This is a genomic window from Porphyromonas uenonis 60-3, from assembly GCF_000174775.1.
Classification (GTDB): Bacteria; Bacteroidota; Bacteroidia; order Bacteroidales; family Porphyromonadaceae; genus Porphyromonas; species Porphyromonas uenonis_A.
Window position 1 is genome coordinate 1 of sequence record NZ_ACLR01000120.1, and the last position, 57,671, is coordinate 57,671.

Here is a 57,671-nt window from a genome sequence, read left to right on the forward strand (position 1 = left end):
GGCAACCCTCTCCACAACGCTATGGCAGAGCGACTTAACGGGATCATCAAGAACGACTGGCTCTACAACTTTGAGGACAAACCCATAGAAGAAGTTCGAGAGATCCTCTCGCAAACGATTGCTCTCTATAACACAGCGCGTCCTCATCGAGCCCTCAACAAGAAGACTCCGATGCAGATGCTCATACCAGATTACCCCAACCCTCTAACCACACAACCATCTAAGAAACAGATTTCTAAGAACAATTCACCAAAAGCTCCGAGCCTCAAAGCTCCGAGCCCATGCCGCTTAACTCCCAACAAAGAGCTATCTTTGTGTACCTCCGCAGTAAAAACGACCACAAGTCGTGTACCCCAGCAGGAGCAAAACTAACAGATGAGTACACTCACAGGACTAACAAAAATAACCCGTGTACCATCTCAGTAACACCTTCCCAACTGTGTACTTTTTTCAGGAAGAGGACAGTCTCATCTGCCTCTTTCCTTGGTTCCATCGGATGAAACTGTAGTTTCACCTAGGAGAAACTCTAGTTTCATGCGGGAGAAACTCTAGTTTCATACGGGAGAAACTCTAGTTTCTCACCGAGGAAAATCAATTTTCTCACGGGAGAAAATCCATTTTCATATAGGAGAAAATCTTTTGACACGGGGTGGGCACGCTCCAATCCCCAAGAATTAGTTATCTTTGCAATCAGAGTAACGAAGACTGACACAGCGCTACGTTTTTATAAACCACCGCTACAACCTCGTGACTCTACCCTGTAGCGAGACGAGTCTCGTGGCTGACTCACGGAGAGCGCCCTGCCGTCCACTACACCGACCGAATAGCAGACAAGGAGCTGGCACCCTGCAGTGGGGCACGCCGAGACTCCTTGACATTAGTAACACATCTAGAATCATCTCGATATGAATCTTATCCCACAAGAAGAGAACATCAATCAGAGCTCAGCTCTCGACCAGACGACCAACACAGCATCAACGCAAGAAGCGACGACCACTCCAGAGACAACCCCATCACCTGAGACGGTGGCGCAGGTGCCTCTAGAGGAGCCCGTAGCGGAGGCTGTAACGACTGAGGATTCAGCCGAGAAGATTCCAGCCCCCACCGAAGAGCTAACCGAGGAGGAGCGTCAGTATCAGGAGCTACTCAACAAGAGCGATGCAGACATTGCCAAGATGAGCTGCGCACAGATCACTGACGACGTGGTACTCTTGCTACAAAGTGGCGAGCTACCTCCACGATCCATCATTGATCGCTACAAGAGCGTCTTCTACAGCAAGATGAATAGCTATCTCAACACCGTCTCTGAGGAAAACGCTAAGCTCCGTGCCGATGCTGAGGCGCAGGAGATAAGGCTCAAGGAGCTTCTCAATGACTTTAAGGAGCGCAATCGCAAGCGCCAGGAGGAGATTGCCGAGGAACAGAAGGCTAATCTAGAGGTAAAGCGCGAACTCCTCGATCGTCTGCGCAAGCTACTCACATCAAGCGAGAGCTTTAGCGTCATCAGCAAGGAGTATCGTGAGATTACCGATAGCTGGCGCAATGCAGGAGCCGTGCCTCCTGGGGATATGCGTCAGACACAGGGCGAGTTTGAGCATCTGAGAGAGCAGTTTTACGATCTGCAGCAGATCAATAACGAGTTCCGTGACTATGACTTCAAGAAGAACCTTGAGGCCAAGGAAGCGATCATACAGCGTGCCAAGGAGCTGGCTGAGTCTACCGATGTAACTCAAGCAGCTCGCGAGCTACAAGACCTACACCACCGCTGGCGTGACGTGGGACCTGTGGCTAAGGAGCTTCGCAAGGATCTGTGGAAGCAGTTTCAGGAGCTTTCGGCACAGATCAACTTCAACAACCAGGAGTATCGCAACCAGCAGCGCACGCAGGAGGGCGAAAACGAGACTATCAAGCGGGGCATCATCACGCAGATAGAGGCTATCAATCCAAACGAGATCAATACCTTCAAGGATTGGCGCACCTTCACCGATCAGATCAAGGAGCTACAAGCTCAGTGGCGCAAGACGGGTCGCGTGCCTCGTGCCGTCAGTGAGGAGCTATACCTCCACTTTAGGACAGCTTGCGACATATTCTTTGACAAGCGCAAGGAGTTCATGCGTGACCGCAACAAGCTCATCAGCGAGCAGGGCGACCGCAAGCGCGCTATCATCGAGGAGATCGAGCAAATCGTCGCGGAGGAGCGCTGGCCTGAGGGGCACAGCCGCATACAGGAGCTACAGACGGAGTGGAACGAGCTAATCCACACCAACAAGCATCAAGCTCTCTTCAAGCGCTTCCGTGAGGCTTGCGACACTTACTATACGCACCACAAAGCGCTCTTCCAGGCGCAGCGTGAGGAGAGCAAAGAGTCGGTGGCTACGGCTAAGCAGCTTCTAGCTCGTGCTCATGAGCTGGCTGCCATCGAAGCTCCGACCGACGCTGATCGTGAGGCGGCAGTGACCTTGCAGAGAGACTTTAACCAGCTGGGCTACATGCCTCGCAAGACGCGCCGTAAGCTACAGGACGAGCTGAAGGAGCAGATGGATGCTTTCTTCAACAAGCTGAGAGCTAGTGACAGACCGCGTGGCGACAGACGTGGCAATCGCAACAATAATCGGCGCAACTTCGGTCCCGCCAGTCCTTACGGTGAGGAGTACGACAAGATACTCCGCAGGAAGGAGCAACTGGAGAGCGACCTGCAGACCTATAGCAATAACAAGGAGCGCCTGAGTGTGACCAGCAGTGCGGGAGAGAATCTGCTCAAGATGCTTGAGGAGCGATGCGATGCGATGCAGCAAGAGATCGATGAGCTAGACCTCAAGCTACGCAATATACGTAAGGAGCAGAGAGCTCAGCAGGAAAGCGACGCTCCAGAAGCCACACAGACAGAGGCGTAGTAATCCGCTCCGCACAGCCTTTTATGCTTAGGCATCCAGCATCTAGGAGAGCTGTCTCTCCTACGCTATGACTCAAGAAAGTACCCACAAGAGACTACCCCACTCCGCCATTAGCGGGTGTGTCCTCCCTTGTGGGTACTGTTTTATTCGCATCCGTTTTTACTAACTGAATAGCTCTCATCTATGTCACGAAGTCGCAAATCTAAGTCTAGACAATGGCGTCCCTCATACTTCAACGATACTTCACGTCGTAATCATCGCAATAGGTCGCCTAAACGTACTGGTGGTAAACTTGCTCTTTGGATCCTGATCGTCATACTACTCTTACTCTCATGGGCTGCCTACCTACTACTACGCCCCGCTGGTAGCTCCAGTCGACAGGAGTACTATGCCTACGTCACGGACACGACTAGTGGTGAGGCCCTGATGACCTCCATAGCTCAGGAACTAGAGGTCAAGAACCCCGCCCTCCTTCGTAGCGTGGCTCGCGTCATACGTCTAGACAGCAAGCTACGCCCAGGACGCTACCATCTGACGCCAAAGATGAGCATCCTCTCCATTTGCAAGAAGATAGCCTACGAAGCACAAGACCCCGTCAAGCTCGCTTTCTCCTCTATTCGTACTCAGGGGGAGCTGATTGACAAGCTGACAGCACCGCTGGCGATGACCTCTGAGGAGCTACGCACGCTACTGCGAGACTCGGTCTACTGCGATTCGCTAGGATTTACGACGGAGACCGTGCGCTGTATGTTCCTCCCCGACACCCACGAGGTCTACTGGACGACTACGCCCAGGGAGCTCCTGCACAAGTATGAGCAAAGCTACCACAAGTTCTGGGACAAGCAGCGCACCGCACTGGCTCAGGAGATGGGACTCACGCCTGTGGAGGTGTCAATCATAGCCTCAATAGTCGAGGAGGAGTCCAGCAAGACGGACGAGTATGGCGACATTGCGGGGCTTTACATCAATCGCCTACACAAGGGGATGCCACTACAGGCGGACCCAACGCTTAAGTTTGCCTCGGGCAACTTCACGGCTCAGCGTATCGGAGGCGAACTGCTTAAGATTGACTCGCCCTACAACACCTACAGATACAAAGGTCTCCCCCCTGGTCCTATCCGCTATCCGCAGATGACCACGATAGATGCCGTGCTGCACCGTAAGCCGCATGACTACCTATATATGTGTGCTCGGGCGGACTTCTCGGGGTATCACGCTTTTGCCACTACCTATGCGGAGCATATGCGCAATGCGAAAGCTTATCAGAAAGCTCTAGACGAGCGAGGCATCACGGAGTAGCTAGACGATACGATGACACCTATGGACGGCATACCGCACTGGCTGGAGCGTACGGAGCTACTCCTCGGGAGCGAGACGCTACAGCGCCTTGCCGATAAGCATATCCTCGTCGTGGGGCTCGGCGGTGTGGGGAGCAAGGCGTGCGAACTCTTGGCGCGCTCTGGTATCGGTCGCTTTACGCTCGTAGACCACGACAAGGTCGATGAGACGAATATCAATCGTCAGGTGATAGCCTTCAGAGATACCATAGGTCGTCCTAAGGTAGAGGTGGTGGAGGAACTACTGCATCGGATCAATCCGGACATAGCGGTGGAGGCGCACGCCGCCTATCTCTCGGGCGACAACATCCCCACGCTCCTCTCGGTGCATCACTACGACTATATCCTAGACTGCATCGACACGCTCACGCCTAAGTGCGAACTCATCCTCACTGCGCATCAGCTAGGCATCCCAATCATCAGCGCTATGGGCGCAGGAGCTAAGCTAGATCCGCAGCGGGTCTCGGTAGCGCCGATGAGCAAGACGCATATCTGCGCCTTGGCTCGCTTCGTGCGCAAGCGACTTCGCCAGCTAGAGGCGCCTCGATCTGTCTTTGACACGCCATGTGTCTATAGTAGCGAGCCTTCGCATGAGGAGGCTATACGTGCCCTTCCTCACGGTGATCAGAACAAGCGCAGCATCGTAGGGACAATCTCCTACATGCCTCAGCTCTTCGGCATTAACATGGCAGCCTACGTACTACAAGACCTCTCTACTCCTCAGTAAAAACGACTAAGCTTATGCCCACGCCTCTCGTTACTCTAGACTCTATCTGCAAGTCCTTTGGCTCTCTGCAAATACTCAAAGAGATAACCCTCTCGATACATCAAAGCGAGATAACCTCTATCGTCGGGCCTAGCGGTGCGGGCAAGACGACGCTCCTGCAGATCATCGGCACGCTACTCAAGCCGGACAAGGGGCAACTGCTCATCAACGGGGTTGATCCTTTTACCCTCTCGGCTCAGAAGCAGGCGCACTTTCGCAATAGTCAGATAGGCTTCGTCTTTCAGTTTCACCAGTTGCTACCTGAGTTCACGGCAGTAGAGAATGTTGCCATCCCCGCTATGATCGCAGGCATGAGCAAGCGCCAAGCACTCAGCGAAGCGGAGCAGATACTGACCCAGCTCGGGCTAGCCGATCGTCTGAAGCACCGTCCGGCCCAGCTCTCGGGAGGTGAGAAGCAGCGCACAGCTGTGGCGCGTGCACTGATCAACCGCCCCACGCTCATCCTAGCCGACGAACCTTCTGGGAGCCTTGACACACAGCGCAAGGAGGAGCTCATCGAGCTATTCTTCGAGCTACGAGACCGGCTCGGACAGACCTTCCTGATCGTGACGCACGACGAAGACTTTGCGCAACGAGCTGACCGCACCATCTCACTACAAGATGGGCGCATCATAGCCGACACCGCAACCTCGGAAGAGTTATGAGTAGCTTCAAGAGAGGACGCATAGAGACTTGGGTGCTGATAGCCGTCAGCCTCATCATACTCTCGGCCATCGGCAAGGTGCTTTGGGACAATAATTACAATGCGCAGCCACTTGCATCACTGGCAGGACAGACGATGAACGAGCAAATGGGCGCTCTTCCCACGGACTCCACACAAAGACGAGCTGGCGGGACCTACGCACCGCCTATACAGCCTAATAAGTCCTACAAAGAAGAGGGCAACGCCTCGCAAGGTGTCGAGCTGTCGGCCGATTACGTGGGAGCGCCTGACAGACCGCAGTACACTTCGCAGCCAAAGCTCCGAGAGGGACAGCGCATAGACCTTAATAGTGCTGACACATTGGCACTCCAACAAGTTCCTGGTATCGGTCCCAGCTTTGCCAGGCGCATCGCTAGGTATCGTGACCAACTAGGCGGTTACTACACCGTGCTACAGCTACAAGAGGTCTTCGGCATGGAGCCAGATAGGTACCAGCGTATCAAGCCCTTCTTCTATATCGGGGTGAAGAACTACAGTACTGCCTTCCAGTCCCTACGTAGCGACAGCATCCCCGCTCATCCCTACCTTAACTACCGTCAGCAAATGGCTCTAGCACGGAGCATTCGTAAGAACGGGACCATAGATTCGTGGCACCGCATCATGAGTCTTGAGGAGTTCAATCGGGATGACAGCGTACGCCTCTCCCACTACTTTCACTTCAAGTGAGCGCGTAGCCTACCAGCCCGCCTGCCCTTTCATCACGCCCATCAGCTCTCCAGCGAAAGCAAAGAGGAAGAGGATGTAAACGCAAAGAAATGCGGTCAAATATCCGATTGTCGAAGCGCAGAGACGGCTTTGAGGTGTCGAGGGATGCACGTTGTAGAGCTTGACACGTAGCCAGCGGTAGAGCAGATAGACCAAGTATCCCAGCAGTAGTCCTAGACAGGCACCTGGCACCACGTCCGTGATGAAGTGAACGCCTAGATAGATGCGACTATACGCAGTTGTCAAGGCTAGCGCAAAGACTACAACCGTGTACCAGCGATTGCGAAAGGCTAGCGCGGTAAACATCGCCAGCCCCATAAAGTTGGTCGCATGCCCTGAGATGAAGCCATACCCCCACGCTTTGTAGCCATAGACCGACTGCACGACGTCTGCCGTCAGGGGATGGTAAGAGGGTCGTAACCGCTCGAAGTAAGGCTTGATCAAGCCACTAGAGAGCTGGTCGGCCACCGTAATCAGGAGCGCCAGCATAACCACAAGGAGGATAGACTCGCGGAGAGGCTTTTTGGCAAAAAGGAAGACAACCAGTCCGAAAGCAACAACAATCCACGGCCAGCGTGAAGAGATGAGGTACATAAAGGCATCCCAGTAAGGGGTGTGGGCCGCGTTGAGCGTGAGAAAGAGCGAGCGCTCCCAGAGAGCTAATTGTTCGACCATATCTTCGTTACGTTGACTTCCGAGTGAGATGATTATTGAATGATAGCGACAGGCTCTACATTAGCTTTAGGTAGCCATCCCTCTGTCCCATCAGGTAGTACGACATGCAGATAGGAGCCACCCTCGGCTGTAGATGCGATGCGTAGCTCGGCACCATCGTACAGCTCCGTCACTGGCTCAGCCACTGCGGGGTCATCCTCTAGAGCATATAGCGGAGCCTTGACACTGCACACGATCGCTACGTCCGTCTGCTTATCATAGTGACGACGATGTAGGATCATCAGTAAGGTACAGCCCCACAAGAGTAGCAGAATAAGCATTGCATAGAAAGATGTGCGTCGCACCCTCCTTGAGCGTCCCAAGAAGAAAGCCAAGCAAGTGACAACTGCCCCCACAAAAAGGACAATAGAGATAACCAGCCAACCACTCATAGGGAGTGCATAAGCACACGCATCGGCCCAGCGCCGTACGATCGGGTACTCCATGGCGGGCATATTCATCCTTGCCTCCTCGGCTAAGCGCAGATTGTGTCGTGCTTCCTTATAGTCTGGCGTCAGCAGTAGCGCCTTGCGATAGCTCACGATAGCCCATCCCCGTTGCTCCGTCTGGCTATAAGCGACACCTGCACGGTAGTAGCAAAGGCTCTGCAGACTAGCTCTCCCAGAGCACTCCTCGGCTGTACGGTCGTACATCTTCGCAGCTTGCTCATAGCGTCCCGCCTTGTAGAGCGTGTCCGCCTCCACAAAGGTCTGTGGTAGTTGCTCTGTATCCGAGAGGTCTGCACGACCACAAGAGCATAAGAGGAGACACCCCACAAGAAGCGTCACCAAGACACTGCACACGCACTTACCGCCTCTATCTAGTATCATCATATATTTAACTCACTTTCCCTACATTGACTCAGGACTGGCTCTCCTGATACAAAAAAAGAGCGGCAACTCGTACCGCTCTATCAATCATTTACTCACCTTGAGCGGAAGACGGGGCTCAAACCCGCGACCCTCAGCTTGGAAGGCTGATGCTCTATCAACTGAGCTACTTCCGCATATACACGACTGACCGTATCAGTCGTCCGAAGGTCGTGACTACGCCGTGGGCAGTGATGGATTCGAACCACCGTAGGCTTACGCCAGCTGAGTTACAGTCAGCCCCATTTGGCCACTCTGGTAACTGCCCCTTCGGTCGTCCAGATTGCTCTGTCAACGCCTTCGTGAGTGCAAAGGTACAAAAAACTTTTGTCTCTGCAACTGCCTAAGCACCTCAAATTGCTAAAAAACATACGAGGCATAGTAGTCGGAGCGTTACCTTCCCCCCCTTTCGGTACTATGCCTCATACGTTACTATATCATTGAGCGACTATTTATTATCGCTTAGAGAGCTTTGCATTGACGAGATAGATACCCTTCTCACCAGCCATACGTAGCTGATCTATGATGCCGAGGACAGTGTTTTCCTCCTCAACCTGCTCATCGATATAGCGCTTAAAGAACGAGCTAGTAGCGTAGTCGCTAGCCTCTAGAGCCTCTTTATAGATATTGTGTATCAGCTCTGTAACATGGCACTCGTGCTTGTAAGCTGCCTCAAAGAGCTCTAGGGGAGTACCATGGTGCTGTGGCATTTCGGCTACACCTGTCAGCTGTGGGTGTCCAGAGCGTAGCTGTAGATAGTGAGCGATCTCAAGGGCATGCTCGATTTCCTCGTGATACTGCTGGAGGAACCAATGAGCAAAGCCATCATAACCCTCTTCTTCCATCTGGAAGGACATTGAGAGGTAAAGGTATGCTGCGTGAAACTCTGCGTTAATTTGTGCGTTGACCAAAGTGGCCATCTTGTCGTTGATCTTCATACTGTTTTGATTTGAATTTTACTTTGCGGACGTCTTCTTCGTCCGATAGTGCAAATATAACAAATATTCTTCAGCTGGAGACTATGCGTGCGCGCACTTTCATCGTTCTTGATTTTGGGAGAAGAGATAGTTTTTTGTATCTTTGCCGAGCCGTAGCGGTAATGAGGGTTGTCAAGATCGTTTTTTTTGATCTTATGAACATGGCATCTAGCTTGCGATAGCCCGCTACGAAGATACACTCTGTGAGGAGTGTCGGGATACATAGGTCGAGTAGCTCAGCTGGATAGAGCAACTGCCTTCTAAGCAGTAGGTCTTGGGTTCGAATCCCAACTCGATCACAAAACTTACAATTTGCTTATAGAGTGGTGTTTACCGCTCTATTTTCGTTTGAAAAAGCGGTTTTTCCCATCGGTTTCCTGTCGCAATCTCAGCACAAAACCATGCCAAAACTCCGCAAAACTCCGCAAAACCCTACAATTTTCAGCAAATTCTCAGCACATTCACCAGCACAAAGTGCTAACTTTGCCACGGAGCAAGAGACGAAAAAGAGAGCTAAAACGAACCTATCACACAAAGCTCCAAAGCGAATAGGACGACTAGGACAAATAATGAGAGCAAGACTAAGACTAGACAGGAGACGAGCCAAAGCAGACGGCACCTACCCTATCATTATGTACTACAACTTCAAGGGACGCAGCGTTGTTGAGCCTACGGGCTGGAGCGTCTTTTTGGAGCAATGGGACGATGAGATGCGAGAGGTCGTACACCACCCCGAGGCGCGTATGCTCAATGCTATGCTACACGAGCGCATCGTATCACTAGAGGAGGCTCTCATACGCTTGCAATACGAGGGGGCGCTAGATGATATTGATAGCGTCTCAGAGGTACGACAAGTAGTTGGTGAATACCTAGGACTGACAGTACGAAAGATAGCCAAGCGGGTACCCAGCGGGGGCTTTTGGGAGACCTTTAACGAGTTTGCCGAGAGTAGACCTGCAGAGAGCACAAGAGAGACCTACAGACATACGATGCGCAGGATACAAGCCTTTGACAAGCGATGCGAAGAGCTGGCGTGGGAGGATGTAGACGTTGCGTGGCTCAAGCGCTTTGAAGCCTTTCTCGCTAAGACTAGTCGCTCAGCTAACGGACGGGGTATACTGCTACGTAACATTCGTGCGGTCTTCAACTTCGCAATAGACGAGGAGCGTACGACACTCTACCCCTTTAGGCGGTTCAAGATACGGACAGAGCAGACCCGCAAGCGTGCCCTAACCGTAGAGGAGCTACGGGAGATAGTCCAGCTAGACCTGCCCGAAGACCTCGCCTTGCATCGTGATGTCTTCCTCCTCTCCTTTTGTCTCATCGGTATCAATATGGTAGACTTGTCACGTCTCACGGAGGTTAAGCGGGGGCGCATTGAGTACAAGCGAGCCAAGACGGGGAGACTATACTCTATCAAAGTGGAGCCCGAAACTAAAAAGCTCTTAGCCCGTCTTAAGGGGCAAAAGCTCCTTGTCGGTGTCTTTGAGGGCTACAAAAACTACAAAGACTACATAGGTCACTGCAACGATGCTCTCAAAAAGCTCGGACGAGTGCATATAGGCAAGCAAGGTCGCAGGACATACAAGCCTATCTGCGACGAACTAACCACCTATTGGGCGCGTCATACGTGGGCAACCTTAGCGTCACGGATAGACATACCCAAGGACACCATAAGACGAGCCCTCGGTCACGCAGACAACTCAGTCACCGACATCTACATAGACTTTGACGATACCAAGATAGACGAAGCCAACCGTAAGGTCTTGGACTACGTCTTCGGAGGCATCAAGAAGTGGTGATACGACAAGCCCCCACGGGCTGGTCGGCTGGTGGGGGCTGTGCTGTTGTGTTGCTGGGGGCTATTGCAAGCCTTTCTCTTTGAGGGCTTTCCACCTTGCTGTTGTCGTCGGGATAGCCGTGTACAACTCCTGAAATAGTCGGTAGACCTCGTTGTAGTTGCCCTCGTTGTAGGCTTTGGTGATGGCTGCCTCGGCATCCTCCATCCTCTTATTGGGTATGTATGCTATTATGGGGTTCTCTGTCTCACCCTCTCTCATCGGAGCGAGTATGCGCAGGTCACGGACTTTGAGGAAGTAGTCGTTGAGCTCTAGGCGACCCTCCTTGTTGTCGAAGTCGTTCATAATCATTCCACCCCACATCATAATGCGCTCGTGCTCGTAGTCCTTCTGCACATCATCAATACCTAGCGGGCGGTCTGTTAGCCCCTGCCTTGGCTCTGTGAACATAAAACACCCCGCACGCTCCACGACCTCTCGTGGGGTGGGTACAGGGTCATCCGTGGTTGTTGTGTCGGTTGAGTTGGTGACTTTCATTGTGTTGTTTCTTACGTTAATGTAAAGTCTAGCTGAGGGGTCTAGACCTTTCTGTGTTGGCTCCTGCTTAGGATTGCAGGCGGTCAGTAGAATTGCTCCGAGTAGTAGGAGCGGTGCGAAGTGTCTCATAGTTGTATCTGCTTTGTGTTACTGTAGTGCAAATATAGGCTTTTCCGCTGGAAGCTACTACTCAGTCTTGAATGCGACATAGGATATTGCTTTGGTGTGTGGATTGTCGTTGTTGCTGAGGATACGGACTACGAAGTACTCAGATGTAATATTGTACACTCGTGGCGTGAGCGACCAATTGATGTTGTTGCTTGACCAGCCCGACACCTGCACGATTGGTATGTAGTTGGTGTTGCCGATGCTGTGGTAGACCTTATAAGCGTTCATACCATAGTCGTACACCGCCTGCGCCTCGTTCTGTCCTCGTCTCTTAGCCCGCTTCCCAAAAGCTTTTATCTGCGAGCCATTCTCGGTGAAGCTCGCACCGCACAGCGTGCCCATGGAGCGGTCTTCACCGCTTTTTTTGTATCTACAAGGTAGCTGTAGACTTGTCATATGACAGCTTGCTACGTACTACTATCATCTCTCCAGTAGCTTCGTAGCACCAATTTAGTATCTTTGTGCTCAGCGAGATACGTTTCCCTAGCAGGTGGTAGCTTGCACTTTTATAAACCTATTCACAACACACGTATGACAAAAAAGTTCATCTCGGCTATCTTACTAGCCCTCCCCCTACTCTACTGCCAGAGCCTCTCCGCACAGGATGCTACGCAAAGTCTGAATCCGCTATCGCTCCTGAGTGAGTACAACCTACAGGATGTAGGACTCCTCGCTAAGCCCAACGAAGACGGCAAGGCGTGGGGTGCACTCTTTCAGTTTGGGCGCAACGTACCCTTTGACTACAAGGGTGATGCCCCTCGTGAGGAAACTCCCGTATCGGGCAATGACCCCAAGGTGTGGGGCAAGAGCTTCCTGATGAAGGCTGAGGGGCAGGCCAAGTATGACTGGCTCACGACAGGAGCCCTCGGAGATAAGTGGACGGACATCGTAGCGCTAGCGTCCGATGCACCAGCTACTTATCGGGGTGATAATGGTGGCGATCCATGCCCTAAAGGTATGCACATACCGAGCTACACAGAGTGGGTGTCTGTTATGCCTAGCTCCTTTGCAGTTGCTGACTTCACGGGCAAGATAGGCTTCAAGCATACCACCGAGTCTATCACCATACAGGGGCAAACAAAAGAGTATGAAGCTGATTACTACAGCAAGACCAAAAACGAAATCGTCGGCATCAAGTGTAGCGATGAGAGCGGAAAGTATCGCACCGCCTTCCGCTGGAGCTGGTCAGACTATGGTCTTCTCATTGAGGCGAAGTGGATCGGACAGAGATATGCAACCATGCAGGAGTTCGTGGCTGAGACAGACTTCTGGACGACAGACCAGGAGCGTATCGTAAGACGCTTCCTCCCAGCATCGGGCTACATATCAGGCTCTACTGGGCTAGCCTCTCAGCGATATGAAGACCTATACTACTGGTCAGCATCTGCCTCTCTAAAGAACGAAGGCTTCGCTCCGACAGTGTGGGGCTATCCATACGATGAGGAGTCTGGAGATGGTGGTGCAGCTACTTACGAGAATGTCATGGGACGCTATAGCGCAGCCTGCATACGCTGTATGATGGGACAGCCTACCTCGACGGAGATTCAAACGCCCGCTCAGCAGGTAGCTCTCAGCGCTTCTTCTGATGCCAACGGAGTACTCGCTATCTCTGTAACACCCGACCTCGTCGGAGCTAGCTACAACCTTTATACCTCCGAGGGACTACTCGTCAACCGAGGCATCCTATCTGACACGCAGCAGTGGATCAATATAGCGCACCTACCTCATGGATACTACATCCTCACTGCAGGTCAACAGTCCGTCAGAGTAGTACGATAAGGCACCTAAGAGCTAATACGTTAGTTACATGCGAGTTGCGAACATTTGACCTCATCAAGGTTGAGTCCCCACAGAGGAATCTGCAAATCGCTCACTGAAAAACAAATATTCTCCACGGAGGGGCGAAATAAAAGTTCGGAAGAATGAAATGAAACTTCGGAAGAAGCAAATCAAAGTTCCGAAGAATTTGTTTGTTCCTCCGTGGGGATTCTAAGATTTGCACGGAGGAATTGTTCGATTTCCTCCATGGTAGCGTAGATGAGCTCATCTCGTACCATCTGCCAGCCCCGTTAGGATTGCACGAAAAATCGTCCTATGTCGTGGATTTGTCGTAATTTTGGGAAGCCGATGAAACTCAAAGTCTCGTTGGCTTCGCCCAAATAAATCGCTAGCTAATGACAATGCACGAACATACCCCAAAGTCTATCCTCCTCACAGGGGGCTGTGGATACATAGCTTCCCACACGGCCGTCGTCCTGCAGGAGGCGGGCTACGGTGTCATCCTAGTAGACAACCTGTCTAACTCTCGTCGTGAGGTGGTTGATGCCATTGCGCAGATTACCTCGGTACGACCACAATTCTACGAGGTGGACTGCACCGATGCGGTGGCTATGGGTAAGATTTTCGAGCATCACAAGGGCGAGATAGAGGGGGTGATTCACTTTGCCGCACATAAGGCAGTCGGAGAGTCGGTCGAGCAACCGCTACGCTACTACGACAACAATATCAATTCGCTCATCACGCTCCTACGCTGTATGGAGCGGTATGGCGTGCAGCACCTTGTCTTCTCCTCTTCCTGCACGGTCTACGGTCAGCCAACGGCTGAGCATCTGCCGATCACCGAGTCGGCTCCTCGTCAAGATGCCACCTCGCCTTATGGCAATACGAAGCGCATCAACGAGGATATCATCACAGACTCTGTGCGGAGTGGCATGCCTCTGCAGGCGGTCATACTACGATACTTTAACCCTATCGGGGCGCATCCCTCGGCACTCATTGGTGAGGAGCCTGTGGGTACACCGCAAAACCTCATTCCTTTCCTGACCCAGACGGTAGCAGGGCTGCGCAAGGAGCTCGTCGTCTTTGGCAATGATTATAACACGCTAGACGGCACCTGCATCCGTGACTACATCGATGTGATGGACCTAGCACAGGCTCATCTAGCAGCGCTACGTCGTCTGCATCGCAGTGATGTAGGATCAACTCCAGCACACTATATATATAATGTAGGCATGGGTCGCGGGCTGAGTGTCTTGGAGCTGATACAAGCCTTCGAGCGAGCCACGGGACGCACCGTGCCTTATCGCATAGGCGACCGCAGAGCGGGCGACATAGAGCAGATATGGGCCGACACGAGCTACGGTGAGCAGGAGCTCCAGTGGCATGCGGAGATACCTATCGAGGAGAGTCTGCGACGTGCGTGGCACTGGCAGGAGGCTCTAGACAAGCGACATATCAATTGAAAGACAATTATAACCATTTAACGAACAAATAACTATGAACTTCCCAAACGAACTAAAGTACACAGCTGACCACGAGTGGGTACGCATCAATGGCAACGAGGCTGTCATCGGTATCACCGACTTCGCTCAGAGCGAGCTTGGCGAGATCGTTTACGTAGACGTTGACACTGAGGGTGAGAAGATTGAGCGCAACGAGGTCTTTGGCTCTATCGAGGCTGTCAAGACTGTTTCTGACCTGATGATGCCTATGACGGGCGAAGTCCTAGAGGTCAATGAGGAGCTAGAGGATGCTCCTGAGCTGGTCAACGAAGATCCATACGGCAAGGGCTGGATCATCAAAGTAGCTATCACAAATCCCGCAGAGGCTGACGAGCTACTCGACGCTGCTAGCTATCAAGAGAAAATCGGTAAGTAAGAGCTAGAGCAGATGCAACCTCTCGTTAGCGTCATCATGGGTAGCACGAGTGATCTACCCATCATGCAGCGTGCCGCCAAGCAACTGGAGGCACTGGAGATACCCTTCGAGCTACTCGCACTCTCTGCCCATCGCACTCCCGATGAGGTAGCACAGTTCGCACGAAGTGCCGAGGAGCGTGGCGTACGTGTCATCATAGCTGCTGCTGGTATGGCCGCACACCTATGCGGTGTCATCGCCTCGATGACTACACTGCCTGTAATCGGAGTGCCTATTGATGCCTCTCTGGAGGGACTAGACGCTCTGCTAGCTATCGTACAGATGCCCCCAGGCATTCCCGTAGCAACGGTCGGAGTCAATGCGGCGCAAAACGCAGCGCTCCTAGCGGCTCAGATGCTGGCACTAGGCGATCCAGAGATAGCTCAAAGAGTGAGAGCTCAGAAGGCTTCGCTCAAGGAGAAGATCGTCAAGGCTAACAAAGAGCTAGCTCAGATCTCTGACTATAAGTACAAAACGAACTAACGATAAGACGACGTAGAGGTGGAGGGTGACACAGCTTTTGTCCTCCCCCCCTACTCGTTTATCTTTGCTATACACACCTACTACCATAATATGTCTCTCTGTAGATACCAGCGTCGTCAGAGTTACTCCGTACCTATCGGTGAGGCTCGTCTAGGAGGCGAGTCGCCACTGCTCTTACAGAGCATGGCCAACGTGAGTACGATGGAGACGGATCTCTGTGTGGCACAAGCTCTACGCTGTGCCAGCGAGGGGTGCCAACTCTTTAGGTATACGGCTCAAGGTGTACGAGAGGCTACCAATTTGGGCGTAATCGCTGAGCAACTACGTGCCGAGGGGTGTCGCATGCCTCTGGTGGCGGACATACACTTTAGGAGTGAGCCTGCCTTTGAGGCGCTCAAGCATGTGGAGAAGGTGCGTATCAACCCAGGCAACTTCCTTCATCAGAAGGCTTCGCTAGACGATGAGACTGCACGGGCAGAGATAGCAGAGGTCTTCGGACGCTTTGTTCGCGAGGCACAAGCTCGTCACCGTACTATACGCATTGGTGTCAATCATGGCTCCCTCTCTGAGCGCATCCTAGCTCGGTATGGCAACACGCCCGAGGGAATGGTCGCCTCCTGCATGGAGTACCTAGAGGTGTGCGACAGCCTAAGGATGCGTGACGTAGTCATCTCGATGAAAGCCTCCAATGTCCTAGTCATGACGCAAGCCGTGCGCCTACTGGTGGAGCGTATGGATGCGCTAGACCTACACTATCCGCTACACCTCGGAGTCACCGAGGCGGGTGCTGGTGAGGATGGACGTGTCAAGAGCTGTATCGGCATTGCCAGCCTGCTCGTTGACGGTCTGGGCGATACGCTGAGAGTCTCTCTGAGCGAGGAGCCTGAGGCGGAGCTTCGCTTTGGCAAGAAGCTTATCGCATACATCGATCAGTTGGCCACTTTTGACCAGACCAGACCAATCTACGGAAGTCATACTTACCGCTCCGTAACTCGTAACCAAGCGCAGGGAGCTAAGGAAGAACTAGCTAAATACCCAGCGGTGCTGACACTGGACAGCGACGGGAAAGCTCTTGACGTTGGCTTTGATGCCCGACTGGAAGAGACGCAATTAGCTTTCGCCGAGGAAAGGCAGACACTACAGGTCATCAACCTGGACACGCCAATGGATCGGCTGGTGCAGCACTTAGAGGACTTTGTAGCTCACTGGGACGGACACTCTTGGCTGGAGCTAAGAGGCGCAGAGCTGGACTATATATATAAGGTACGCTATGCCGTAGATCAACTCTCGAGAAGAGGTGCGATACCTCGCATATTGCTACACTATGCGTCCTATGCGAGAGGCTATGACGACATCTTGATCGACTGCGCTACGCAGCTCGGTTCGTTGCTTTTGGAGGGAATCGGCAATGCGGTTGCTTTTTCAGCAGTGGCTATGAGTCCTAAGGCTCGTTTGGACCTGCTCAATGGCATCCTTCAAGCGGTACGCATTAAGATGACTCACACCGAGTTCATCAGTTGTCCTGGCTGTGGGCGCACGCTCTTTGACCTTCAGCAGACGGTGGCGCAGGTTAAGCAACGACTAGCGCATCTACCTAATCTCAAGATTGGTGTGATGGGTTGCATCGTCAATGGTCCTGGCGAAATGGCCGATGCGGACTACGGTTACGTGGGCGGTGGCGTCGGCAAGGTCGACCTATACCGAGGCCAGGAGCGACTCGTGCATGGCATCCCTTCGGCAGAAGCTGTGGATCACCTCATTGAGCTCATCAAGAGTGACGGCAAGTGGTGCGACCCGCCACAGCAATAACCTTTATACCTACTCAACTCATGCTTCCTATTCGGATTATCAACCGCTCTTCCTATCCCCTGCCCCAATACGCTACAGCACTCTCTGCAGGGCTAGACCTACGAGCTAACCTAGAGCAAAGCGTCTCGCTGGCACCCTTAGAGCGTCGGCTGATACCCACTGGTCTATACATGGAAATCCCCGCTGGCTACGAGGGACAGGTGCGTCCACGCAGTGGGCTGGCCATCAAGCAGGGGCTGACCGTACTCAATGCGCCTGGCACGATCGACGCAGACTATCGTGGCGAACTTCAGGTAATCCTGATCAATCTATCTCAGGAGGCAGTGGAGATAGCGCCTGGCGAGCGGATTGCTCAGCTAGTCTTCGCACACCATGAGCAGTGCGACTGGATTGAGGTCGAGAGCCTTTCGGACACTCAGCGAGGCGATGGCGGTTTTGGACATACTGGCGTATGAAAAGCTTCGGTCGGCAGACACTCTTACTCCTTCTCTTAGCTCTGCTAGGGCTAACCTCTGCTAAAGTCTCTGCGCAGTCCACAGAGACGAAGGAGACTGCCTACTCGCTCATTGAGGACTATGCCAATATCCTCTTCTTCGCAGGAGCGCAAGAGCCTGCCATCGGCTACCTCTACTACCTCTACGATGGCTACCCCGACCAGCAGGTTCGGACGGCTGTCCCGCTAGCCAGTTGGCTTGATCTGACAAGTCGGCAAAACGAAGCTAAAGATCTACTCAAAACTCTTTTCACCAAGCGAAGCGACCAAGCGCGCGCCAGCCAAGAGCTCGTACGCTACTACCTCACGCTCCTCTACAGTAGCGGAGAGATTGACGAGGCTGACTCGCTCTTTGCCATGCTCCCGAGGGAGGTGTCGAGCCACCCGAACATACTGCTCGTTCATCTGACCAGCCTAGCGATCCTGAACAAGAACCAAGAGTTGATAGAGCAGATTGCACAGCTAGACACAACATTGCTCACAGACCCTCAGCAGCAAGAAGTCTACTACCGACTCGTCGCTCAGGCCTCCTCCAAGCTAGGAGACTACCAGCGCATGCTCCAAGCTGCGGAGCGTCTAGTTGCGCTTGAGCCGAGCAACCTAGGCAATCACCACACACGTCTAGAAGCGCTCAACGCACTGAGGCTAGACGATCAGATAGAGAAGGGTCTGGCGCAACTTCAGCAGACGCTCTCTCTACCCGACGCCTACATCGAGGTGACTCGAGCCGAGTTGATCGCCTCGCGCCGAGACACCAAGCAATCGGCCGACTACCTCTACCGCTATCTAGCGAGACAAGACAGCATCTCCTCTGTCTCGGCACGCATTGTCTCCATGCTACTGCCAGACTTCTCAGACATTAGCCAGATCCCGTCAGAGTTTATCCCCGCCTTGACACGCCTCGCAGAGCTAGAGCCGACCGATCCGAAACTCTTCGCCGACCTTTATATGATTGTCTCAACACAAGAGGGGAAAGCGCAGGCGGAGCAACTGATCAAGCACTTTTACGACAACCCCAAGACCGCTTATAGTGCGGTACTCGTGCAGGCTTCGCAGATGAAGGAGCAGGAGCGACTAGAGTACCTCACATCGGCACGCAAGCGCTACCCCGCAAACCTTCAGATACTGGCGCTCTACGCTGGCGAACTCATCGCTCAAGACCGCTTAGACGAAGCTAAGCAAGCGATCAGTAGCCAGTTAGACTGGACCAAACTCAAGACCGCCGAAGGCGTTAAGCCGACCGAAGGACTGCGTCTGCTACTCCTCTACTCTTCGCTTATCTACGAGCGACAGAAGCAGTCGGCACAGGCGCTAGAGGTCTTTGAGATAGCCGAGCGACTCTTTCCTCGAGATGCCATCTTGCTCAACAACTACGCCTACTACCTCTACACCTTATCGCCACAAGACAGTAGCCATCTAGCGAAAGCCGAGCAACTAGCCGCGACAGCTTACGGACTAGCCCCCGAAGAGGCCAACATCCTCGACACTTACGGCACGATCCTTCTAGCTCAAGGCAAAACGACCATGGCTCAACTCATGCTCTCGCAAGCGGTAGAGCGAGCCGAGCAATTAGGCAAGCCCAATGCGGGTTACATCGAGCGACTAGGCGACGCTTATCTGCAGGGTGGCGATCGGCAAGCTGCCCTCCAGCAGTGGCAACGAGCTTACCAGTTAGCCCCCACGGAGGCGCTCCAGCAGAAGATTGATGCGCTAAACCCTTAGTTATGATGGACAAGCAATGAGACACTCCTTACCATATACCCTCCTCCTGATCAGTAGCCTGCTACTGCTCCTAGCTTGTGGCACACGCACCACTCACTCTAGCTCTCCAAAGGCACCCACAGTCGCAGACGAGGGAGGCTGCGCTCTAGGCGACTCGTGGCTTTCTGACCAAATCCTCCAGATCAGCCACACGCCCGAGCATCGCATCGCTAATGCTGAGCTATCTCTAGGCAACTCGCAGCTATCCACACGTATAGACCTCTTTGTGGATCAGAGCGAGGGCATGATGATATCGGCTCGTCCGCTCCCCTTCATTGAGGCTCTGCGCATCTACGTGCTCCCCGACCACGTCGCTCTGTACGACATGATGCACGACGCCAAGGTCACTATCACTTACTCTGAGCTGAGCGAGCAACTTGCGGCTGAGGTCTCCTACACACTCCTGCGCGACCTGCTCCTCGGGCAGCCCACTTATCTAGCCGATAGTGAGTACAGCGTTGAGAAAGGCTCCCTCGAGGTCTCACTCCATAGCCCCAAGGGCAAGCCCTGGGTCGCCAACTATCTGGTCAATGCGCAATGCCAGCTAGGGGCTATCCGCATTGCCTCCACAGACCAAAGCCAAAAAGGCTATCTGCAGGGACGGTACAGCTACCAGAGTGGCTCCAGCAAAGCCATTGCGACACAGCTCCTCGTCTCTACCCCTCGCAAGCGTCTCTCCATGCAGCTAAAGTATAGCAAGAGCAAAGTGCTCAGCCCAGCCCAACTACGCGAGCGCATCACCGAGCCTCGTGATGGCTATAAGACTATGACCCTAGACGAGTTACTTAGGCTCCTTTAGTTTTCACACACTTCCCCATTGATTTATGTCACACCTCCGACGGTTACTCTATACCTTCTGTCTACTCACGCTCACAGGCACTCTGCTCTTGGCACAGCAACCCAAGAAGTCCGCAGCCGTACGCAAGCTTGAGAAGCAGCGTACCGAGCTACTCAACGCTATCAAGAAGACCGACAAAGAGATCAAGGCTCTCGGTCAGAGCCTATCCGAAAAGAACCGACAAGACAAACTTGTTCGTCAGCAGATCAAAGACCGAAGCCAAGTCATCTCACTCTTAGACCAAGAGGTCTCTCTGCTCAACGTCTCCATCGATTCGCTAGCCAGACAGATTGGTGTGCTACAGCAAGAGGAAGAGGTAAGCCGTGGACGCTATGCCCAGACACTGCGAGCACTCCAGCAGCGCCCCCGCTTTGAGGATCGGCTGCTCTTCATCCTCTCCGCCTCCAGCTTTGACGAGGGCATACGTCGTGTGCGCTACCTCTCCGCTTATGCTAGAGCGCACAAGGAGGTCGCAGCACAGCTACACGACACCCGTGAGAGACTCCAAGCGAGCCAAAACCAACTCATAGCGACCAAGCAGCAGAAAGGGACGCTCCTACAGCTACGTGCCGAGGAGCGTGTCAAGCTAGAGCAACAGCAGAAGAGCATCGCCTCCGAGGTCAAGGAGCTCTCTTCCGAACGGCAATCACTCCAGAAGAAGCTTAAGCAGCAACAACGTAAGGCAGAGCAGCTCAACCAAGCTATCCAAGATCAGATAGCTCGTGAGATAGCTGAGGCAGAGCGCAAGGCACGTGAGGAGCGTGAGCGCCTCGAGCGTGAGGCTCGTAATAAGGGGCAGAAAGTGCCCAAGCAGGCTGAGCGTCGCGCCGAGACCAAGGATGGCTATGCGATGGATGCTACCGAGCGTAAGTTGGCTAGTTCCTTTGCTGCCAACAAGGGACGGCTCCCCGCACCTGTCAAGGGGCGCTACCGTGTCATCAGACGCTTTGGTCTCCAGCAGCACGACGACCTAGCCCTAGTGCAGACACGCAATGGCGGTATCGACATACAGGTGTCACGAGGCACCCAGGCGGTCGCCATCTTTGACGGAGTAGTCAGCAAGGTTTTCGTCGTGCCAGGCTACAACAACTCCATCATCATACGTCACGGTAACTATCTGACCGTCTATGCCAACCTGCAGAACGTCTCAGTCCGAGCAGGGCAAAAGGTCAAGACAGGTCAAGTCCTAGGCACCGTGGCGAGTGACGATGAGGGACAGTATGGAGTCATGCAGTTCCAAGTATGGCACGAGCGCACCAAGCTCAATCCCCAAGCCTGGATAAGATAAAGCCACACCCTCATAAAAGCAGTTCATCCGATGCAAAGAGCAGAATCCACGAGGCATCTAGTCGTTGCCATGGGAGCCTTCGATGGAGTACATCTAGGGCACCAAGCACTCATCCGCCAAGTCCTCACGATAGCCGAGCGAGACCACTTGACCTCAGGAGTCGTTACCTTCGATCCGCACCCGCAGCTGGTGCTACACCCCGAGCGTCCCTTCCGCCTCATCACGCTAGAGCGAGAGAAGGAGCTACTCCTGCACCAGATGGGCATAGAGCGGGTCGCTGTCATCCCCTTTACAGTGTCCTTGTCACAGATGAGTGCCGAGGAGTTTCTCCGCACTTACCTCGACGAGCAGCTACATATCCACACACTCGTCGTGGGCTTTGACCACCACTTCGGTCACGACAAGGGGCTCGACTTTGCTGACTATCAGGCGATAGCGCAGCACTACGGCATACGCTGCATACGTGGAGAAGCATATACCTTGGGAGACAGCACGAGCCAAGACCCCATCAGCTCGACCGCCATACGTCGCTGGATAGACACTGGAGCCGTGACCGAGGCGGAGAGACAGCTAGGACACCCCTACACCATCTTGGGCAAAGTCAAAACAGGTCTTCAGATAGGGCGCAAACTGGGCTACCCGACCGCCAATATAGAGGTACCCTCCCCCTACAAAGCGCTTCCACCCGCTGGCGTCTACATGGCACGCACGACCATTGATCCCTTTGGAGCGACACAGCAGCGAGATATACCGAGCATGCTCTACATAGGCACACGCCCCACGCTCGAGCTAGCCAAGGAAGAGACGATGATTGAGGTCTTTCTAATGGGTGGCGAGGAGTACCACCTCTACGGTCAGGAGCTACAGATCTCCCTCTGCGATAGACTACGTCAGGAGCTACACTTCGAGAGCCTAGATGCACTGCGCAAGCAGATCACCCGCGACGAGGAGGCGGTGCGGCGCTACTTCCAGCTCTCCGACTAATCACGGTCCAAACGACCCAACCCAAGGGGCTGTATCGCGATGTTGCGGTACAGCCCCCTCTTTTTGCCCGCTAAGCTAGGTTTCACCTAGTGAAACTAAAGTTTTCCCCCCTTGGCACTAAAGTTTCATACAGGAGAAACTAGAGTTTCATTCCGAGGAAACTAGAGTTTCTTACCGAGGAAACTGTTGGCATCTCTGCACTTTTTTGTATCTTCGTAGCTACAAATAGGGTGATTGGTCTCTTGATGCAAGATTGACCTTATGAGACCAGCTCCTGCCATCCTCCTAGAATCTCTATGAAACAACGCAATATATCCCTCTCTCACCTGTCCGACAGGCTCTCCGACATACCAGTCCCAGTGAGTGTACGGAGATGGCGCCAAGGCGCTATAGCTGGCGGAGTCCTCGCCTCTGGTGTAGCCGTCTCCGCTCTAGCACTACTCTACTGGTTGCGACGCCTGCGTAGCAAGAGCTACAGCTACGATACGAGGAGCTTTGACACGCTAGAGATAGGAGCGGGAGTGCAGATACAGATAAACTTTGACACCGTCTCACACGCCTCGCTCAGAGTCTCCTATCCCAACGCTCTAAGGCATCGCGTGAAGGTGCGTATGAGCAATAAGACGCTATCGATCAGCCGCCTGCCCTATCACAATCGATGGGTGCCAAGAGAGGTCTTCGCAGAGCTCACATTGCCATCGATCAGCCAGCTACGTGTGGTCGGTGATGCTAAGGTGGTAGCAACGGGATGCAACAAGCCTGAGACATCCTTTGACCTGCTACAGATTGGTGGACAGGTAGAGGGCTTGACCATCGAAGCCAACTATGCCGAGATGCAACTACGTGGCAGTGCTAAGGCGAATCTATATCTCTCGTGCAAGCAGTCCTTCATAGGCTACAGCGGTTCACCTGAGATACGTGCTGTACTGCAGTCTGATGGGGAGACCCACATCACAGCGACTGGATCTGGGCGCGCTACACTACTAGGGCGCACCAAGACACTCTCCCTGACAGCCTCCGACCGCTCTGTCGTCGAGGCGAACACGCTAAGTGTCGAGACGGCTGATGCGCTACTATCAGACAGTGCAGAGTGCCAGCTACATGTGACAGACCAACTCTCCTACACACTCTGCAACGAGTCAAAGCTCGGACTCATCCAGCCCCCGAAGCGGATAGCAAAATCTGATGTCCTAGACTCGGCAACACTAGAAACACTAGACGGGAAGCGCTAAAGCGCATCTCGCTCCATCATATCCTAGATAACGTAATACTTTAACACTTTAATATTATGACAACACCTCCTCCTTACAACCCTTCCAACGACACAGCTTCTGAGGGTCAAACCTATATGGTAGCCCCATTGGTTAGCACAGTGATGCGCAAGACCTTCGGCTGGATGGCTATGTGCCTGCTGATCACGGCACTGACTGCTATGGGCTTTGTAAATAGTGGGCTTTTCTATCATATAGCTTCATCGGGAGCGATGTGGCTACTCATCATTGCTGAGCTGGTACTGGTCTTCGTCCTCTCGGCTCGCATCAACAAGATGAGCGTGGCGACAGCTACCATCATGCTGATAGTCTACTCAGCACTCAATGGTGTAACGCTCTCGTTCATCTTCGTGGTATACAGTCTGGGCTCCATTGCTAAGACCTTCTTTATCACCACAGGCATGTTTGGCGTGATGGCTCTCGTGGGGGCTACGACCAAGCGGGATCTATCTAAGCTGGGTTCTATCCTATTCATGGCACTGATAGGTCTCATCATCGCTTCGCTGGTCAATATCTTCCTACGCTCGAGCGGTCTAGATTGGATCATTAGCCTCATCGGAGTGGTACTCTTCACCGCTTTGACTGCTTATGATGTACAGCGCGTGAAGCAGCTAGCTGCTGAGAGTGACCTCTATGACGATACGCAGGTGGGACGGCTGGCTGTGATCAGCGCACTGTCTCTCTATCTAGACTTTATCAACCTATTCCTATACCTCTTGAGGTTCTTCGGACGCAAGTAACGTCTCTACTGCAGACCTATGCCTCGAGCATCTCTCGGGAGTACACTACTCCTACTACTTTTCGGCCTCCTCCCCTATACTACGGTACAGGGGCAGGAGGCGCACACTTTTGGCTTCCTGCTACAGCCTCCCTCGGCACAGTCGCTCGCTATGGGTGGCAAGGTCATCTCCTACATAGATGCGAACCCTGGGCTGGCTCTGGACAACCCCGCACTCTATGGACACGAGGTGGCGGGACGAATGTTTCTCTCCTACTTCAACTACATGCGTGGTACGCACAGTGCCAATGCGCTCTACGGACTACCTGTCGGTAAGCGTGGTGCCTGGGCGGTCGCTCTGCGCAGTACCTACTATGGCAAGATGCAAGGGTACGACACGCAGGGGGTGGCGACGGCTCCGTTTCAAGCGATGGAGATGTCGCTCTCGGGGCTTTACAGCTACGATCTGACCGACCGACTAAGAGGTGGCTTGGCGCTCAAGATGCTCTACGGGCAGATCGAGCGTTACTCGGCCTTTGCGCTTGTAGCTGATGCGGGGCTGAGCTACTACCGCTCCGACTGGGGCACTTCGCTAGGTATGACCATCTCCAATGTGGGCGGTATGCTCAAGAGCTACGGGCTCTCACGTCGTATGCCACAGTGGGACATTCGTCTCGGGATGTCGCAACGCCTGGCGCACGCGCCGATACGCTTTCACCTCACGCTACATGGTTTGACACCTTATAATATACAGACCTGGGGAGCGGGACGGTCGACGGGCGTGCGCATAGCGAGTCACTTCGCAGGTGGTGTGGAGTTTGTCCCGTCTGAGCAGTTTTGGGTAGGCATTGGGTACAATGCGAAGCAAGCTGTGGATCTCTCGGAGCGAGGAGCTAAGAGCCTGAGTGGTCTTTCGGCTGGTGTGGGCTTTAACCAAAGGCACTACCGCCTGGCGCTCGGTGCAACCTATTATAATCCGCAAATGTTGGGGCTGATGTTTTCATTCTCCACAACCTTTGGCAATGACAAGTATGTCTACTAAGCAGATACAGATAGCAATCGATGGATACAGTGCCTGTGGCAAGAGTACGCTAGCACGTGCACTAGCCAAGGAGCTGGGCTACACCTATGTAGATAGTGGCGCTATGTACCGTGCCGTGGCTCTCTTTGCGATGAGACGTGGGCTATGGGATGGCGAGCAGTTTGAACTAGACAAGCTACGTGAGGAGCTGGATGGGGTGCTGGTAACCTTCGACCCTAAGACTGGACACACGCTCCTCAATGGCGAGGATGTGGAGTCTGAGATTCGCACGCTAGAGGTCTCTCGTCCGGCTAGTGTCGTGGCGAGCTATGACTTCGTACGCACGATGCTCGTGGCGCAGCAGCGCCGTCTGGGCGAGGCGGGTGGTATCGTGATGGACGGTCGGGATATTGGGACGGCCGTCTTCCCAGAGGCTGAGCTCAAGATCTTTCTCACAGCAAGCCCCAAGGTGCGTGCACAGCGACGCTATGACGAGCTGCGAGGCAAGGGCGACCAGACGACAACAATGGAGATGGTCTCGGCAGACCTAGCCGACCGTGACTATAGAGACTCACACAGAGCGATCAATCCGCTCCGCCAAGCTGAGGATGCGGTCGTCATAGACAATAGTGAGCTGACCATCGATGAGCAGACGCAAGTAGCTCTGCAGATAGCACGAGAGCGGGAGCAAAAGTAGATAAGCGTGAAAGCAAACAATCAGATAGGACGCGTCGAGATAGATCCCGAGTCGGGCTTCTGTTTTGGCGTCATCAAGGCGGTCTCTCGTGCTGAGGAGATACTGCGCCAGGAGCATGGCGAGCCACTATACTGTCTAGGCGACATCGTCCACAATCGTGCTCAGGTGGATCGGCTGGAGTCTCTCGGCATGCGTACGATAGACCACGAGCAGTTTAGCCATCTGAGCAATGCTCGTGTACTGTACCGAGCTCACGGCGAGCCTCCCGCCTCCTACACCTACGCTGCAGAGAACGGCATAGAGGTGGTCGATGCGACCTGTCCTGTGGTGCTAAGACTACAGCAGAAGGTAAGGCAAGCGTACCTCCAGCATGCGAATGATGATACACAGATTGTCATCTTTGGCAAGCCTGGACATGCAGAGGTCAATGGACTGGTCGGACAGACCGATGGGAAGGCGATCGTGGTGCGAGAGCCTAAGGACTTAGACTTGGTAGACTTCGCACGCTCCATCGAACTCTTTTCGCAGACCACCATGCAGGAGGATCAGCTTGAGGAGATGCTTTCGCTCATTCAGAGCCGTCTGAGCGACACGGCGACGCTCGTTTCTCACAATACCATCTGTCAGCAGGTCTCTCGTCGCATTCCCAACATTCGAGAGTTTGCCAAGAGCCACGACCGCATCTTCTTTGTCTCTGATCAGAAGAGCTCCAACGGACGCGTCCTCTATCAGAACTGCCTTGAGGTCAATCCTAATACGACCTTCATCACCTATCCCTCCGAACTGACCTACGACCTAGTTCCCTCGCACGAAGAGTCTATCGGCGTATGCGGAGCCACGAGCACCTCTCGTGAGCAGCTACAAGAGATCGCCGAGATCATCACCCGATGGATGCAACAGCGCCAAAACGCTGCTCAGTCAAATTAAACAATACACCTTATGAGACGCCTGCCCCACCCCTTTACCACCCTAACGTCCCTGCTCACCTGCCTGCTCCTGCTCGTATCTTGCGGTAGTGGTGAGGTGCAGATAAAGATTGATAGCGAAAAGGCCGACAACACTGGCTACACGGCACTCCTCTACACGCTACAGGATGGCGGAGCACGCATTGACACGCTCGCCTTCACCAAGGCGGGGGAAACTTTTACCTACACCTTCGATCGAGACTCTATCCACGGAGCGTACATCGTCGTGGGAAACTTTGAGCAGTACTACCCGCTAGACCTGCAGAGCCAGAGTAAGGTGCGCTTTCATCTAGAGGTCGCCTCACCGCACAACTGCTACGACCTGGACGAAGCTAAGAGGACGGGCTACAAAGCTTTCCTCAAGAAGGCAACCCCGCTCCTACGCACCTACGACCAGGCGGTAGCGGACAATGATTTGGACAATGCCAACAAAGAGGCAAAGCTGGTGATGCAAGAGTTCATCGCCTTTGCCTCAAACCTCAAAAAGAAGGAGCAGAAGCGCTATGCTGGGCAGATGGACTGGGCGCTGGAGATCATGTCTCTCTATGAGGACGGCTTGTCGCAGTTGCGTCAGGCACTTATGGACGGCACGATAGACTCCGCACTCTTCACGCCTGAGATCTATCAGTTTGTCATCACCCCTTCGTCAGCTAGCCAAAAGAGCTATCCCACCCTACGAGCCATCAATAAGAGCGACACCATCACATGGCGCCCCTCTAGCTATCCTCAGGGACGCATCCTCTTCGGCTCAGACATAGAGTGGACGCATGTGCGCATACCGCAAGGCACCCAGCAGTCGATCACGTTGCTCCTGCCCCTCGGGAGCGTAGACTCGCTAGGACAGATCGCCAATCGCCTAGGAGCTTACAACTACGTCATTGATGCGCCCGAGCCTCTCCGTGTGCAGCTCTACAGAGCCTTAGCTCCAGACGAACAGGCTGGCGTGATGCACTACCGTACCGACAGTAATCACGCTCTGGTCGTGGACTCCATCTCTTATTTCCAATACAATGAGTAAGCTCGTCAAGACCTATTCCTCAGCCCTCGTCAGCCTCGATGCGCTCCTCGTCACCGTCGAGCTCAGTGTCTCCAAGGGCTTCAACATCAGCATGGTGGGACTGCCCGATGCAGCCGTACGAGAGTCGCTCTCTCGTGTTTACACCGCCTGCCACTCCTGCGATGCGCACCCTAAGAGCTTTAAGACGGTCATCAACCTAAGCCCAGGCGATGTACGCAAGGAGGGGACGGTCTTTGACCTCCCCATCGCTGTGGCACTTCTTGCCGCCAATGAGATCATCCCCGAGGAGCCACTCTCAGACTATGTGATGGCTGGCGAACTATCTCTCGATGGCACCTTGCAGCCTGTCAAAGGTATACTCCCGATGGCCATCATGGCTAGAGAGCAGAAGTTCAAAGGAGTCATCGTGCCCAAAGAAAACGCTCGCGAAGCTGCCGTCGTCAACGACTTAGAGGTCTACGGTGTCGAGTCGCTTAGAGAGGTGATAGACTTCATCGCTGGGAGAGCGAAGCTAGAGCCGACGACAGTCAACACCCGCGAAGAGTTTGCTCAGCAGCAGTGCTTCTCTTCGGTAGACTTCAGCGAAGTCAAGGGACAGCCCGCCCTCGTTCGAGCCATGGAGGTCGCAGCCGCAGGGGGACACAATATTATTATGATCGGTTCGCCAGGATCAGGCAAGTCAATGGTCGCCAAGCGTCTGCCCACGATCCTACCGCCACTCACCCTCCACGAAGCACTCGAGACCACCAAGATATACTCCGTAGCGGGTGCTCTCAAAGGTAATGTGTCCCTGATGAAGAGCCGCCCCTTCCGTGCGCCCCACCACACCATCTCCAATGTAGCACTCGTCGGTGGTGGCACGACCCCTCGTCCAGGCGAGGTGAGCTTGGCACACAACGGGGTACTCTTCCTCGATGAGCTCGCCGAGTTCAATCGCGTAGCCCTCGAGTTGCTACGCCAACCGCTTGAAGACCGCACCATCACCATCTCTCGTGCCAAAGCAACCTTCAGCTATCCCGCTTCCTTCATGCTGGTGGCTGCGATGAATCCCTGTCCTTGTGGTTACTACAACGACCCCAACCGTGAGTGTACCTGTCCTCCAGGTGCTCCCGCTAAGTATTTGCAAAAGCTTTCCGGTCCTCTCTTAGACCGCATAGACATACAGATCGAGACCCGTCCCGTGGACTTTGACTCCCTCTCCGATCGTCGCCCCTCCGAGAGCAGTGCTGCGATCCGAGAGCGCGTTATCAAGGCGAGAGAGATACAGCTTCAGCGCTTCGCTCCCTACCCTGGTATTCACTGCAATGCGCAGATGACCCCACGCTTGATGAAGCAGTTCGCCTATGTCGAGGGTGACGCCATGCAGATACTTCGACAGGCCATGATACAGCGCGACCTCTCTGCGAGAGCGTACGACCGCATCCTCAAGGTGGCTCGCACCATTGCCGACCTTGACGGTTCCGAGCAGATCTCGCTTAAGCATATCAGTGAGGCGATCAACTACCGCAACCTGGACCGCTCCTCTTGGGGCATCGTCTCCGTCTAGCCATAGGTTAATACAATAAACAGGCTTCCTCCGCCGTTAGTTCAGTAAAACAATAGACTCTATGAAACTTCGCAATCTATTCATAACCACTCTTATGCTCCTAGGCTTGGGGGCGCTAACGTCTCACCTCACAGCGCAGGAGGTGAGCCAAGACAGACGCTTCAACCCAGTGCTCACCTCAGTACCCTCGCTCAATATCAACCCGAGCGCCCGTGCTGCGGGTCTAGCCGATATGGGTGTCTCGACCACGCCAGACGTACAGTCTCAGTACTTCAACCCCGCTAAGTACGCCTTCCTCAGTAGCAAAGCTGGGATCAGTATGTCCTACACTCCTTGGCTCGCTAAGCTGGTCAAGGATATCAAGCTCATGGAGCTAGTCGGCTACTATAAGATAGGTCGTGAGAGCAACCAAGCGCTGAGTGCCTCGGTACGCTACTTCTCCTTTGGTGCTATTGAGCAGTTTGACAACATGTCCAAGTCTCTCGGTGAGGCGCACCCCAATGAGTTTGCCGTAGACTTTGGCTACGGGCTACAGCTCTCTGACAGCTACTCGATGGCGGTCGCTCTACGCTACATCCGTGCCGACAACAACCTCGCAACGGGTGAGAAGAGCGCAGGCAATGCCTTTGCAGCAGACATTTCGGGCTTCTACAACCGTTACTTTGACCTAGGCTCTGCCGAGAGCTTGTGGACCTTTGGTTTCAACATTAAGAACATCGGTACCAAGATCTCTTACGACAACGGCGGCACCAGCATGTTTATCCCGACCAATCTCTCGCTTGGTACGGGACTCCTCTACCCCTTTGATGAGTACAATGCACTGGCAGTCAATATGGAGGCAAGCAAACTCCTTGTACCGACCCCTCCCGTAAAGGATCAAGCCAACCCCGAGGCATACGATGCTGCTCGCCAAAAGTATCTCAACACCTCCTCCATCGCAGGCATCTTCACCTCCTTTGCTGACGCCCCTGGCGGATTCAAAGAGGAAATGCAAGAGATCTCTTACAGAATCGGTGCTGAGTACAGCTACAACAACCGTTTCTTCCTACGTGCTGGCTACCACTACCTGCACCCCTACAAGGGTAACCTGCAGTACTTCACCGCTGGTGCTGGCTTCAAGATGAACGTCTTCAGCATCGACGCTTCCTACCTCGTCTCGACCGTCCAGAGCAACCCGCTCGACCAAACGCTCCGCTTCACCATCGCCTTCGACTTTGACGGCATCCGTGAGCTACTCAAGTAAGCCACCACGAGCATGACCTGCAGCTACCGCATAGGCTCTGGCTACGACATCCATCGCACCACGCCAGACCGACCGCTCATCCTCTGTGGCATACAGATTCCCAGTCCGCTAGGACTGCTCGGTCACTCCGATGCTGACGTAGCGCTACACGCTCTGATGGACGCACTCCTTGGGGCCATCGGACAGCGAGACATCGGCTACCACTTTCCCGACACCGACGAGCGGTACCGTGGAGCCGACAGCACGAAGCTCCTCGCCACCGTCATGCAGATGGTACGCGAGGAGGGCTGTCAAGTAGTCAATGCCGACCTCACCATCATCGCTCAGCAGCCCAAGCTCTCGTCCCATATCCCGCAAATGATAGTGCGCCTCAAGGAGCTACTCGACACCCCGTGTGTCAACGTCAAGGCGACCACCCACGAGCATCTCGGGCCGCTCGGCAATAGCGAGGGCATCGCAGCGCAAGCCGTTGTACTGCTTACTTACTGATCATTTAGCGGTAAATAGCGCAGCAATCTCCGCAATACTATATCTATAGCCACGAAGGAAATCAGCGTTCCTCCGTGGCTATTTTTCATTCTCCCGAGGAAATCTCCTCGCGCCTCCGAGAGCAACTTTATTTTCATGCCTATGAAAATCCATTTTCATTAGAAGGAAACAGGCAAACAGGGGCTAATGACGGTAAATTCGCTTTGATCTGCTCGGTAACTTCCCGACTAATCTTGGTTTCTCCTGAGGAAATCGGAAAACTCCAGGGAGCAAACGAATATTCTCCACGGAGGGCCGAAATAAAAGTTCGGAAGAATGAAATGAAACTTCGGAAGAAAGATTTCGAAGTTCCGATGAATTTTTCATTTTCTCGCTGGATAATCCAAAAGCTCCACCGAGGAATTGTCCGATTTCCTTGATAGTGTCGGATTTGCAGTTACTCAGCATCGCCCGTCAGCCCCAGTTGTAATTAACCGTTGTGAGGTTAGGTTGTCGCTTTTTTGTACCTTTGGCACTGCTAACTGAATGCTGTCGCACGAGCGATAGTCCGAACGAAACAGAAACGTATGCCTGAGATAAATCCAGAAAACATTATCCTCCCCGACTCGGCTCTTACGAAGGAAGAAATTGTTGATAGCATCGTCAACTTCAACCTGGCTGACACCCTCGGCTCTTGGATTGATGCAGCGCTTGATATAGGTATCCGCGTACTGCTAGCACTTGTCATATTCTATATAGGTCGCTGGCTGATACGCATCGTCATGAAGGGCGTGACTAAGATCCTCGACAGACGTATTGAGCCGCTGGGACTACGGCACTTCATACGCTCTATAGCTCGTGCGGGGCTCTGGATCGTATTGGTCATCATGGTGATCAATATCCTTGGCTTTGCAGCTGTATCCTTCGCTGCCTTGCTCGCCTCTCTCGGTGTGGCTATCGGTATGGCACTCTCTGGTCAGTTGCAAAACTTTGCGGGTGGAGCTATCATCTTGATTACACACCCCTTCCGCATTGGCGACTACATTGTTTACCAAGATGTTGAGGGTACGGTACAGGATATTGGTATCTTCCACACCTCTATCACCACTACGGACAATACAAAGATCTACCTGCCTAATGGTAATCTGAGCACCAATATCATCAAGAACACCTCCGAGATGCCTAATAGACGGTGTCAGTGGAAGTTCCTTGTGGACTACGACGTACCTTTTGAGCGTGCCAAGGGGATCCTCCTCACGGAGCTTCTCAAGGATCCGCGCGTGCTACAGGATCAAGGGGTGCTAGCCGTCATCTCTGATATGACGGAGAGCAACTATACAATCATGATCCGCGTGTGGTGTACTAATGACAATATGTGGGATCTCTTTTGGGACTTCAATGGTAAAGCTACCGAGCTCTTTGCGGGCGAAGGCTTCCCACGTCCATACTCCAAGGTTGAGCTACGTAATAGCACGCCATATAATAAGGAGACCAAGTCTGACGACTAGTCTCTTGTGTCTCGCTTTTTAACTCTATTCATCGGCTACTAGAGAGCCCTTGTCTGATTCGTATGAATATATCTTTCAACTGGTTACAGCAATACCTACCTCGTCTAGAGGGTTATAATCCAAATGAAGTAGCGGAGACGCTCACGGCCATCGGTCTTGAGGTGGCTGGCGTCGAGCAGACTGAGTCTGTACGAGGCGGTCTGCGTGGTGTCGTCATAGGACGCACGCTCACTTGCATCCCCCACCCTAACTCTGACCACCTGCATGTCTGCACGGTCGATCTCGGCGAGGAGGAGCCTGTGCAGATTGTCTGTGGAGCGCCCAATGTAGCTGCTGGTCAGACGGTCGTCGTCGCTACTGTCGGCACCACCCTATACGGACCCGATGGCGAGCCTTTTAAGATCAAAAAGTCCAAGCTACGTGGCGAACCTAGCATGGGTATGATTTGCTCGCAAGTGGAGATAGGTATGGGGGCTGACAGCTCTGGCATTTGGGTGCTAGAGGATGAGACGGTGCGGCCTGGGACACCTGCAGCTGACTACTTTGACCTAGCCAGTGACACCGTCATAGAGATAGACATAACGCCTAACCGTGTTGATGCGACCTCGCACTATGGCGTGGCGCGCGACCTAGCAGCTTACTACTCCTATCGTGAGGGTCAGGTAATCCGTGCGGAGCGTCCGACCCTGACGAAGCCTCAGGCGGTCGATGCGAAGGCTCCTGCCATACAGGTTGAGATGGAGGTCTCCGCTGAGGATTGTCCTCGCTACCAGGGGGTGACGATACGTGGTCTGAAGTGTGTCGAGAGCCCAGACTGGCTCAAGGAGCGACTACAAAGCATCGGCCAGCGTCCTATCAATGCGGTGGTTGATGTGACCAACTTCGTCTTACACGAGATCGGGCAACCGCTGCACGCTTTTGACGCTCAGAAGATTGCTGGCGGGAAGCTGCGCATAGCTCATCTACCTGCTGGCACGCCTTTTACCACCTTGGATGGCGTAGAGCATAAGCTCACAGGCATGGAGAATATGATCTGCGACAGCCAGCTCACACCGCTTTGCATCGGAGGCGTGATGGGCGGACTGGACTCGGGCGTGACGATGGATACGACAGACATATTTATAGAGGCGGCCAACTTCAATCCGACGATCACACGTCGCGCTGCCAGAAGTCACGGGCTGAGCACCGACTCCTCCTTCCGCTTCGAGCGTGGACTAGATCCCGAGGCGACTGACTGGGCGCTCCAGCGTGCTGTATCGCTCATTCTGGAGATTTGCGGAGGCACCATAGCTGGTGAGACGGTGGATCACTATCGTATGCACCTGGATCCAGTAGAGTTGACAATCTCTACGGACTATGTCTCTCGGACCATCGGTCGTGACCTGACGGCAGAGCAGCTACAGCTCATCTTAGACGCTTTGGAGATGTCGCCTAAGGCTGTGGAAGGTGGAGCTTTTGCCATCTCTGTGCCTCGCTATCGCTACGATGTGACACGTCCAGTGGATGTCGTCGAGGAGGTACTGCGCATCTACGGTTACAATGCCGTCCCGCTATCGGGTTATGTGCATGCGAGTCTCTCTAAGCAGAGCGACCAAGACCATATCTACCATGCTCAGCTCAAGCTTTCGGAGCTACTCACAGGCTTTGGCTATCGAGAGATATTGAATAATTCGCTCACCTCTCGGCAATACTTTGAGGGGCAAAAGGCTTTTGACCTTAATCAGCTCGTACCGATAGAGAATCCGCTGAGTCAAGAGCTCAACGTGCTGCGCCCCACCCTCCTCGTGGGTGGTCTAGAAACGATCTCTGACAATGTGCACCGCAAGCAACCTTACTGTGCGCTCTATGAGTGGGGCAACGTCTACCGCTACAAGCAGAACGACCAGGCGACTACGCCCCTAGACCAGTACACCCAAGCGCACAGACTAGGCCTGTGGCTCTCGGGGACGCTCATGCCAAACAACTGGACGACCGCTGGCGAAGCAACTTCTCCCTATATGCTGCGAGGAGTTGTTGAGAAGCTCTTAGCGCACATGGGCTTTACGGCAGAGGACTACTCGGTGACTACACCTGCCGAGTGCCACGACCTGTGGAGCGAGGTGGTCTGCTACACCGATAGAGAGGGCAAGAGCCTCGCCTATGTAGGAGTCATTAGTAGCTATTGGCTCACGAAGTGCGATATCAAGCAACCAGTCTACTACGCCGAGCTATACAGCGACACCTTGATGGCTCATCTGCTACAGCACAAGGTGGTTAGCACGGAGCTTAGCAAGTATCCAACGGTGAAGCGTGACTTAGCGCTACTCATCGACAACAACATTACCTACGAAGCATTGGCTAGCACCGCTCGCAAGGCTGAGCGTAAGCTACTTCAGCGGGTTGAGCTCTTTGATGTCTACACGGGCAAGGAGCTACCTTCGGGCAAGAAGAGCTACGCCTTGAGCTTCTACCTACGTGACGACAAGGGCACCCTACGAGATGCCCAGATCGATGCCGCCATGAAGCGCATCTGGCAAGCCATCGAGCAGGAGTACCACGCCACGCTTCGCTAGATTAGACTAGCTTATCCAATCATCTGACATATCAATCAACTAACATAGTTAAGTATCCAATCCAATCATGGGAAGAGCATTTGAATATCGTAAAGCACGCAAACTAAAGCGTTGGGGCAACATGGCTCGTGTCTTCACGAAGCTAGGTAAAGAGATCACCATTGCCGTTAAGGCTGGCGGACCTGATCCTGACACCAACCCACGACTACGTGTCCTCGTCCAGACGGCAAAGAAGGAGAACATGCCTAAGGAGAACGTGGAGCGTGCTATCAAAAAGGCTACCGACAAGGACAGCAACACCGATTATAAGGAGATGAACTATGAGGGCTACGGTCCGCATGGCATAGCCATCTTTGTAGAGACGGCAACAGACAATACGACTCGCACGGTCGCCAACGTACGTAGCTACTTCAATAAGTTTGGCGGTAGTCTCGGGACGACAGGTAGCTTGGAGTTTCTCTTTGATCACCGCTGCGTCTTCCACGTTCAGCCTAAAGCAGAGGTAGACCAGGAGGAGCTAATCCTTGACTTGATCGACTATGGCGTGGAGGATATAGAGCAAGACGAGGAGGAGTGGGTCATCGAGGGAGACTTCTCTCAGAACGGTGCTCTCCAAGCCAAGCTTGAGGAGCTGGGATTTGAGATTAGCTCGGTCGAGTTCATCCGCGTCCCCAAGGACACCCGCTCGGTCAGCGCAGAGGAGCGCGAAGAGCTCAACAAGCTCATCGAGCGACTCGAAGAGGATGAAGATGTGCAGAACGTCTTCACCAATATGGAGGACGAAGAGGAGTAATCTTCGCCTCCCCTCTCGGTTCCGTCCTTTATTCCCTTTCTTACAGCAGATAAGCTGTAGCACAGTTGCCCTTTGTTTAGCGCACGAATCCCTTTAGCACATGCAGCACATACGTAACTTTTGTATCATAGCTCACATTGATCACGGCAAGAGTACCCTCGCCGATCGTCTCTTGGAGTATACCAATACAGTCCAAAAGAAAGATCTGCAGGATCAAGTCCTGGACAATATGGATCTAGAGCGTGAGCGTGGCATCACCATCAAGAGTCACGCCATACAGATGTCCTATACTAAGGATGATGTGGAGTACACGCTCAATCTGATTGACACGCCAGGACACGTGGACTTCAGCTACGAGGTGTCTCGCTCCATAGCTGCATGTGAGGGTGCGCTACTCATCGTAGACGCTTCGCAGGGAATACAGGCTCAGACCATCAGCAACCTCTACATGGCGATCGATCATGACCTGACCATCATCCCAGTGGTCAACAAGATTGACCTGCCAGGCGCTTCGCCCGAAGAGGTGCAGGACCAGATCGTTAGTCTGCTGGGAGTAGATCCAGACGAAGTGCTCTTTGCCAGTGGTAAGACGGGACAAGGCGTCAACGAAATCCTCGATGCCATCATAGAGCGTGTGCCAGCGCCCGTAGGAGATCCCGAAGCTCCCTTGCAGGCGCTTATCTTTGACTCTGTCTTCAATCCCTTCCGTGGCATCATCGCCTACTATAAGATTGTCAACGGCTCCATAGCCAAGGGCGACAAAGTCAAGTTCATCAATACAGGTATGGAGTACGACGCCGATGAGGTAGGCGTGCTTAAGCTTGACATGATGCCGAGAGATCGGGTCAACACAGGCGACGTGGGCTACATCATCTCTGGCATCAAGACCAGCAAAGAAGTCAAGGTGGGTGATACGATCACGCACATTCAGCGCCCCGCCTCAGAGGCTATTGCAGGCTTTGAGGAGGTCAAGCCGATGGTCTTCGCTGGTGTCTACCCCATTGACACGGAAGACTTTGAGGACTTGCGCGCTTCGCTCGAGAAGCTACAGCTCAACGATGCTTCGCTCACCTTTACACCTGAGAGCTCCGCAGCTCTAGGCTTCGGCTTCCGCTGCGGGTTCCTCGGTTTGCTCCATATGGAGATCATACAGGAACGTCTCGACCGTGAGTTCAATATGAACGTCATCACGACCGTCCCCAACGTCTCCTACCTCGTTTATGACAAGAAGGGTGGCGTGACCGAGGTGCACAACCCGTCTGGCCTGCCCGATCCGATGCAGATTGATCACATCGATGAGCCGTACATACGAGCTACGATCATCACAGACACCGCCTACATCGGTCCTATCATGACGCTCTGCCTTGACAAGCGTGGCATCCTCATCAAGCAGGAGTACATCAGTGGCAATCGTGTCGAGATCTACTTTGACCTGCCTCTCGGGGAGATAGTTATCGACTTCTATGACAAGCTCAAGAGCATCTCACGAGGCTACGCTTCCTTTGACTATCATCTGAGCGACTTCCGCCCCTCCAAGCTGGTCAAGCTAGACATCCTCCTCAATGGAGAGCCCGTCGATGCGCTCTCGACGCTGACGCACTTTGACAACAGCGTCCCCTTCGGTCGCCGCATGTGCGAAAAGCTGAAAGAGCTCATCCCGCGCCAGCAGTTTGACATAGCCATCCAAGCCGCCATCGGCGCTAAGATCATCGCCCGTGAGACCGTCAAGGCAGTTCGCAAAGATGTGACAGCCAAGTGCTACGGTGGTGATATCAGCCGTAAGCGTAAGCTACTAGAGAAGCAGAAAGAGGGTAAGAAGCGTATGAAGCAGATCGGCAACGTGGAGATACCGCAGAAAGCCTTCCTCGCTGTCCTCAAGCTCGACTAAAGCCCCTCCACAGCTCATCTTATCGCCACAGCCTAGGCTCCAACGTCTAGGCTACTGACTTGTCCCCCTCACGCAACACTCACCTAGCCAAAACATCTAGATCATGCCATCCCTAAAGCCTACACAGCAGAAGCAGCTCCGCAAGCCGCAAGCCTCTCTCGACCGCACGACCGAGGGGCGCGTACCACCTCAAGCCACAGATATTGAGGAAGCTGTGCTGGGCGCCATACTACTGGAGAAGGAGGCCTTCTCCGAGATCAGCACCATCCTAGAGCCCGAGAGCTTCTATATCAATGCGCACCAGATCATCTTCGAGGTCATGCGCGACCTCAGTCTGGAGGAGCAGCCGATAGATCTGCATACCGTCAGCCAGAGACTACAGCGTGATGGCAAGCTGGACCAGGTCGGGGGGATGCCCTTCCTCGTCGAGCTATCCAACCGTGTCATCAGTGCGGGCAACCTCGAGTACCACGCCATGATTGTGGCGCAAAAAGCCCTCAGTCGCAACCTGATCAAGTTCTCTACCGAGGTACTCACCGCAGCTTACGAAGACACCATCGACATCGAGGATCAGATGGAGACCGCCGAGGGAACACTCTTCGCCCTCTCGCAGAAGCATCTTCGCAAAGATGTCCAGCCCATCAATACGGTCCTCAAAGTTGCCATCGATGATATCAAGGCTGCCGCCAATAGTGCCGAGGGTATCAGCGGTATCTCCTCAGGCTTTGACGGCATCGATGCGATGACAGCTGGGTGGCAGAAGTCAGACCTCATCATCATCGCCGCGCGCCCCGCTATCGGTAAGACAGCTTTCGTCCTCTCCATGGCCAAGTACATTGCTGTGGACAATAAGATACCCGTTGCCCTTTTCAACCTAGAGATGAGCAGCGTGCAGCTAGTCAAGCGTCTGATCAGTAACGTCTGCGAGCTCCCTGGCGAAAAGCTCAAGAGCGGTCAGCTCGAGCAGTTTGAGTGGACCCAACTTGATGAGCGTATCAGCGTCTTGGAGAATACGCCCCTCTACATTGACGACACGCCCAGCCTCTCCGTCTTCGAGCTGCGTACCAAGGTGCGCCGTCTCGTACGAGAGCACGACATCAAGATCATCATCATTGACTACCTCCAGCTTATGAATGCCAGCGGGATGAACTTTGGCAACCGTGAGCAAGAGGTCAGTACCATCTCCCGCTCGCTCAAGATGCTAGCCAAGGAGCTAGACATACCCATCATCGCCCTCTCACAGCTCAACCGTGCTGTCGAGCTACGCAAGAACGACAGCGGGACCAATAGCAAGGTGCCTCAGCTCTCCGACCTGCGTGAGTCAGGCGCTATCGAGCAGGATGCCGATATGGTTTGCTTCCTGCACAGACCCGAGGTGTATGGCATCATGCAGGATGACAACGGAGACACCAAGGGCATCGGCTACTTCATCATTGCCAAGCACCGTAACGGTCCGATTGGAGATGTGCGTATCGGCTTCCGAGGCGAGTTTGCCAAGTTCTACCCACTCGAAGAGGCAAACATGCACTACACCTCCCAGATCAATGGCGTCAAAGCAAGACAAACATCATCTGCTACTCCAGGAGTCACACCAGGCGCAGAGGCTGGTAATCCCTTCGGTCAAACCTTTAACGTCGGCGCCTCAGACTTCAACCCGATGGCCACCGACGACGAGGAGAGCGACTTCCCCTACTAGCACAGAACTAGCCTACCACACCTGCCGCTGTCGCTCCTTCTGACAGTGTACAGAGACTATACAAATAAGGCTCAATCGCTGAACAAAAGGCGGTTGAGTCTTTTTCTTTTTGCGCCTACCACAGTTCAATTCTTCGGAAGGAATACTCAAATAGCTCGGAGGAAAGCCAAAATCCCCACGGAGGGGCGAAATAAAAGTTCGGAAGAATGAAATGAAAGTTCGGAAGAAAGATTTCGAAGTTCCGAAGAATTTCCGATTTCCTCCATGGAGATTTCCGAATACATCAGGAGGAAACATGATTCGTCAAGAAGTTGCCGAGCCTGTCCAAGCAGATTCGCAACCCTTAACCGCACTTTTGCTTGTTTCCTCCTTATGAAAATGGATTTTCTCCCGCATGAAAATAGATTTTCATCCGTATGAAAACAGATTGCCGTGCGCAGGACAATAAAGTTTCGTCCGTATGAAACGGAGGAGAGGCAGGCGGTTGGGTGCTTTTTCGTACATTTGTAAGCGATAGCAGTCGGGCTTGCTAGCACTGACTGCGACAGACCTTTTTTATCTCAGTAGACTTTATTGATCTCATCGTGCTATGCAAGAGCCAAACAAACCTAGAGTGATCATCAGCGGAGGCGGTACCGGTGGACATATCAACCCCGCCCTAGCTATTGCCGACGAGGTACGTCGACGCTATCCAGAGAGTCAGATACTTTTCGTCGGAGCCTTGGGACGTATGGAGATGGAGCGTGTCCCCGCTGCAGGCTATGAGATCGTTGGTCTGCCTGTCATGGGGATGGATCGCAAGCGTCTCTGGCGCAACTTTAAGGTGCTGCGCTCTCTGATCAAGAGCCGCCTGATGGTTCGCAAGACTTTGGCAGACTTTCATCCCGATCTAGCCGTCGGTGTGGGTGGCTATGCGAGCGCCCCTACGCTCAAGGAGGCTCAGCGTAGCGGTATCCCGACGCTCCTACAGGAGCAAAACAGCTATGCTGGTGTGACCAATAAGTTCCTAGCCCGTGAGGCGAAGTGTATCTGCGTCGCTTACCCAGGTATGGAGCGCTTCTTCCCGAGTGATCGGATCATCCTAACGGGCAATCCCGTACGCCACGCTATCGAGTACAACCATACGACCCGTGAGGAGGCGTGCGCTTATTTTGCGCTCCCCTCTTCACTGTCACGTACTATCTTGGTCATGGGCGGTAGTCTAGGGGCTAGGACGATCAATGAATCGGTCGTGGCTGCGCTACCTGAGTGGAGCAAGCTAGGCTATCAATTGATCTGGCAGACGGGACGCAGCTACGAGCATGAAGCACAGGAGCTGATCAAGGAGTATGATATTAGCAAGCGTGCTTACGTATCAGCTTACGTAGAGCGCATGGATCTAGCTTACAAGCTGGCCGATGTGGCGGTGTCTCGTGCGGGTGCCCTGAGCGTCTCGGAGCTTTGTCTCTCGGAGCTACCAGCCATCCTAATTCCTTCGCCCAATGTGGCTGAGGATCATCAGACGAAAAATGCGCGTGCACTCTCTACTCGTGGCGCTGCAATCCTCCTTCTAGATAGCGAAGCGGTAGGCCAGATGGGACTCACCATCACTGAGCTACTCAAAGATGAGACGCGGAGAGAGAAGATGAAGGCAGCGCTTCGTGACCTCGCTACACCGCAAGCTGTAGAGCGCATCGTGGATCAGATGGAGCTACTGTGGTAGTCTCTTTTTACTTTGCAAAGACCTTTCGCTAACGCATGAGTTACGTTTATTTTATCGGTATCGGAGGTGCTGGCATGAGTGCTCTAGCACGTTACTATCACCTCAAGGGATGCAATGTGTCGGGCTACGACCGCTCACACAACATGTACACCGACGAGCTAGAGCAGCTAGGCATCGCTATACACTACGACAGCGATGCCTCGTGGCTGGAGAGCGCTCCGATGACTCCTGACAATACGCTAGTCATCTACACGCCTGCTATACCGCACGACCACCCTGAGCTATGCTATCTGCGTAGTCATCACTTCCGTGTGCTAAAGCGCGCTGAGGCGCTTGGCGTCATAGCCGAGAGCTATCGCACACTGGCTGTTGCTGGTTCGCATGGCAAGACCACGACGACCAACATGCTAGCGCATATCCTAGATGGTGCCAAAGAGGTGGGCTGTACAGCCTTCATCGGTGGCCTGGCTGTGGATACGGGATCTAACTTTATCTACTCCGACCACTCCAATCTGCTGGTGGTAGAGGCGGACGAGTATGACCGCTCGTTCCTACACCTCAACCCTTATATGGCTGTCGTGACCTCGACTGATGCAGATCACCTAGACATCTACGGAGACTATGCGGGGTACCTAGCAGGCTTCGAAGAGTTTTGTAGCCAAATACAGCCTGGTGGCACGCTACTGATGAAGGAAGGGCTACCGATCAAGCCACACCTAGCAGAAGGCGTACGTACATTGACCTATGGCAGTGCCTCTACGGCGGACGTTTACTACGACCATGTGACCGTCGGAGATGGGACAATCCGCTTCGACTGGCACTACCCAGAGGCGGGGATTCATCTAGAGCAGGTCGCTCTCGGGGTGCCTGTACGTACTAACCTGGAGAATGCTACGGCAGCTATGACCATCGCTTATCTCAACGGGGTCGCTCCTGCGAACATCGTACGAGGCGTGGAGAGCTTCCGAGGTACCAAGCGACGCTTCGAGCTGGTACTGCAGACAGATCGTCACCTACTCATTGACGACTATGCGCATCACCCAGTGGAGCTAGACAGTTCCATTCGCTCGATCAAGGAGATCTACGGTTCGGAGGATGTGCTGGCTATCTTCCAGCCACACCTCTACTCGCGTACGGCAGACTTTTATCAGGACTTTGCCAAGAGCCTCTCACATGTAGATCAGGTGATCGTGCTAGACATTTACCCAGCCCGTGAGGAGCCTATGCCCGGCGTCACATCGGAGCTTATATACAAGGAGTTGACAGCGCCACACCGCTGGCTATGTACCAAGGAGGAGCTGCTCCCTCTGCTTCGACAGATAAAACTGCCACGCGTGGTGGTCACGGTCGGTGCGGGAGACATTGATAAGCTGGTTCTCCCAATCAGAGATTATCTAGCTACACTATAATAATTAAGGGATGCGCTACCTATACCTCTCTCTCGCTCTGCTCCTCGTAGGACTGCTCTGCTACATGGCACTCGTGCCTCCTCAGATAGCGCCAGCACGTATCGTCGACGTGAAGGCGGATATTAGGTATGAGGGTGAGCACCCATTGATGCCGGAGCGAGACCTCGTGAGCGAACTGAAGGCGCTAGGCTTTCGCCCCATAGGTCAGTCGGTAGACTCACTCTCCACGATGGCTATCGAGTCACAGTTGATACGCAACGGACTCTTTAGCCACATAGACCTCTACACCACTCCAGGGGGTGTGCTGCACGTATCCATGCTACAGCGTGAACCTCTCTTTACGCTCCTCACACCACAGGGTAACTACTTCGTCTGCAAAGATCAGACGGTGGTGCCGATAGAGCGTAGCGAGGACTACTATACGACCTTCCTGCCAGTCAGCGGGAGCATATCTGTAGAGCAAGCCTCTCATCAGCTTTACCCATTGATGCAACTAATCCTTTCTGACCCTCTCTGGCGAGATCTATTCATACACATCTATGTAGATCCATACCGAGGGGTCATCGCCACGCCACGAGCTAGCAACACGGAGATTATCCTTGGCTCTAGCTCTAACTGGGAGGAGAAGCTGGACAAGCTCAAGCTCTTCGTAGAGCAAGTGATACCCATATTTGGCTGGAATAGCTTTATTTCAGTAAATTTGGAGTACAAAGACCAGATAGTAACTGTCCCGTCGGAGGAGGGAGCACTACAACACTCCCGACCAAGCCTCCCGGCACAGACTTTATAATACCACTCTCACGACTTAATCTCAAGCACTCGAATGTCATACAACGAAGATCTCTACACCGCCATAGACTTAGGTAGTGCTACCATACGGGGTATGGTAGGTACTAAGAAGGATGGCAAAGTCCTCCCTATCGCAATAGCCGAGGTGCCCACAAGCAACGCAATCCGCAAGGGGGTCGTCAACAATATGGAGGAGCTACACAACAAGCTCAAGGTACTTATAGATCGGCTCAACGAGCAGCTCCCCGACAAGCACACAGAGATCAAAAAGGTCTACGTAGGCTTCGGTGGCAAGTCCCTTATGTCTCGCTCCTACAAGATCAATCATAAGATGGACAACCCTGACGGGGAGGAGATCAGCGACTACCATATCAACCTAATCAATGAGCGTGTCAAGAACTACCGACTCAACGCTCACGAGGTGCTAGACGTCTCTGACCCTTATTGTCTCGTAGACGGACGCGTGGAGCGGAATATCAAGGGTCTGCTCTGCACGGAGTTTTCAATCCACTTCAACCTCATCACGACCCGCTCTAGCAATGTCAACTTCATCCGTATGGCTATCGAGGACCGTCTAGGACTTGAGCTAGAGGCTATCCTTCCCTCACCATGCTGCGAGGCGGACGTGCTCCTCTACCCCGATGCTAAGACGCTCGGCGTAGCGCTAGTCAACATTGGGGCGGGTACTTCCTCTGTCGCTATCTACAAAAACGACACGCTGAAGTGCCTACGGGTCATCCCCTTTGGTTCGAAAAACATTACCAACGACCTGATGTCCCTCCACATCACCTATCCCGAGGCAGAGAAGATCAAGCTGGAGAGTGCAACCCCCTTTACCGATGCCTACGATGACGAGACGCTCACGCTCAGCTCTCCCGATGGAACCCGTGACCGTGAGCTTAAGATGCGTGATGTCAACAGCCTCGTGACTGCTCGCATGAAGGAGATCACAGCAAACGTACTCCGTGTCATCCACGACTTCGAGGCTGGTGCTCGGCTGGGCTCTGGCATTGTCTTAGCGGGACAAGGCGCTCTGATGACAGGCTTCGTGAACTACCTACAGGGCGAGAGCAAGTTTGTTTCGCTAGCTCGTGAGTTCAACGATAAGGTTTACAAGGGCGATACGCCTCTCTCTGGAGATGTAGACTACGCTGGTTGTGCAGGACTCATCTATCGTGCGGAGGTCAACTGCATCGGCTCCTTTGATGCACCTCAGAGTACCCCCGTTGCGTCAAGCAAGGTCGCTACACCAGCGCCACAAGCCACGGTACAAGCCAGTCAGCCTGTGGAAGCTCACGAAGAGAATCATAGCACTGCTACACCTCAAGAGACTATCGAGGAGCAGCCCCAGCAGCAACCTCAGACATCGCTCTTTGACCTGCCCGACATTGATCAGCCTCGCAAAGCCACAAAGCGGGAGCATAAGAGTGCCAAGCGGAAGAAGTCCTTCAATTGGTTCTCCAAGATTAAGGATGTGCTGACCGACGACATTGACTAGTCAGTCACACCCTCTCTCCCATTTTATCTAACCTCTTACCTCTTTCGACAAATGGATAACGCAGACAAGCTCGTCAACTTCAAATACAACAAAGCGGTTGCTCAGAAAAAGCTGATCAAGGTGATTGGCGTAGGTGGTGCTGGAGGCAATGCCGTCAAGCACATTCACGCTTCTGGACTCCAAGGGGTATCCTATCTGCTCCTCAACACAGATGAGCAAGACCTCGCCAAGAGTGGGCTAAAAGATGTAGCCGTCATCGGACAGAAGCTAACCCAGGGACTGGGTGCGGGAAGTAAGATCGAGGTCGGCGAAGAGGCCGCCCTAGAAGACCGAGAGCTCATCCACTCCCTCCTCGATGACAACGAGACCCAGATGGTATTCATCTGTGCTGGTATGGGAGGTGGCACAGGTACTGGCGCTGCGCCTGTCATTGCGAAGATAGCTCGCGACATGGGACTGCTCACGGTCGGCTTTATCTTCATGCCTTTCGTCCGTGAGGAGAGACAGCGTATGATCAAAGCTGCGCAAGGGGCCGAGCGCATGCGCCAAGAGGTGGACTCACTGGTTATCATTGCCAATGAAAACATCAACCAAGTCTACGGAGAGCTACCCTGGGACGAGTCTCTCAACAAAGCAAACGAGATCCTAGCCAATGCCGTTCGCGCCATCACCATGGTCATCACCAACGAGATGGAGATGAACCAAGACTTCGCCGACGTACGCACCACGCTCAAGGACGGAGGAATCGCACACATCAGCATCGGCTACGGCGAGGGATCCGACCGTGTGAGCAAGGCTATCGACTCAGCACTGCGCTCTCCGCTACTCAACAACGACGACATCACCACGGCGACGAGGCTACAGCTCGCTATCTTCTACGACCCGTCCGACGCGTTGACGACCGACGAAATGGACGAGATCAAGAAGCTCACCTCCTCTATCCGCAATCTGCAGAACAACAAGTCAGGTCACGCCTTCAACGAAGAGCTTGGCAACAAAGTAATGGTCGTCATCATCGCTTCAGGCTTCCAAAAGGAGGCGCACATGCCTATGACCGCTATGGATGTAGAGGACTATGTGCGCCAGACAGAGATCGAGAAGGAGCAAAACAAGCTACTCAACCAGTATTACTCCGAGTTCGACCTTGAGCCTCGTAGCTCCCTGCCCACCTTCGTGCCTATCGTGCTGACCGACGACGAGCTAGATCGTGACGACCTGATTGACTACCTCGACGAGGAGCCCGCTAAGAACCACAGCTACTCAGAGGTGGAGGAGCGACGTGCTAAGTATAAGTACGGCAACCAGACACCTGCTATGTCGCAAACGTTGGACACTTCAAAGGTTGCTCAGCGCTCCACGCCAACTAGGATGCCTAGCGCAGACGTAGAGGAGCTCCCCAGCGTAGATCCGACACAGGAAGGTGCCGAGCCCACCCCCCAACCAGTCAATCAACCCAAGATCATCAAGTTCTGATCAAGAGCTAGTCGCATGTTCCCCTCCATTGTCCTGCTATGCGCCATGAGTAAAGAGCGCATGGCGATACACTCTGCTATAGAGGCTCTAGCTCCCGCCGTGAAGCTAGTGGAGCGTACTTTGGTTGAGGAGAAGCCATTTGCTAGTTACCGCTACACTTTACGAATAGAAGGGCATCAGACGGAGTGGACCTTTCACCTCCTTGAGACAGGCATCGGCAAGGTTCACGCAGCGCTTGCCACACAGCTAGCGATAGTGCGCTACCAGCCCCAGCTCTTAGTCAATGTTGGTGTGTCGGGAGGACTTTACGCAGGAGCGCAGGTCGGCGACCTCTGCCTCTCGACAGCTTACCGCTATCACGATGTATGGTGTGGCGAGGGCAACGAGCGTGGACAAGTACAGGGCATGCCCGCACAATATTCAGCAGATGCGACAGCCATGGCGACTGTGGCTAAGCAACTACGCATACCACTTCACGAGGGACTGCTCCTCTGTGGCGACACCTTCATCCCCGAGGCCGATCATCTGAGAGCCTTCGCGCAGCAATACCCCGACCTCGTTGCGGTTGATATGGAGAGCGCCGCCATCGCTCAGACAGCTTACCTATATCATACGCCACTCGTCAGCCTACGCATCGTCAGCGACACCCCGCTCACGAGCCAAGACCACAGCAAGCAATACGCAAGCTTCTGGCAGCAAAGAGCCAGCGCTCTAGCCCCCTTTGCAGATGCCATGCGGATTATCTGCACACTGGCTGGAAGCCTTTAGTATACCCAAAGGCACCAGCCCAATTCGTTTCACTATATTTGCAAGCAAATAACCCCAAATCAATTATGAATCACTTGTATCGCAATCTACTCCTACTCTGTATCCTCAGTCTAGGACTTCTCAACTCTTGTCGCGAGGACGACCCCGTCGTACCCTCCGACTCTGAGGTCATCGCAAATAGTTCGCAGGTCAGCGGTGGTATCACTGGCTTCTACCTGCTCAACGAGGGTAACTTCCAGGCAAACAACAGTTCGCTGGACTACATGAACCTCGTCAGTGGCACCTACAGCCGAAACATCTACGCTACGATCAATCCCAACGTCGTCAAGGAGCTTGGCGACACAGGCAACGATCTGCAGATCTACGGCTCTAGGCTATACGCAGTCATCAACAGCTCTAACAAAGTAGAGGTCCTCGATGCTCAGAGCGGTAAGCGCATCGGTCAGGTAGACATTCCCAACTGTCGCTACATCTGCTTCGATAGTGACAACGCTTACGTCTCTAGCTACGTCAGCACGAGCACACGAGACGCTAAGGGGGAAGTCCGTGGCGCCGTCTACCGTGTCAACCTCAACACGCTTGCTATCACAGGTCAGGTCGTCGTAGGCTACCAGCCTGAGGAGATGGTTGTCAAGGGCGAAAGACTATACGTCGCTAACTCTGGTGGCTACATGAAGCCAAACTATGAGCGCACCCTATCAGTCATTGACCTTAAGAGCTTCACCGAAGTAGACAAGATTGAGGTCGGTATGAACCTCCACCGCCTCAGAATGGACCACAACGGTAGACTATGGGTCACCTCTCGTGGTAACTACGGCAACGTGCCCTCGAACCTCTACTACATAGACCTAGATCCAGCTACGCAAAAGGTTGCGAAGCTCGACTCGCTCAATATGCCTTGTGCTCAGATGGCCTTCTATGGTGACAAGCTCTACTACTACAGCAGCGTCTGGGACAGTGAGGCTAATAAGATGAAGATAGGCTTCGGTCTGGTCGACATCAACGCAGCTAAGCCTCTCGCCGAGAGCTTTATCACAGACGGTACGGATGCAAACATTCAGACCGCTTATTGTCTTGCTATCCACCCCGCTTCAGGCGACATCTACATCACGGATGCCAAGGACTATGTCTCTAGTGGTACGCTATACTGCTTCACCCCCGATGGCAAGCTCAAGTGGCAGATCAACCGCACAGGTATGCTACCCGGTCACATTGCATTCGTAAAGAAGTAAGCCGACAGCACAAGGCACACGACTAGGTGCCCATCTCTGTCCGTTAGACAGCTACGTAGGGGCGGACTCTTAGGGAGTTCGCCCCTACTCTTTTTACATCTAGGACTTCTATCCCGATGGCTACTCTCATCCTCTCTCTACTCCTCCTCTGCGCCACCACACCTCAGCTATGTGCGCAGCAACCCTCCCCACGCGACACCGTACAAACGCATCTATTAGAGACCGTAGTGGTACGAGCTCCCCGTGAGCCAGACTACAAGCGTGGCATCATACCCGCACAGCAACTCTCAGGGCAAGAGCTCAAAGCGCTCAGTGCCTTCTCCATAGCCGATGCGCTCCGCTCCTTCTCGGGCGTTCAGGTCAAGGACTTCGGCGGAGTCGGTGGACTCAAGACGGTCAACATCCGCAGCATGGGCACCCACCACGTTGGTGTCTTCTACGATGGTGTCGAGCTGAGCAATGCGCAAAACGGGCAAATAGACCTCGGCCAGTACTCCCTCGACAATATGGAGGCGATACAGGTCTTCAATGGGCAAAAGGGTAGCTACCTCCAGCCTGCCAAGGACTTTGGCTCTAGCGGTACCGTCTACCTTCAGACACGCAAGCCTACCTTTACCGATGGTGCGCAGACCAATCTGAGAGCAACTCTACGGACTGGCTCCTTTGACCTCTTCAACCCCGCCATACTGATCGAGCACCGCTTGGAGCCTAGAGTCTCCATGTCCTTCAATGCAGAGTGGATCAAGAGTAGCGGCAAGTACAAGTTTAGATACAGGAAAGTCCTTCCCCTCACCCACGAGATAGCCTACGACACCACAGCCGTCCGGCACAATGGAGACATCAACGCCACACGACTCGAGGGCAATCTCCACATCGGGCTCCCCGATGGTCAGATGCTCGTCAAGGTGTACACCTACAACAGCGAGCGAGGCATCCCCGGCGCTATCGTCAATAATGTGTGGCGTCGTGGCGAGCGCCTCTGGGACAACAACAGCTTCGTCCAGACCACCTATGAGCAGCAGCTCAGCGACCGCATACGTCTACATGCCATCGCCAAGTATGCCTACTACCAGACCCACTTTGTGCGCAACGAGCCGACAGCCGCCTTCAAGGTGGACAACCTCTACCAGCAGCAAGAGCTATACAGTTCGGTCGCCTCAGCCTTTCAGTTGATTGACCACTGGTACCTCTCCGCCGCCTATGATCTGCAGTGGAACAAGCTCGACGCCAATCTCTACGACTTCGTCTACCCGCACCGCTTCACCCACCTGCTCGCCCTCGCCTCGACCTATACCAATGAGTGGATCAATGCGCAGGTCAGCCTCCTCGGCACGCTAGCTCAGGACAAAGCGAAGCTACTCACACGTGCTCCCCTCTTTCGCAAGCTCACCCCCGCAGCCATCCTGTCGGTCAAGCCGTGGGAGGCGATTGATCTACGACTTAACGCCTTTTATAAGCAAAGCTTTCGCCTACCCACCTTCAACGATCTATACTACACCGAGATAGGCAATGTCAAGCTCGACCCTGAGCACACCACCCAGTACAACGTGGGTCTGCAGTACCAGCTCGCACCGCAAAAGCCGTGGCTCCACACCCTGGACTTCAAGGTAGACGCTTACTACAATCTCGTGACCAACAAAATCATCGCCTACCCCAAGGGACAGCAATTCCGCTGGACCATGATCAATCTCGGCAAGGTCGACATACGAGGCATCGACGCTCAGTGCACCTGGAGCCTCATCCCTATCCGTGATCTGCAGCTATCGCTGCGGGCTCAGTACACCTACCAGAGAGCCATCGAGGTCACCGATCCTAAGGAGAGCTACTACCGCCACCAGATCCCCTACATCCCCTGGCATAGCGGCTCCGCCACAGCAATCCTGCAGTATAAGGGGTGGCAGCTCAACTACAACTTTATCTACGCTGGCGAGCGGTACAGTCAGCTGGAGAACTTCCCCGAGAATCATCTCCAGCCGTGGTACACCAACGACCTAGCCCTCGCCTACGAGCGCACCGTCCGAGGGTACGGCCTGCGTCTGCAGTTCGAGTGCAACAACCTCCTGAGCCAAGCCTACGATGTTGTCGCCAACTACCCCATGCCCCTGCGCAACTACCGTCTTACGCTCATCGTGAGCCACTAGCCCAGCTAGACGCAGCGGTAAACTTCGCCCCACCATTTGATCAGAGGAGATGTCGTCATCGGCGTCTCCTCTCTTTTTGTCGTCTCATCTGTCTCTTTCCTTGGTTCCATCGGATGAAACTAAAGTTTCAAGGGGGCTGGCACAAAAGTTTCATCTAGGTGAAACTAGAGTTTCATACCGAAGAAACTGAAGTTTCATACCGAGGAAACTAGATTTTCCTACCGAGGAAAATGGATTTTCATGGGCATGAAAATCTTTTGCCACCCTGAGGGCACGGTTGTTTCGCCCGTGGGGGTGGGTTCGCTGCCCCCATTTTTGATACCTTTGCACCAAGTTTGTAACCGAGGCTGTCGCAATAGATGACAGCGCTCACTAGAAGGTAAAATCATCAAAACTAATAGCATAAACTTCACTCAAGGTCCGATCCGTAAGCAACTACTGCGACTGGCGGCTCCGATCGTCGCCACCTCGTTTGTCCAGATGGCGTACAACTTCACCGACATGGCGTGGCTCGGACGTCTCGGCAGTCGTGAGGTGGCCGCCGTCGGAGTCATCGGAGTGCTCCTATGGATCGCTACGTCAATCGCTCAGCTCACCAAGACCAGTGCCGAAGTGTGCGTCTCGCAGAGCCTCGGAGCTCGTAATAAACCGCTTGCGATCAAGTTCGCCCGCCACTGTACCACCTGGGCGCTCATCGTCGGGACGCTCCTAGCGCTCGTCTACCTGCTCTTTGGCTCTCCGATCGTGGGCATCTACAATCTAGAAGCGGATGTGCACCAGATGGCGCTCCGCTATCTGCGCATCGTATTGGTTGGCTTGCCAGGCTACTTCCTGACGCTCGCCATGAGTGGCATTTACAATGCGCATGGACGGAGTATGACCCCATTCAAGATCAATTCGCTGGGGCTACTCTTCAACATGATCCTTGACCCGCTACTCATCTTCGTCTGCCATCTAGGAGTCATCGGGGCAGCCCTCGCCACACTCCTCTCTCAGCTGGCCGTCTGCGCTATCCTCTACTATCGCATGCAGCACCGCGACAAGATACTGGACGGGAGCTCTATCGTAACAAAGCTAGCGGGAGAGCAGAGCCGACGCATCTTCGCTATTGGCGTACCAGTGGTGCTACTCAACTCGCTCTTTGCGCTGATCAGCATATTTATGGGACGCTTAGCATCTGAGCAGGGTGGCGCTATCGGCGTGGCGGTCATGACGACTGGCGGACAGCTAGAGGGCGTAACGTGGAATGCGTGCCAAGGCTTTTGCACTGCCCTAGCCACTTTCGTAGGGCACAACTATGCGGCACGTCAGTTTGACCGTGTGTGGCGTGGCTACAAGACGACGATCCTCATGACGCTGTCGATAGGTCTCTTCGGGACGCTGCTCTTTCTCTTCCTCGGCAGGGCGTTCTTTGCGCTGATTGTGCCAGATCCTGAGACCTATATAGAGGGCGGACGATACCTGTACATCGCCAGCTTCTCCCAGCTCTTTATCATGGCGGAGATTACGACGCAGGGGCTGTTTTACGGTGTAGGACGGAGCAATACACCAGCCATAATCAGCATCGTAGGCAATCTGCTCCGCATACCGCTAGCGCTCCTACTGATATACTTGGGCTGGGGACTGCCAGCCGTCTGGTGGGCTATCTCCCTCTCATCCATCGGCAAAGGGATCACCGCCATCATCGTACTACTCACCAAGAGAGACAAACTAGCCCCAACGAACTTAGCTGCTTAACTACGCTATGTACCATCACTATACCTTTACCACGGAGCAACTCGGCGAGACGGAATGGGCGATGCCTTTGCTTGCGCAAATGCTAGCCGACTGGGGCTTCGAAAGCTTTCAGGAGGAGCCTGACAAAGGGTTGCTTCAGGCCTACATTTCCGATGACGCTTGGCGGGAGAGCAGGGAGATTGACAGCCAGCTCGCCACAGATGCGGGAGCCCTGACACTATATGATATAGCGTGGCACTACCGCCACGAGCTGGCGCCCTCCAGTGACTGGCTGGCAGCGTGGCGCAGCACGACCTTCGAGCCGATATCGCTACGGGGGCGCATGCTGGTCACCACGCCTGAGCTGGCTCCGACACTACCAACGCATGAGCTACAGTTACTCATCGAGGCGTACAATTCGTTTGGCTCGGGCGAGCACCACACGACTCGTATGATCCTAGAGCATCTACTCGACTACGACGTGACGGGCGCTCAAGTGATCGACATGGGGTGCGGGACGGGCATCCTCGGCATAGCGGCTCTGCTGCTCGGTGCCGACTCGCTCGTAGCGATAGACATATCGTCCGAATGCGTGACCAATACGCTACACAACCTCCAGCTCAATGGCTTCGCACCCACGGAGCGGATCAGCGTACTACATGGTGACGCTGCGCGCCTCTCCGCCTACCCCAGCAAGGCGGATCTGCTCTTTGCCAATATCCACCGCAACATCATCCTACAGGACCTCCCCAGCTACGTAGCGGCCGTACGATCGGGTGGCGAGGTGTGGCTCAGTGGTTTCCTCCTCTCGGATCGCACAGCCATCTGCTCAGGGTTAGCCTCCGTGGGGCTAGAGATAATCGACGAAGCGACCTCCGAGGAGTGGCTCTTCGTACGAACCCGCAAAGTGCGACCAAAACAGTCACAGGATAAAGCTTCAGAGTAAAGGATGAGAGATTATCCTCGCATTTTCTGTATCTTTGTACTGTTCAAGATTAGATAGTGGGATGAAAGGTCAGTTTCTCGGATAGCACTTTTCACACCCACTGACGATAAGCCTATTACAATGAGCGAACAAGAGAAAGACATAAAGACTGCACCACAGGATAAAGGTGCTTACTCAGCCAGTAGCATACAGGTCCTCGAGGGACTAGAGGCAGTGCGCAAGCGCCCCGCCATGTATATTGGTGACATTAGCGAGAAGGGACTTCACCACCTTGTCTACGAGGTGGTCGACAACTCCATCGATGAGGCTCTAGCTGGCTACTGTACCGAGGTACTAGTTGAGATCCTACCAGACAACTCTATCCAAGTAACCGACAACGGTCGTGGTATCCCCGTCGACATGCACGCCAAGGAGGGCAAGAGCGCCCTGGAGGTGGTCATGACGGTGCTACACGCTGGCGGTAAGTTTGACAAGGGCTCCTACAAGGTGTCAGGAGGTCTCCACGGTGTGGGTGTATCCTGTGTCAATGCGCTCTCCGAGTCACTCATTGCCGAGGTGCATCGAGACGGCAAGATCTACCGCCAGAAGTATAGCCGAGGGAAACCTCTGACGGGCGTAGAGGTGGTCGGCGAGGCTTCGGATACGGGGACGCGCATCACCTTCAAGCCTGACGACACAATCTTTCGTGAGACTATATATAGTAGCGACACGCTCTCGCACCGTTTGCGTGAGCTCTCCTATCTGAATGCTGGTCTACACCTCAAGCTCATTGACCACCGAGTACACGATGAGGAGGGACAGCCTAAGTCGTGGACCTTCTACTCGGAGGATGGACTGAGCGAGTTCGTCCGCTACGTAGATGGCGCTAAGGAGTCGCTCATCCACGATGTCATCCATCACACGACGGAGAAGCAGGGCGTACCCGTAGAGGTGGCGCTGACCTACAATACTTCCTATCAGGAGAACGTCTACACCTACGTCAACGATATCCATACCATCGAGGGCGGTACGCACTTAACTGGCTTTCGCCGTGGATTGACCCGCACGCTCAAGAAGTATGCGACCGACTCGCATCTCCTAGATAAGATCAAGGAGGAGATCTCGGGCGATGACTTCCGTGAGGGCTTGACCGCTATCGTCAGTGTCAAGGTTGCTGAGCCACAGTTTGAGGGACAGACGAAGACGAAGCTCGGTAACAGCGAGATAGTCAGCGTCGTCGATGCAGCTGTCAGCGAGGCGCTAGAGATCTACCTCGAGGAGCATCCTCTAGAGGCTAAGCTCATCGTGGACAAGGTCATCCTAGCAGCTCAGGCTCGTCACGCTGCACGCCGAGCTCGTGAGCTGGTACAGCGTAAGTCGCCTCTCACGGGCGGTGGACTACCAGGCAAACTGGCAGACTGCTCGAGCAAAGATCCCAGCGAGTGCGAGCTATTCATCGTGGAGGGAGACTCCGCAGGTGGTACAGCCAAGCAGGGACGAGACAGCAAGTATCAGGCAATCCTACCCTTGCGTGGTAAGATCCTCAACGTGGAGAAGGCTATGCAGCACCGTATCCTAGACAATGCTGAGATCAAGAATATCTACACAGCGCTCGGCGTAACGGTCGGCACAGAGGAAGACTCTAAGGCGCTCAACCTCTCCAAGCTTCGCTACCACAAGATCATCATCATGACCGATGCCGATGTCGATGGCGCTCACATTGCCACGCTAATCCTCACCTTCTTCTTCCGCAATATGCGTCCGCTCATTGAGAACGGCTACGTTTACATTGCCAATCCCCCCCTCTACCTCTGCAAGAAAGACCGCATTGAGGAGTATTGCTGGACAGATGACGAGAAGGCCAACTTCGTCACCAAGTATGGCAACGGACAGGAGAACCGTATCAAGATACAGCGCTACAAAGGTCTCGGTGAGATGAACGATATACAGCTCTGGGACACGACGATGAACCCGCAGACACGTACCCTCCGCAAGGTGACCATAGACAATCTTGCCAGTGCAGACTCCGTCTTCTCCATGCTCATGAGCGAAGATGTCGAGCCACGACGCGAGTTCATCGAGGAGAACGCTACCTACGCCAACATTGACGCCTAGCGCCTAACTATGGAAACCAAGCGTGTTGCCGCCCTAACGATGGTGCGCAACGATGACTTTTACCTGCGCCGGTGGACGGCTTACTACGGGCGAGAGCTGGGCGAGGAGCACCTCTACATCTATCTAGATGGCAAGGATCAGCCCCTACCCGACTGGTGCCCGCAAGCTACGGTCGTGGCGGTGGATAAGATCCAAGGACAGGTAGTCTCTGCCGAGAAGGAGCGACTAGCCTTCCTCTCGGAGCGCGCCAAGGAGCTACTCACCACGGGAGGCTACGACCTCGTCATCGGAGTCGATGCCGACGAAATACTTGTCGTCGACCCACTCGTTGGCATGGGACTCAAGGAGTACCTGAGCCAAATCCAGGTAGGCGTCAGCGTCTCAGGATTAGGCGTCGATGTAGGACAGCATCTAGAGAAGGAGGACGACATCCGAGAGGATAGCCCCTTCCTCCAGCAGCGTCACTACGCACGGCTATCGACACGCTACACCAAGCCTTGCGTCATCGCTCAGCCAGTCGTCTGGGGATCGGGCTTTCATCGTATCAAAGGGCACAACTTCACCATTGATCCGCAGCTCTACCTCTTTCACTTCGGCTACTTTGACATGAAGCGTATCGAGGCTCGCTTTGCCGATCCCGACCGACGAGAGGCGGGCTGGACCAAACATATCGCTAAGCGATCGAAGACTATCCAGCAGGTGACCAATCATAAGGCTCGTCCGTGGGACAGTACGACAAGACTAGCCCGCAAGCTCCAGACTTATATACGTCCCCCTTATGCGTGGAATAAGCCCGCCATGCTGGGACTCTGTCTCATCGTCGAGATACCCGAGCGCTTTCACGACACAGTCTGAAACATATACGTAGTCCATCTCTTATGCCCAAGATCTCTGTCATCATCCCCGTATACAATGTAGAGAAGTACCTGCGACGCTGTCTAGATAGCGTCCTAGCGCAGACCTTCACCGACTGGGAGGCTATCTGTGTCAATGACGGGAGCCCTGACAATAGTGCGCAGATCCTAGCGGAGTACGCCGAGAGAGACCCACGCTTTAAGATCGTTACGAAGGCGAATGGAGGACTATCCGATGCCCGCAACGCAGGTATGGCCGTGGCTAAGGGAACTTTTATCAACTTCTTGGACTCAGACGATCTGATCCATCCTCAGACCTTTGAGATCGCCTATGCCCTAGTCGAGCAAGAGGATGCCGACATCGTCTCTTGGTACAAAGATCCACTCTTTCGTCCACGCCTACTCGTACGTCATGCGCTAGGCTTTAACATAGATAATACGATGCCTTGCGGACTCAAGCGTAGATTTTCGCTAGACGAGGTCAAGTACTACACGACCGACGACATCTTCGCTCATGTAACGGAGTACAGCCATACGAGGATTGAGTACCCGATCAAGCACTTCTACGTGTGGCGCCACTTACTTCGTAGGAGTTTGGTGCAGGATGTGCCCTTTCTCAAAGGGGTTATCTTCGAAGACTTCCCCTGGTGGAGCGAGGTGATTCTCAAGAATCCTCGGACGGTAATCACGGATCTGCCCTTTTACTACTACTTTCCCAATATAGGCTCCATAGACCGATCCTCTAGTCGGACCAAGAAGATCAAAAACTGGATCCAAGGCTTGGAGCACAGCTATCAGCTCTATGAGGAGCGAGCCACGCCCT

49 protein-coding genes and 3 tRNA genes (1 of these 52 running past the window's edge) are annotated in these 57,671 nt (G+C 53.8%); 45 read left to right on the plus strand and 7 right to left on the minus strand.

Annotated features, from left to right (window positions below; all coding sequences use genetic code 11):
• The 6 genes from PORUE0001_RS09805 to PORUE0001_RS03705 form a co-directional block, all read left to right on the plus strand.
• On the plus strand, positions 1-372 hold a 372-nt coding region (locus tag PORUE0001_RS09805; protein ID WP_007365145.1), incomplete at its 5' end, for an integrase core domain-containing protein.
• Positions 373-905: 533 nt separating this feature from the next.
• A complete protein-coding gene (locus PORUE0001_RS03685; protein ID WP_007365164.1) occupies positions 906-2,894 on the plus strand; it encodes a DUF349 domain-containing protein in 1,989 nt (662 codons plus the stop codon).
• Positions 2,895-3,077: 183 nt separating this feature from the next.
• Positions 3,078-4,193, plus strand: a complete 1,116-nt coding sequence (gene mltG, locus PORUE0001_RS03690) for an endolytic transglycosylase MltG (protein ID WP_007365131.1) — start codon at positions 3,078-3,080, stop codon at positions 4,191-4,193.
• A gap of 12 nt (positions 4,194-4,205) precedes the next feature.
• Positions 4,206-4,958 (plus strand): ThiF family adenylyltransferase, encoded by a 753-nt coding sequence (locus PORUE0001_RS03695; RefSeq protein WP_007365128.1) that lies wholly within the window; start codon positions 4,206-4,208, stop codon positions 4,956-4,958.
• Between the two features lie 14 nt (positions 4,959-4,972).
• Complete coding sequence (locus PORUE0001_RS03700) at positions 4,973-5,662, plus strand: ABC transporter ATP-binding protein (protein ID WP_007365142.1); 690 nt, start codon at positions 4,973-4,975, stop codon at positions 5,660-5,662.
• Positions 5,659-6,387, plus strand: coding sequence for a ComEA family DNA-binding protein (locus PORUE0001_RS03705; RefSeq protein ID WP_007365139.1), 729 nt, complete (start codon positions 5,659-5,661; stop codon positions 6,385-6,387). Before PORUE0001_RS03700 ends, PORUE0001_RS03705 begins: the two co-directional genes overlap by 4 nt.
• A 9-nt stretch (positions 6,388-6,396) precedes the next feature.
• On the opposite strand, the gene PORUE0001_RS03710 is transcribed toward PORUE0001_RS03705, so the two are convergent.
• From PORUE0001_RS03710 to PORUE0001_RS03730, 5 genes are all read right to left on the minus strand, one after another.
• Complete coding sequence (locus PORUE0001_RS03710; RefSeq protein WP_007365184.1) at positions 6,397-7,101, minus strand: phosphatase PAP2 family protein; 705 nt, start codon at positions 7,099-7,101, stop codon at positions 6,397-6,399.
• A 32-nt stretch (positions 7,102-7,133) separates the two neighbouring features.
• Complete coding sequence (locus tag PORUE0001_RS03715; RefSeq protein ID WP_007365185.1) at positions 7,134-7,973, minus strand: hypothetical protein; 840 nt, start codon at positions 7,971-7,973, stop codon at positions 7,134-7,136.
• A gap of 100 nt (positions 7,974-8,073) precedes the next feature.
• Positions 8,074-8,146, minus strand: a tRNA-Gly gene (locus PORUE0001_RS03720).
• Between the two features lie 48 nt (positions 8,147-8,194).
• Positions 8,195-8,277, minus strand: a tRNA-Tyr gene (locus PORUE0001_RS03725).
• Between the two features lie 187 nt (positions 8,278-8,464).
• Positions 8,465-8,947 (minus strand): ferritin, encoded by a 483-nt coding sequence (locus tag PORUE0001_RS03730; RefSeq protein ID WP_007365171.1) that lies wholly within the window; start codon positions 8,945-8,947, stop codon positions 8,465-8,467.
• 264 nt (positions 8,948-9,211) lie between these two features.
• On the opposite strand from PORUE0001_RS03730, the gene PORUE0001_RS03735 reads away from it, so the two are divergent.
• Together PORUE0001_RS03735 and PORUE0001_RS03740 are read left to right on the plus strand one after the other, a co-directional pair.
• A tRNA-Arg gene (locus PORUE0001_RS03735) sits at positions 9,212-9,285 on the plus strand.
• A 270-nt stretch (positions 9,286-9,555) separates the two neighbouring features.
• On the plus strand, positions 9,556-10,788 hold the full coding sequence (locus tag PORUE0001_RS03740; RefSeq protein ID WP_039865538.1) for a site-specific integrase: 1,233 nt from the start codon (positions 9,556-9,558) through the stop codon (positions 10,786-10,788).
• A gap of 60 nt (positions 10,789-10,848) precedes the next feature.
• Here PORUE0001_RS03740 and PORUE0001_RS03745 read toward each other — a convergent pair whose 3' ends face one another.
• Entirely contained in the window at positions 10,849-11,451 is a 603-nt protein-coding gene (locus tag PORUE0001_RS03745; RefSeq protein WP_007365147.1) for a hypothetical protein, read from the minus strand.
• Positions 11,452-11,508: 57 nt separating this feature from the next.
• Positions 11,509-11,886: a hypothetical protein gene (locus PORUE0001_RS03750; RefSeq protein ID WP_007365187.1), complete on the minus strand. Its 378-nt coding sequence runs from the start codon at positions 11,884-11,886 to the stop codon at positions 11,509-11,511.
• Positions 11,887-12,021: 135 nt separating this feature from the next.
• On the opposite strand from PORUE0001_RS03750, the gene PORUE0001_RS03755 reads away from it, so the two are divergent.
• From PORUE0001_RS03755 to PORUE0001_RS03935, 37 genes are all read left to right on the plus strand, one after another.
• Positions 12,022-13,269, plus strand: coding sequence for a hypothetical protein (locus PORUE0001_RS03755; protein WP_007365193.1), 1,248 nt, complete (start codon positions 12,022-12,024; stop codon positions 13,267-13,269).
• Between the two features lie 401 nt (positions 13,270-13,670).
• Positions 13,671-14,732, plus strand: coding sequence for a UDP-glucose 4-epimerase GalE (gene galE, locus PORUE0001_RS03760; protein WP_007365155.1), 1,062 nt, complete (start codon positions 13,671-13,673; stop codon positions 14,730-14,732).
• 34 nt (positions 14,733-14,766) lie between these two features.
• A complete protein-coding gene (gcvH, locus tag PORUE0001_RS03765; protein ID WP_007365141.1) occupies positions 14,767-15,147 on the plus strand; it encodes a glycine cleavage system protein GcvH in 381 nt (126 codons plus the stop codon).
• A gap of 12 nt (positions 15,148-15,159) precedes the next feature.
• Entirely contained in the window at positions 15,160-15,669 is a 510-nt protein-coding gene (gene purE, locus PORUE0001_RS03770) for a 5-(carboxyamino)imidazole ribonucleotide mutase (protein ID WP_007365188.1), read from the plus strand.
• A 90-nt stretch (positions 15,670-15,759) separates the two neighbouring features.
• Positions 15,760-17,478, plus strand: a complete 1,719-nt coding sequence (locus PORUE0001_RS03775) for a flavodoxin-dependent (E)-4-hydroxy-3-methylbut-2-enyl-diphosphate synthase (protein WP_039865568.1) — start codon at positions 15,760-15,762, stop codon at positions 17,476-17,478.
• A 20-nt stretch (positions 17,479-17,498) separates the two neighbouring features.
• Positions 17,499-17,933 carry a dUTP diphosphatase gene (gene dut / locus PORUE0001_RS03780; RefSeq protein WP_007365160.1) on the plus strand — a complete coding sequence of 145 codons (435 nt, stop codon included), beginning with the start codon at positions 17,499-17,501 and terminating at the stop codon, positions 17,931-17,933.
• Positions 17,930-19,693: a tetratricopeptide repeat protein gene (locus PORUE0001_RS03785; RefSeq protein WP_007365129.1), complete on the plus strand. Its 1,764-nt coding sequence runs from the start codon at positions 17,930-17,932 to the stop codon at positions 19,691-19,693. The genes dut and PORUE0001_RS03785 overlap by 4 nt, the downstream gene beginning before the upstream one ends.
• A gap of 16 nt (positions 19,694-19,709) precedes the next feature.
• Positions 19,710-20,531, plus strand: coding sequence for a DUF4292 domain-containing protein (locus PORUE0001_RS03790; RefSeq protein WP_007365146.1), 822 nt, complete (start codon positions 19,710-19,712; stop codon positions 20,529-20,531).
• A gap of 25 nt (positions 20,532-20,556) precedes the next feature.
• A complete protein-coding gene (locus PORUE0001_RS03795) occupies positions 20,557-21,858 on the plus strand; it encodes a murein hydrolase activator EnvC family protein (RefSeq protein ID WP_007365138.1) in 1,302 nt (433 codons plus the stop codon).
• 30 nt (positions 21,859-21,888) lie between these two features.
• Positions 21,889-22,842, plus strand: a complete 954-nt coding sequence (ribF, locus tag PORUE0001_RS03800) for a riboflavin biosynthesis protein RibF (RefSeq protein ID WP_050771557.1) — start codon at positions 21,889-21,891, stop codon at positions 22,840-22,842.
• A 296-nt stretch (positions 22,843-23,138) separates the two neighbouring features.
• A complete protein-coding gene (locus PORUE0001_RS03805; RefSeq protein ID WP_007365177.1) occupies positions 23,139-24,074 on the plus strand; it encodes a GIN domain-containing protein in 936 nt (311 codons plus the stop codon).
• Between the two features lie 56 nt (positions 24,075-24,130).
• Entirely contained in the window at positions 24,131-24,853 is a 723-nt protein-coding gene (locus PORUE0001_RS03810) for a Bax inhibitor-1/YccA family protein (RefSeq protein ID WP_007365148.1), read from the plus strand.
• 18 nt (positions 24,854-24,871) lie between these two features.
• The gene (gene porQ, locus PORUE0001_RS03815; RefSeq protein ID WP_007365165.1) at positions 24,872-25,873 is read left to right on the plus strand and encodes a type IX secretion system protein PorQ; all 1,002 of its coding nucleotides are present in this window, start codon (positions 24,872-24,874) and stop codon (positions 25,871-25,873) included.
• Entirely contained in the window at positions 25,863-26,549 is a 687-nt protein-coding gene (cmk, locus tag PORUE0001_RS03820; RefSeq protein ID WP_007365144.1) for a (d)CMP kinase, read from the plus strand. The genes porQ and cmk overlap by 11 nt, the downstream gene beginning before the upstream one ends.
• A 24-nt stretch (positions 26,550-26,573) precedes the next feature.
• Entirely contained in the window at positions 26,574-27,476 is a 903-nt protein-coding gene (locus PORUE0001_RS03825; RefSeq protein WP_039865569.1) for a 4-hydroxy-3-methylbut-2-enyl diphosphate reductase, read from the plus strand.
• 12 nt (positions 27,477-27,488) lie between these two features.
• A complete protein-coding gene (locus tag PORUE0001_RS03830; protein ID WP_007365133.1) occupies positions 27,489-28,532 on the plus strand; it encodes a DUF4369 domain-containing protein in 1,044 nt (347 codons plus the stop codon).
• A complete protein-coding gene (locus PORUE0001_RS03835) occupies positions 28,525-30,078 on the plus strand; it encodes a YifB family Mg chelatase-like AAA ATPase (RefSeq protein WP_007365175.1) in 1,554 nt (517 codons plus the stop codon). The genes PORUE0001_RS03830 and PORUE0001_RS03835 overlap by 8 nt, the downstream gene beginning before the upstream one ends.
• 61 nt (positions 30,079-30,139) lie before the next feature.
• Entirely contained in the window at positions 30,140-31,321 is a 1,182-nt protein-coding gene (gene porV, locus PORUE0001_RS03840) for a type IX secretion system outer membrane channel protein PorV (RefSeq protein WP_039865550.1), read from the plus strand.
• 12 nt (positions 31,322-31,333) lie between these two features.
• Complete coding sequence (gene ispF, locus PORUE0001_RS03845; RefSeq protein WP_007365167.1) at positions 31,334-31,810, plus strand: 2-C-methyl-D-erythritol 2,4-cyclodiphosphate synthase; 477 nt, start codon at positions 31,334-31,336, stop codon at positions 31,808-31,810.
• A gap of 566 nt (positions 31,811-32,376) precedes the next feature.
• On the plus strand, positions 32,377-33,297 hold the full coding sequence (locus PORUE0001_RS03850; protein ID WP_007365169.1) for a mechanosensitive ion channel family protein: 921 nt from the start codon (positions 32,377-32,379) through the stop codon (positions 33,295-33,297).
• Between the two features lie 62 nt (positions 33,298-33,359).
• Positions 33,360-35,849 carry a phenylalanine--tRNA ligase subunit beta gene (gene pheT / locus PORUE0001_RS03855; RefSeq protein WP_007365174.1) on the plus strand — a complete coding sequence of 830 codons (2,490 nt, stop codon included), beginning with the start codon at positions 33,360-33,362 and terminating at the stop codon, positions 35,847-35,849.
• Between the two features lie 67 nt (positions 35,850-35,916).
• On the plus strand, positions 35,917-36,642 hold the full coding sequence (locus PORUE0001_RS03860) for a YebC/PmpR family DNA-binding transcriptional regulator (protein WP_007365181.1): 726 nt from the start codon (positions 35,917-35,919) through the stop codon (positions 36,640-36,642).
• 100 nt (positions 36,643-36,742) lie between these two features.
• Entirely contained in the window at positions 36,743-38,530 is a 1,788-nt protein-coding gene (gene lepA, locus PORUE0001_RS03865) for a translation elongation factor 4 (RefSeq protein ID WP_007365168.1), read from the plus strand.
• A gap of 103 nt (positions 38,531-38,633) precedes the next feature.
• Entirely contained in the window at positions 38,634-40,226 is a 1,593-nt protein-coding gene (dnaB, locus tag PORUE0001_RS03870) for a replicative DNA helicase (RefSeq protein WP_007365190.1), read from the plus strand.
• 589 nt (positions 40,227-40,815) lie between these two features.
• Complete coding sequence (gene murG / locus PORUE0001_RS03875) at positions 40,816-41,928, plus strand: undecaprenyldiphospho-muramoylpentapeptide beta-N-acetylglucosaminyltransferase (RefSeq protein WP_039865555.1); 1,113 nt, start codon at positions 40,816-40,818, stop codon at positions 41,926-41,928.
• Between the two features lie 35 nt (positions 41,929-41,963).
• Entirely contained in the window at positions 41,964-43,337 is a 1,374-nt protein-coding gene (gene murC, locus PORUE0001_RS03880) for a UDP-N-acetylmuramate--L-alanine ligase (RefSeq protein ID WP_007365153.1), read from the plus strand.
• A 10-nt stretch (positions 43,338-43,347) separates the two neighbouring features.
• Positions 43,348-44,127, plus strand: a complete 780-nt coding sequence (locus PORUE0001_RS03885; RefSeq protein ID WP_007365140.1) for a cell division protein FtsQ/DivIB — start codon at positions 43,348-43,350, stop codon at positions 44,125-44,127.
• A gap of 33 nt (positions 44,128-44,160) precedes the next feature.
• Positions 44,161-45,624, plus strand: a complete 1,464-nt coding sequence (locus tag PORUE0001_RS03890; protein WP_007365182.1) for a cell division FtsA domain-containing protein — start codon at positions 44,161-44,163, stop codon at positions 45,622-45,624.
• Positions 45,625-45,675: 51 nt separating this feature from the next.
• Positions 45,676-47,097, plus strand: coding sequence for a cell division protein FtsZ (gene ftsZ / locus PORUE0001_RS03895; RefSeq protein WP_007365196.1), 1,422 nt, complete (start codon positions 45,676-45,678; stop codon positions 47,095-47,097).
• A 15-nt stretch (positions 47,098-47,112) separates the two neighbouring features.
• Complete coding sequence (gene mtnN / locus PORUE0001_RS03900; RefSeq protein WP_007365134.1) at positions 47,113-47,865, plus strand: 5'-methylthioadenosine/S-adenosylhomocysteine nucleosidase; 753 nt, start codon at positions 47,113-47,115, stop codon at positions 47,863-47,865.
• A 65-nt stretch (positions 47,866-47,930) separates the two neighbouring features.
• Positions 47,931-49,097, plus strand: coding sequence for a DUF5074 domain-containing protein (locus PORUE0001_RS03905; RefSeq protein ID WP_007365170.1), 1,167 nt, complete (start codon positions 47,931-47,933; stop codon positions 49,095-49,097).
• Between the two features lie 116 nt (positions 49,098-49,213).
• A complete protein-coding gene (locus PORUE0001_RS03910; RefSeq protein WP_007365158.1) occupies positions 49,214-51,238 on the plus strand; it encodes a TonB-dependent receptor in 2,025 nt (674 codons plus the stop codon).
• Positions 51,239-51,622: 384 nt separating this feature from the next.
• A complete protein-coding gene (locus tag PORUE0001_RS03915; protein ID WP_039865558.1) occupies positions 51,623-52,975 on the plus strand; it encodes an MATE family efflux transporter in 1,353 nt (450 codons plus the stop codon).
• A gap of 7 nt (positions 52,976-52,982) precedes the next feature.
• Complete coding sequence (gene prmA / locus PORUE0001_RS03920; RefSeq protein WP_007365150.1) at positions 52,983-53,900, plus strand: 50S ribosomal protein L11 methyltransferase; 918 nt, start codon at positions 52,983-52,985, stop codon at positions 53,898-53,900.
• Between the two features lie 120 nt (positions 53,901-54,020).
• Positions 54,021-55,994 (plus strand): DNA topoisomerase (ATP-hydrolyzing) subunit B, encoded by a 1,974-nt coding sequence (gene gyrB, locus PORUE0001_RS03925; RefSeq protein ID WP_007365176.1) that lies wholly within the window; start codon positions 54,021-54,023, stop codon positions 55,992-55,994.
• Positions 55,995-56,003: 9 nt separating this feature from the next.
• On the plus strand, positions 56,004-56,849 hold the full coding sequence (locus PORUE0001_RS03930; RefSeq protein WP_007365135.1) for a glycosyltransferase family 2 protein: 846 nt from the start codon (positions 56,004-56,006) through the stop codon (positions 56,847-56,849).
• Positions 56,850-56,872: 23 nt separating this feature from the next.
• Positions 56,873-57,671, plus strand: the 5' portion of a protein-coding gene (locus PORUE0001_RS03935; protein ID WP_007365198.1) for a glycosyltransferase family 2 protein. 218 nt of this gene lie beyond the right edge of the window; 799 of the gene's 1,017 nt are visible here — the first part of the coding sequence; the start codon lies at positions 56,873-56,875; its stop codon lies beyond the right edge, outside the window.

Excerpts from the sequence above, each read along its gene's own strand:
- ribF (WP_050771557.1), top strand. The coding sequence starts at position 21,889 with ATGCAAAGAGCAGAATCCACGAGGCATCTAGTCGTTGCCATGGGAGCC.
- pheT (WP_007365174.1), top strand. The coding sequence starts at position 33,360 with ATGAATATATCTTTCAACTGGTTACAGCAATACCTACCTCGTCTAGAG.
- porV (WP_039865550.1), top strand. The coding sequence starts at position 30,140 with ATGAAACTTCGCAATCTATTCATAACCACTCTTATGCTCCTAGGCTTG.
- PORUE0001_RS03890 (WP_007365182.1), top strand. The coding sequence starts at position 44,161 with ATGTCATACAACGAAGATCTCTACACCGCCATAGACTTAGGTAGTGCT.
- PORUE0001_RS03740 (WP_039865538.1), top strand. The coding sequence starts at position 9,556 with ATGAGAGCAAGACTAAGACTAGACAGGAGACGAGCCAAAGCAGACGGC.
- PORUE0001_RS03730 (WP_007365171.1), bottom strand. The coding sequence starts at position 8,947 with ATGAAGATCAACGACAAGATGGCCACTTTGGTCAACGCACAAATTAAC.
- PORUE0001_RS03860 (WP_007365181.1), top strand. The coding sequence starts at position 35,917 with ATGGGAAGAGCATTTGAATATCGTAAAGCACGCAAACTAAAGCGTTGG.
- PORUE0001_RS03810 (WP_007365148.1), top strand. The coding sequence starts at position 24,131 with ATGACAACACCTCCTCCTTACAACCCTTCCAACGACACAGCTTCTGAG.
- PORUE0001_RS03785 (WP_007365129.1), top strand. The coding sequence starts at position 17,930 with ATGAAAAGCTTCGGTCGGCAGACACTCTTACTCCTTCTCTTAGCTCTG.
- lepA (WP_007365168.1), top strand. The coding sequence starts at position 36,743 with ATGCAGCACATACGTAACTTTTGTATCATAGCTCACATTGATCACGGC.
- PORUE0001_RS03700 (WP_007365142.1), top strand. The coding sequence starts at position 4,973 with ATGCCCACGCCTCTCGTTACTCTAGACTCTATCTGCAAGTCCTTTGGC.
- PORUE0001_RS03745 (WP_007365147.1), bottom strand. The coding sequence starts at position 11,451 with ATGAGACACTTCGCACCGCTCCTACTACTCGGAGCAATTCTACTGACC.
- PORUE0001_RS03795 (WP_007365138.1), top strand. The coding sequence starts at position 20,557 with ATGTCACACCTCCGACGGTTACTCTATACCTTCTGTCTACTCACGCTC.
- prmA (WP_007365150.1), top strand. The coding sequence starts at position 52,983 with ATGTACCATCACTATACCTTTACCACGGAGCAACTCGGCGAGACGGAA.
- murG (WP_039865555.1), top strand. The coding sequence starts at position 40,816 with ATGCAAGAGCCAAACAAACCTAGAGTGATCATCAGCGGAGGCGGTACC.
- PORUE0001_RS03885 (WP_007365140.1), top strand. The coding sequence starts at position 43,348 with ATGCGCTACCTATACCTCTCTCTCGCTCTGCTCCTCGTAGGACTGCTC.
- porQ (WP_007365165.1), top strand. The coding sequence starts at position 24,872 with ATGCCTCGAGCATCTCTCGGGAGTACACTACTCCTACTACTTTTCGGC.
- PORUE0001_RS03695 (WP_007365128.1), top strand. The coding sequence starts at position 4,206 with ATGACACCTATGGACGGCATACCGCACTGGCTGGAGCGTACGGAGCTA.
- PORUE0001_RS03750 (WP_007365187.1), bottom strand. The coding sequence starts at position 11,886 with ATGACAAGTCTACAGCTACCTTGTAGATACAAAAAAAGCGGTGAAGAC.
- PORUE0001_RS03830 (WP_007365133.1), top strand. The coding sequence starts at position 27,489 with ATGAGACGCCTGCCCCACCCCTTTACCACCCTAACGTCCCTGCTCACC.
- PORUE0001_RS03705 (WP_007365139.1), top strand. The coding sequence starts at position 5,659 with ATGAGTAGCTTCAAGAGAGGACGCATAGAGACTTGGGTGCTGATAGCC.
- PORUE0001_RS03805 (WP_007365177.1), top strand. The coding sequence starts at position 23,139 with ATGAAACAACGCAATATATCCCTCTCTCACCTGTCCGACAGGCTCTCC.
- PORUE0001_RS03910 (WP_007365158.1), top strand. The coding sequence starts at position 49,214 with ATGGCTACTCTCATCCTCTCTCTACTCCTCCTCTGCGCCACCACACCT.
- mtnN (WP_007365134.1), top strand. The coding sequence starts at position 47,113 with ATGTTCCCCTCCATTGTCCTGCTATGCGCCATGAGTAAAGAGCGCATG.
- PORUE0001_RS03905 (WP_007365170.1), top strand. The coding sequence starts at position 47,931 with ATGAATCACTTGTATCGCAATCTACTCCTACTCTGTATCCTCAGTCTA.
- PORUE0001_RS03685 (WP_007365164.1), top strand. The coding sequence starts at position 906 with ATGAATCTTATCCCACAAGAAGAGAACATCAATCAGAGCTCAGCTCTC.
- purE (WP_007365188.1), top strand. The coding sequence starts at position 15,160 with ATGCAACCTCTCGTTAGCGTCATCATGGGTAGCACGAGTGATCTACCC.
- PORUE0001_RS03715 (WP_007365185.1), bottom strand. The coding sequence starts at position 7,973 with ATGATGATACTAGATAGAGGCGGTAAGTGCGTGTGCAGTGTCTTGGTG.
- PORUE0001_RS03835 (WP_007365175.1), top strand. The coding sequence starts at position 28,525 with ATGAGTAAGCTCGTCAAGACCTATTCCTCAGCCCTCGTCAGCCTCGAT.
- gyrB (WP_007365176.1), top strand. The coding sequence starts at position 54,021 with ATGAGCGAACAAGAGAAAGACATAAAGACTGCACCACAGGATAAAGGT.
- ftsZ (WP_007365196.1), top strand. The coding sequence starts at position 45,676 with ATGGATAACGCAGACAAGCTCGTCAACTTCAAATACAACAAAGCGGTT.
- PORUE0001_RS03850 (WP_007365169.1), top strand. The coding sequence starts at position 32,377 with ATGCCTGAGATAAATCCAGAAAACATTATCCTCCCCGACTCGGCTCTT.
- PORUE0001_RS03775 (WP_039865568.1), top strand. The coding sequence starts at position 15,760 with ATGTCTCTCTGTAGATACCAGCGTCGTCAGAGTTACTCCGTACCTATC.
- dnaB (WP_007365190.1), top strand. The coding sequence starts at position 38,634 with ATGCCATCCCTAAAGCCTACACAGCAGAAGCAGCTCCGCAAGCCGCAA.
- PORUE0001_RS03755 (WP_007365193.1), top strand. The coding sequence starts at position 12,022 with ATGACAAAAAAGTTCATCTCGGCTATCTTACTAGCCCTCCCCCTACTC.
- ispF (WP_007365167.1), top strand. The coding sequence starts at position 31,334 with ATGACCTGCAGCTACCGCATAGGCTCTGGCTACGACATCCATCGCACC.
- murC (WP_007365153.1), top strand. The coding sequence starts at position 41,964 with ATGAGTTACGTTTATTTTATCGGTATCGGAGGTGCTGGCATGAGTGCT.
- PORUE0001_RS03710 (WP_007365184.1), bottom strand. The coding sequence starts at position 7,101 with ATGGTCGAACAATTAGCTCTCTGGGAGCGCTCGCTCTTTCTCACGCTC.
- PORUE0001_RS03790 (WP_007365146.1), top strand. The coding sequence starts at position 19,710 with ATGAGACACTCCTTACCATATACCCTCCTCCTGATCAGTAGCCTGCTA.
- mltG (WP_007365131.1), top strand. The coding sequence starts at position 3,078 with ATGTCACGAAGTCGCAAATCTAAGTCTAGACAATGGCGTCCCTCATAC.
- dut (WP_007365160.1), top strand. The coding sequence starts at position 17,499 with ATGCTTCCTATTCGGATTATCAACCGCTCTTCCTATCCCCTGCCCCAA.
- gcvH (WP_007365141.1), top strand. The coding sequence starts at position 14,767 with ATGAACTTCCCAAACGAACTAAAGTACACAGCTGACCACGAGTGGGTA.
- galE (WP_007365155.1), top strand. The coding sequence starts at position 13,671 with ATGCACGAACATACCCCAAAGTCTATCCTCCTCACAGGGGGCTGTGGA.
- cmk (WP_007365144.1), top strand. The coding sequence starts at position 25,863 with ATGTCTACTAAGCAGATACAGATAGCAATCGATGGATACAGTGCCTGT.
- PORUE0001_RS03930 (WP_007365135.1), top strand. The coding sequence starts at position 56,004 with ATGGAAACCAAGCGTGTTGCCGCCCTAACGATGGTGCGCAACGATGAC.